Genomic DNA, 46,509 nt, shown 5'->3' on the forward strand with positions numbered 1-46,509 from the left:
ATCTCCATACAGAAAAACACCTCCATAATTGTCGTTGTGACTACATACGACGATGGCGGTGTTTTTTCCTTGTCTCATTTTATTGGGTCACTCTATTTTTCCAATACGTCTTTTTTATGCTATCAATAAGATAAATCTTTAATCGAGAGCCCCAGCTTTTTCATCAATTCAATCGCCTGGTCTTTTTCTTCGGCCGACAAAGCACTAGTTAATTCGTGCAATTTCTTTTCATGCTCTGGAAATATCTCTGCCATAAACTCTTTCCCTTTGTCGGATATCTCAGCGTAGGTCACCCGACGGTCGGTAGGGCAATTCACACGTTCAATAAATCCCCGTTTTTCCAGTTTGTCGATTACGTATGTAATCGAACCACTAGCCAGTAATATTTTTCCGCCGATTTTTTGAAGGGGCTGTTTTCCTTTATGATATAAAAGTTCCAACACAGCAAATTCAGTAGGGTTGACTCCACTTTCTTGAAAGAAATGGTTGGTCTGTTCGGAAATTGCTTTATGTGCACGCGATAAAACGATAAATAGCTTTAAAGATTGTTTTACTTCTTCATTCATATTAACCACTCTTTTCCACTTGTTAACCTTTAATACTCTAATTATAGACCTTTTTAGCTAAAATGGCACGGTTTAACTCCGCTGTTCCCAATACTATCCAATAATGACACGCTCTTTTGGATAATGGAAATTTGTAGGATCTGTTTTTCCGCCTATTGTAAAAAGGAAAGAAATCAGTCCAACCCGTCCGATGAACATCAATACCATAATAATCAACTTGCCTGTAACTGATAAGTCACCTGTCAATCCTAAAGACATTCCACATGTACCGAAAGCAGAAGTGATTTCAAACAGGATCTTTACCAAAGAAGCTTGAGGTTCTGTTATCAATAATGCCATTGTGGCTACAAGCACCATAAAAATCGCCAGTATAATAACTGCAAATGCACGGAAAACGTCAATCAGCTGAATTTCTCGCTTGAAAATCTGAATGGTATTTTTCCCACGTGCAAAGTTGATCAAAAATAAAATGGCAATGGCAAAAGTCGTCGTCCGTATTCCTCCACCTACAGAACTTGGCGACGCCCCAATGAACATCATAGCGCTCAAGAACGTGCTCGTAGCATCACTAAACTGAGTTACATCCAGTGTCACCATACCGCCTGAACGTGCAGAAACCGAATGGAACATAGAGGCAAAAAGCATTTCATGCCAATTCATCCCTTTGAATGTTTTGGTTGCCTCTAAAGCCCATATACCGAGCGATCCGATCACCAGCAATATCCCAAATGTACTAGTAGTAATTTTTGTAAATAACGAAAAACGAAAGTTCTTATTTTTATTGGAAAGAAATTCTTTAGCTTCTATTAACACCGGAAAACCGATGGCTCCTAGAATGATTAGAATCATCGTTACGATTTGAACAAAATAATCGTTAAAGTAAGGCACGAGCGATTCACCTGTAATATCAAAGCCGCCATTTGTCGTGGCAGAAACAGAAGTAAAAATACCTTGGAGCAACGCTTCTCCAAAACTGTCGTAATACTGAGTGAAATAAAGTGTTAAAATAATTGCACCAATTGCTTCAATGACTAGCAGTATGCTAATAATATTGCGGATCATGCTGACTACTCCGGACAAGTTCAGCTGATTGTGATCCACCATGATCAGCTGCCGCTCTCTAAGTCCAATCCGTTTCCCGATAAGAAGCCAAAAGAACGTACCAATTGACATGATGCCAATTCCGCCTAATTGTAAAATGAAGATGATTACAATAATTCCATATACCGAATAAGTTTCGGCGGTATTTACTACGGTCAAGCCTGTCACACTGACAGCACTGACGGCGGTAAAAAGCGTATCAATAAAAGAGACTTCTACTCCAGGCCGATGCACATTCGGCAGTCGCAACAGGAGAAAAGAAATAGCGGTAGCTATAAAGTAATACGCTACGATAGCCTGTGCAGGGGTCGCACTGCGGATTTTTTGAAACGTTTTATTCATAATGATCATTATTCCTTTCGGCTCTCGTTCTCTCCTCATTTTAAGAAAAGAATCATTAAAAAGAAAGAGATTCGTGAAAATCTCTTTCTTTTGTCTTACATCAGTTATTTTCTCCTGATACGTTATTCTTTTTTTCCATTGGTTTTTGAATCTTTGTTAGGCTTGTCTTTTGATTTATGTGCTTTTTGAGGAGGAGATGCCTTTTTCTTCTCACCAGTTTTCTTTTCCTGTTTCGGTTTTTCTTTCTTCGGTTCTTTTGCTTTTAGATCAGATGATTTGTTCTGTTCCTTGACGCTTGGTTGTGATGTCTTCTTTTTTTCTTTCGCGTTTGAAGGAGATTGTTTTTTATCCACGGCATTGGGATTGTTGTTCTTTTTCTCATGTGTCCCAGGTGTTGGTTTTTCTTTTTGTTTGGTTTCTGGAACTCTTTGTTGCTTTTCGCGTTGTTCTTTTCCTTTTTGGTTTTTGTTTAATAAATCAGCCTGGCTCTCTTTCTTTATCTCTTTCTCTTTCTTTATCTCTTTCTTTATCTCTTTCTCTTTCTTTATCTCTTTCTTTATCTCTTTCTCTTTCTTTATCTCTTTCTCTTTCTTTATCTCTTTCTTTATCTCTTTCTCTTTCTTTATCTCTTTCTTTATCTCTTTCTCTTTCTTTGCCTCTATTTCTTTCTTCTTTTCTTTTTCTTTCTCTTTACCTGGTGCTTCAAACTTTTTATCCTTACTTTTTTCTTTATGTGGTTTGCCGCTTTGGATCAATGTGGCATCCGACACTAGCTGGCTGACAGGAATGTTTTCTTTTACCGATCTTCTCCATTGTCCTTTTGTCGCCTTTTTTAATTGGATCTTCACATGATTGGTTACGGCTATAGACGACACTGACTTTACTGCCGCTTCCAACGGTATGTCAGCAGTTTCCTCCTCGACCGTAGTAATTGTGATTTCTTCTGTAGAGGTCTTCACAGTAAGCGCAATTATTTTATTCAAAACCTGATCTAGCGGCTGATTCTCCCATTTCTCTAGCGTAGAAGCCAATTCTTCGCCGTCTTTATTCAGTCCACGCAAAGATATGGTGTTCCCATTTTCATCGATGCCAATTTCCACTCCTGGATTGATTTGCACTTGGACATAAGCATATGCTTCTTCAGGAGGTGCAAAGATTGAAAACATCAAGGCAAAAATTGCTAAAGAAGCTAGAGCTGGAACCCAAATTACTGTTCGAAAGATATTCTTTTTTGCTGTAAGCGGATAAAAATAGCCTTCTTCTCCCACAGCCAGTTCTGTTGCCGGTCGGCCTTTCACAAACTGTCCATCTGGCAAAATGAAAACGGAGCGGTTATCACCTAATTCTATACAAATCCCTTTTTGCATCTGCATCAGTTCAACCGCTCCTTCAAATAGTCTTTTAAATAATGCAAATCGCTCATTAATAATAAGGCAATTGCAATTATGTATTTTCGGTTCCGTTCAATTGTTTTCCTGGAAACTTTGACCAGTTGTTCTATATCTTTAATCGGCAGTTTCTTTTTATCAAGTAAATATGTTTTATACTCTTCTGTTTCTGCCACCAACTGAGAAATTTGAACCGCTGTTCTTCGTGCATCTTCATGCATCGGGGAAGACTGCACTAATTTTTGGAAGGACAAACCGTAGTCCGCAAGCATTTTTTCAAACAGCAGAATCTCTTCGCGTCTTTTTTCAATTTGCTCTTGAATTCCGAAACGTTTTAGAGTTACTTCATCTACAATTTGGTTGCGTGATTCATCTTCATTATTGCTTCGAAAATCAAAGCTGTATTCGTAGCGGCCAGATTCTTTGCGGATAAAGTCAATTGTCCTTCTCCGTATGACCATATGGGCAAATGTCAGGAAAGAGGCATTCTTGTCCTCTTCATATTTCTCTATAGCTTCATGGAAAGCCGTCAGTGCAATACTGTATTCATCATCGTGTTCATCGATAAATCGTTTGCATACTTGAGCGGCAGTTTTTTTTACAAAAGGGGCATAAGAATAAAGCAAATCCTGCATCGCTTCATTGTTTCCATTTTTTGCTTGTATTGCCAGCACTTCAGCGTCTGATTTTTCTCCATGGCCGAAAACACCGGATAATATCGACAGCAGCATGCTGTTCACCTCTTTTCAACCTGGCATTAATACTGATTGTAACGGCAGAAATTGGAATTGAAAAGAGCTTATATTTTTTTCGGTTCATTACTATATAACTATTCGTATCCTTCGTTTTGTTTTTGTCCGTCTTCCTTAAGAACTAAACAAATAAAAAAGCCTCTCAAAAGAGACTTTTTTGGTTATACGTTCTCTTCTTTGTTTTGTCTTGCTCCTATGATCGCGCCGATCACAATAATTCCAATCAATACTGTCCAAAAGACAATGGTCCAAATAGTAGAGTGGGGAAATTCATGGGGAAGAATCCCAACATTTTCATGGGACAACGTCATAACTAACAATTTAACCCCAACCCATCCAACAACGACAAAAGCGGCTGTTTCAAGTTGTGGGTACCTTTCTAGCAATTGAACAAACTTATGGGCCGCAAAACGCATGATGATAACCCCGATCAATCCGCCTGCTAACATGACTATAAATTGTCCTCCGTTAATTCCGCCGATATCAAAACCGCCCAAATGCGGCAAAGTTACCGCTAAAGCGACTGCCGCTAGCATAGAGTCGATAGCGAACGCAATATCCGCCAATTCTACTTTTAAGACTGTCATCCAAAAACTCGAACCTTTTTTCGGCGCTTTGACTGAATCAAGCAGATTGTCTTTTTTGCCTTTTTGCTGCTCCCAGACATTTTTAGCTGAGATGAATAATAAGTAAGCTGCTCCTAATGCTTGGATTTGCCAAATATTAACAAGCAGTGTAATCATGAATAAGGCTGAAAAGCGAAAAACGAAAGCTCCCATCAAACCATAGAATAACGCTTTTTTCTGCCTGTCTTTTGGTAAATGCTTTACCATAACTGCCATAACAACCGCATTATCAGCTGCTAAAAGGCCTTCTAACCCAACTAGCACCAACAAAACCCAAGCGTATTCCAATAATATGGCTTCCATACTCCTGCCTCCTTCTAAAATTCCCCAACAAAAAAGACCTCTGCCTCCTGAGAGGCAAAGGTCTCGCTAAGCAAACAATCTTGCTATCATAACCGATGGCCAAAAGCCATGTCTTGACGACTATGAAATAGGTTTCCCTATAGCTACTCCCCTTTGACTAAACGCCAAAGTTATTGAATTGTAATGTTTGTATACCATCGTTTTTCAACTTCTAAACTTCTTGCTACTGAATGGCCACATGAAGCTTTTTCTCTTTTTTATGGCGTTGGTAAAACGATACCATTTCAGGCATTGTTTCAAGAAAATCCGCACATTGGATGTTGCTGCCGGAAAGAAGGCGTTCAGCGTTCCGGGTATCAAAAGAAGCTTGCCAAGTTAAATAATCCAATGTCTCCGCTTCGACCCTCAACGCTTTCCGAATCGGAGACAGGGCCAGCGAAGCTGCAGCAAGTTTGTGGGGAATATGGCTTTTCGGCATTTTCCCCGTCATTTCAAAGACCATGGAGCGATAAACTTCCTCAACCGGATGCGGATTGGGATCCGTTAAATGGACTGTCTCTCCTGCCGCCTCCTCTACAGTGCTCAAGTAAATCGAAGCTTCAATAATGTAATCGACCGGAACCACGTTGATAAGGGCTTTAGAATGTCCTATATACGGGATTACAGGGAGCTTCCGGAGCCGGTCAATCATATTCAAGAAAAAATAAGGGCCATCGAATTTTATTGTCTGTCCTGTCCTAGAATCGCCACGGACAATGCCTGGACGGACAATCGTAACTGGAACCGTTCGTTTTAATTGTTCGACTAACAATTCTGCCTCAAACTTTGTTTCTTCATAAAAATTTTTGAACTTCTGTGGCCGCATCAGTTCGTTTTCAAACAACTTGCCTTCGCGGGCTCCTGCGACGTATGCAGTGCTAAAGTACATATACCGTTCGAGAGTTGGAAGCTTTTTAACAAACTCATTCACATTCCTTGTGCCGTCTACATTAACTTTCCAGGCGATCCCTTTTGGAACTGCTAAATCGTAAATAGCTGCCAAATGCCAAAAAATTACCTTATTCTCTGTTAGAATGGCCATATCACCATCTTTTAAGCCGAGCCCCTTTTTTGTAATATCCCCATCAATCAAGCGAATGGGTCTGCTCCCTGTTTCAACTTGAATCCGCGCCGCTTCTTGTTCTGCTTTCCACCTCTCCGATGGAAGAATGATGGCTACAATTTCTACATCCTCTGAAACGCATTTTCGAATCAACTGGCTTGCAATAAATCCAGGAAAACCTGTAAAGACGATTGATTTCATCCATTTCACCCTTTTCTTTCATCATACTAAATTTTTAACAGTTAATCTAAAAAAGTTCCGGAATATTCAATTCCGGAACTTTTACTAAGCATGCTTTTTATTCATTTTTCTTGTTTGCCGATCTAATAAACTATAGACAATCGGCACAACATATAGCGACAAAAATGTTGAGCTTATTAATCCTCCAATAACAGCAATCCCCATCGGCTGATTGATTTCGGTTCCTTGGCCGATGCCAAGGGCAAGAGGCAAGAGGCCGAGTATCGTCGTCAATGCCGTCATAAGGATAGGCCGCAACCGGTCGCGCACCGAGGTTAAAATCGCCTCGTAAGACTGCATGCCGGCGGCTTTTCTTTGATTGATATAATCCACCAGAACGATACCGTTATTGACCACGATCCCTACGAGAACGAGTATACCGATGACTGCCGTTATACTGATTGGCGTCTGTGTAACAAACAGGGCAATTGATACTCCGATAACCATCAGAGGCACAGTAAACATGATAACCAACGGATACTTGAAAGATTCAAATTGTGCTGCCATGACGATATAGACTAGAACTACTGCCAAAGCGATAGCCATGATCATATCGTTTCTCGCATTGTCCAACAACTCCCGGTCGCCGCCAAACTTGATCGAAGTATTGTTTTCCAAGTCAAGTTCCTCGATTGCTTTATCCACCTCTTTAGACATTTCTCCAAGTGTGACGCCTGAATTATGCTGCAAAGTGAACGCAACACTGTCTGCTTGGTTTGTTCGCTTAATGTCGACCGGGCCTTCTAAAACTTCAATGTCCGCTAATTCTTGAAGTTCAACAAACTGTCCAGCAGGAGCCCGCAGTTTTAAGTTCCTCAACTTTTCAACGCTGTCTCTGTCATTCGGATCCAATTCTACAAATACATTTAGTACATCATCATTTTCTGTCAACACTTGAGTAGTTAAAACGCCTCTCGTCAAATTGTTGACAGTCTGGGAAATTTGAGCAGGAGGAATTCCATTTTTTGTGGCTGCATCTTTCCTGACGGCCATCTGAATCTCTTCAATAGTTTCTTCCCGGTCGTTACTCAATTCGGTCACTTCCGGAAGATCGCGAAGAGCAGTACTGATTTTGCCGACTGCTTCATCGAGACGAGCCTTGTCTGTATCCGTCACGGTGAAAGATAGCGTATTAGGCGAAGATCCAGCTGCAGTTTGAAGATTGAAGTTTACTTCCGCCCGCTCTCCTACTTTTTCCAAAACACGCGGCTGAACATCGTCCACAAATTCAAAGACCGACCGTTCGCGCTCTTCAAGCGGAATCAGTTTAATGTATAGTTCAGCTATATTGGACTGAGAAGTGCCTTGCGCTTGTCCTTGCTGCGTATTTCCAATCAAACTTACAAACACCGAGACATCTTTTTCTTTTTCCAACTCTTCTTCTATAATATTCACCACTTCATCGGTGGCATTTTGGGATGAACCGTTTTCCAACTCAACTCTAACACTGACAAACCCTTCATCTGTCGCCGGCAGGAATTCTGTTCCTACTTGATAAGCGCCAAGGACGCCGAGGGCTAAAAACACCAGGGCAGTCATCAAAACGATAAGGCGATGAGCTAGTGCCCATTTGATGGAACGCTGGAAGTTCTTTAATCCTTTAGAACGCCGTTGTCTTGCTTCTATGTTGCCTTTCGGTTTTTTCAATAATTGAGCAGCAAGCATCGGAATGACCGTAAGCGCGACAGAAAGGCTCGCGAACAAACTAAAAGATATCGTTACAGCAAACTCAAAGAAAATCTCTCCGATCAATCCGGTAATAAACACAACCGGCACGAAAACAGCAACAGTCGTCAATGTGGAAGACGTTATGGCACCAGCCACTTCTTTCGTTCCTTCTGAAGCGGCCTGTTTTGGATTCTTGCCCATTGAAAGATGCCGTTCAATATTTTCTATCACGACAATTGCGTTATCCACCAACATACCGATTCCAAGAGCTAAAGCCCCCAACGTCATAATGTTCAAAGCAAAATCAGCAAAATACATAAGCACGAACGTCACGATGACCGAATAAGGAATGGCCACTCCGATAATAATGGGACTCTTTATGCCACGCAAAAAGAAAAAGAGCACAAGCATGGCAAAAATACCGCCATAAATCAGCGTTTGGCCAATGTTGCCGACTGCAAGCTTCACGTAATCCCCTTGATCGAACAAGACATCCGCTTGCACGCCTTCAAAACGGTCTTCCTGCAACAATTCATCAAGCTTATCTTGAAAAGCCTGCGACACATCCGCTGTGTTCGCTCCCGATTCCTGTAGAGCTGAGAGCAATACGGCCGGTGACTCATTGGCCCGTGTTTCGCTGCCGGTCTTCTGCTCCGCTACGGAAACTTCCGCTACATCCCCGATCGTAACATTTTCTCCATCCAAAGGATTTACCGTTACCACCAGATCCCGAATATCATCAGCACTTGTCAAAGAGCTAAGAACACGCGTGGTCAATTGACGGCCATCATCGGTTTCAATGGTTTCCCCCGGCATGGAAATATTATTCGATTGAATCAGCTGGACGATATCCGATTGCTGCAATCCCCGCTTTTCAAGTTCTTCTTGATTTAAAGAAACCTGAATTTCTTCGATTAAAGAACCTGAAACATTTACACTTGCGACTCCTTCTGTCTGAAGAAGCTCGGTTTCCAATTCTTCTGTCAAGACCCGTACATCTTCTCCTCCTTCTGGAGCACGTACAGCCAGTTGGATGACAGGAAACTGAGCAGGATCAAATTTAAAAAACTGAGGCTTATTGGAATCGTCAGGAATTATGGTTTGATCTATCCGTTGCATAATATCCGCTTGTATATCTTCAATATTTGTCGACCAATCAAATTCTAATAAGATAAAATTTGATCCTTCTTCCGAAGAAGACTGTAAGTTGTCGATTCCTGGAAGTGTGGAAAGGTTTGCTTCTAATGGCTTGGTCACTTTTTCACTTACTTCGGTCGGGCTTGCCCCTGGGTAACTTGTCACTACCACACCAATTGGCGGATTTAATTCCGGAATCAGCGTTATTGGAATTTTAAAAAATGAAACAGCGCCTAAAATAATGATTAAAAACATAATGACTATAGTGAAGACTGGTCTTCTTATTGAAAAATCGCTAATATGCATTTGCCCCATACCTCTCTTTATCTCGTTCTTTAATCATAAGAAAAAACAAATAGAACCGCAAATTTTAATCTTGCAGAGTTCCAGAACTTGCAAAGAAATAGGTTACAGATTTCTTAATTTAGACAAATAAAAAACCCGCATCAGCGGGCTTTTAGGTTACAGCAAACTATAAAGACGAATTTCAGGGTTTTTGTCCTGGAACCAGCGAGTGGCAAATTCGTTCTCAAACAGGAATACGAGATTATCAAAGCGATCTTTAACAAGCATCGAACGGCCGCTCGACATTGATTCTTTGACATCTTCTTCGTTCTCGATCCAGCGCGCAATTTTTGAACCGATTGGTTCCATGCGCACTTCAACGTTGTATTCATTTTTCATCCGGTGTTCAAACACTTCAAATTGAAGCTGTCCAACTGCCCCAAGAATAACTTCCTCTAAATGCAAAGTTTTATAGTATTGAATCGCACCTTCTTGCACCAATTGCAAAATTCCTTTGTGGAAATGCTTTTGCTTCATGACGTTTTTCGCTGTCACTTTCATAAAGAGTTCTGGCGTAAATTGCGGAAGGTTTTCAAAATGAAATTTTTTGCCGCTCGTAATTGTATCCCCGATTTGGTAGTTTCCTACATCATGCAAACCGATAATATCTCCAGCGACCGCTTCGCTTACTGTCTCGCGGTCATCCGCCAAAAATTGAGTTGTCTGCGACAGTTTGAACGACTTTCCTGTACGGGAAAGTGTAACGTTCATGCCGCGCTCAAATTTTCCTGACACAATGCGCACAAAAGCAATCCGGTCGCGGTGTGCAGGGTTCATGTTCGCCTGGATCTTGAAGATGAATCCGGAAAAAGGCATGTCTATCGGGTTGATTTCTTCTTGTTCTTTCGTTTCCCGCGGTTGAGGCGAAGGTGCAAATTGCAGGTAGGTTTCCAGGAAGGTTTCCACCCCAAAGTTTGCTAGCGCACTGCCAAAAAATACCGGTGTCAGCTCGCCTTTTTTTACGCGCTCAATAGAGAAATCATTGCCTGCTTCGTCAAGCAGCGCGATATCTTCCATCGCTTGCGTATAATAAGAAGTTTTTTTCATTTCATGGTCTTCAATCAATTGTCCGTCTTCATCTATATCCAGAAAACGATCGCCTTCTGAGCGGAACGGTTCTACCCGCTTATTATAGCGGTCGTAGATTCCTAAAAATTCTTTCCCCATGCCAATCGGCCAATTCATCGCATACGACTCGATGCCAAGAACTTCCTCAAGTTCTTCCATCAATTCAAGCGGTTCTTTTCCTTGACGGTCCATCTTGTTGATAAATGTAAAAATCGGAATGCCGCGCATTTTACATACTTTGAATAATTTGACGGTCTGTGCTTCAATCCCTTTTGCAACATCAATAATCATGACAGCACTGTCTACTGCCATTAATGTGCGGTACGTATCTTCACTGAAATCTTGGTGTCCTGGTGTATCCAAAATATTGACACGGTGGCCGCTATAGTCAAACTGCATTACTGAAGATGTAACGGAAATTCCACGCTGTTTTTCAATTTCCATCCAGTCGGACGTGGCGAACTTCCCGGTCTTTTTGCCTTTTACTGTACCAGCATCGCGAATCGCTCCACCAAACAACAGCAATTTTTCTGTTAACGTCGTTTTCCCGGCATCCGGGTGGGATATAATAGCAAAGGTTCTTCTATTCTGAATTTCATTTTTTAATAGGTCTGACATCTTTTACGCTCCTTTAATCTGCTCTCTTCATATTAGAGAACGTTGTGCAAAAAAACAAGGATCTAGCTTACCATAAAAAAAGAAGCCGTTCAGGCCTCTTTTTCTTGGAATTTTTTCATTGCTTCTTCGATTGCGATCTCTTTATCGCTATGCGGATATTTAGTCGATTCGATAATCTGGTAATCCTCATGCCCCTTGCCGGCTAAGATAATAATATCTCCCTGCTCCGCTTGCTGCACCGCGTGTCGCACCGCTTCAGCACGATCACCAATGCAAGCGAAATTCCCATGAGTCATGCCAACTTGCAAATCACCTAAAATACTATCGTATTCTTCATAACGGGGGTCATCAGTCGTCAAAACGACATAATCAGCAATTGACGCTTTTTCCGCCATGCTTGGCCGTTTTGTTTTATCACGATTTCCACCTGTACCCACTAGGAAAATGACCCGATTCTTTTTGAATTCTTCAACTGCATTCAACGCTTTTTCAATAGCATCCGGCGTGTGCGCATAATCGATGAAAATCGTAATCGGCGCTTCCACTTCAACTTTTTGCATGCGGCCTTCCACTGGCGGTATTACAGCTAAAGCCGCTAAAACAGCTTCTAACGCAAAGCCTTCTGCGTAAAGTGCTGTTATCGCCGCTAGCGCATTGGATACATTGAAATGGCCCAATAAACGCATTGTTACCGGAAATTCGCCTTCACTGCAAGTTAACGTAAACGTGGTTCCTCTATGGTCCATATTGATATGGCTTGCCTTGAACTGGGCATTATTCTGTATGCCATACGTGTAGACCGGATGAGGCGTCATTTTAGCAAACTGTTGGGACCAAGGGTCATCCGCATTCAACACGGCTTGTTTTTTCTCAGCCAGGTTTTGCCCTAGTTGCGAAAACAATAAGCCTTTTGCATGTCCGTATTCTTCCATCGTGCCATGGAAATCCAAATGGTCATGTGTCAGATTGGTAAAAACCGCTGTATTGAATTCGACACCTGCCAAGCGGCCAAGAACCAAGCCATGCGATGATACTTCCATTGACATATGCGAGCAGCCTTCTTCTTTCGCCCGCAAGATCATTTGCTGGGTGGTCAGCGCATCACTTGTCGTATTAGCTGAGGGATATAAATCACCGTTCAAATTGAAACCGATCGTTCCGGTCAGCGCTGATTTTTCGCCCAATTCCATCAGCATGGCATGAAGCATACCAGCAACGCTCGTTTTGCCGTTAGTTCCAGTAACGCCGATCATGTGCAGATCTTTTGAAGGATGGCCGTAAAACTTAGCAGCCAGAATTCCAAGGGCGCGTGCCGTATCTTCAACAACCACTACAGCTGCGTTCTCCACAGACAGGGGCCTCTCTGACAAAATGGCTGTAGCGCCGTCCTTTGCGGCTTGTTCAGCAAAATCATGTCCATCAACCGTATAGCCTTTGATGCAAACAAAAAAGGAATCTTTTTTAACATCTCTGGAATCCATTGTGATATGTGAAATGCTTTGCGGCAAAGTGCCATCTATTTTTTTATAAGGGATATTTTCGAGTAAGTGCGTGATGTTCATGTAAATCCTCCTAATTAGGAAACCAACGGCGACAATACATAAGCATGGAGCAATGCTGCCGCCGCTTTTAATGAATCCGTATGTGTTCGTTCGTAAGAATGCGATGCTTCAATTCCAGGACCGAATAAAGCGTGTTTAACATCATAACCGGCTTGGATAGCTGCTGAAGCGTCAGATGAATAGTATGGGTAAATGTCCACTTTATAGGCAATATCATTCGCTTTTGCCAAATCGATCAAGTGCCGCGTCAACCCATAATGGTAGGGGCCGCTGGAATCTTTGGCGCAGATGGAAACCGTGTATTCGTCCGAAGCTTGGCCGTCTCCTATCGCCCCCATGTCTACTGCGATATATTCCTCCGTTTGTTCCGGAATATTGGAATTTCCGCCAAAACCGATTTCTTCATTGTTTGATATGTAAAAATGAGTGGTATGGGGCAGTTCTTCGCGTGAGGAACTTAGTTCTTTCACCAATTGAAGGAGCAATGCTGCACTCGCTTTATCATCCAAGTGGCGCGATTTAATGTAACCTGAATCAGTCGCCGTAAAGCGCGGTGAAAAAGAAACAAAATCTCCTACTTCTATGCCGAGTGCACGAACTTCCGCTTCAGAGGACGCTTTTTCATCCAGACGGACCTCCATATTAGTTTCGTTGCGTTCTGCTGTTCCCGCATCTTTATAAACGTGTACAGTTGTCTGGTGCAGCAAAACAGTTCCCGAAACTTTAGCGCCATCTGCCAGATGGATCAGGCAATTCTCGCCTTCGATAGCGTTGAATTTAAAACCGCCGACTAATGATAACTTTAATCGTCCACTCGGTTTGATTTCCTTTACCATCGCCCCAAGCGTATCAACGTGAGCCGTCAATAAACGGTGGCGTCCTTGGTCCTGTCCATTAATCGTTGCAATGATGCCGCCTTTTCTGGTCGTCGTATGTTCAACTTCCCATTCTGTCAGCAAATCCCGAATGACTGCCATTATAGAGTGCGTATATCCCGACGGGCTTGGAATATCCACCAATTCTTTTAAAAGTTCCACCGTCTCGCGCTGCTTCCAATCATAAGCCATCTCCGAACGCCTCCCTGATCTTATAATCATATCAAAATCAAACGTATTCTGACAGCCAAATCTATAGTAATATTGATACAAATCTACTTTAGCTGAGGTGCTTCATGGAACGTTCAACTGTAAATCGTGCACGCAACATATTGTTCATCCATCTTTATGGATTTGCAAGCTTACTGCACGTGGCGTTAATTATCGCCATGCCATTTAACAAAGCTTTGCTTGCTGCCTCGTTTGGCCTCGCCACCTATGCCCTGCTGCTGGGGCTCCATCATTGGCAAAAGAATGACTTCTATGTCAAATCCCTTATTCTCCTGCTTATGAATACATATGTGTTTCTGCTCAATATCGAATCGCTGTCAGCAGTAACTATCATCTATTTTATCCTGCCTATTATCGTTTCGGCTCTTTATAACAACACCCGGCCGGTTATAGCGTTGGGACTGCTGACATTCGTTGAAATCATCTTGTTGGTTTTTGTTTTCGGCATTTTTGAGAGGAACGCAAATCTACACTATGTCCATCTGGCTTTGATCGTTTTCCTTTCCATTGTTTTGATGCTTACTATACTTCACTCGCTTTACTTTAGCCGCATTTGGGCACAGATGGAAATGCAAAATCAAACGATGGAGCAGGCGTTATTATCGAAGGAAGGCTATTTGCAATTATTTTTCGAGACAGCCAAAGATGCCATCGCCGTTTTTGACATGCAAAATCGCATCATTGCGATAAATCCGGCGTTCGAAAACCTGTATGGCTGGTCTCCTGAAGATTGTATGGGCAAATCCATTCCAATCATTCCTCCTGAAAATTTAACTGAAGCGCTCGACCGTGCACAAAAGGTCCGGAACGGTGAAAGCTTTTCTTTAGTAGAAACAGTCGATATGAAAAAAAACGGCACGCGTTTTTCCGCGCAAATTACCTTGTCGCCGATTTTTGACCATACGGGTACAGTTATCGCCACTTCCGTCATTTCCAGGGATATCACTTTCCAAAAAGAATCAGAAAAGCTGATCGTCCAATCGGAAAAATTGAAACTTGCTGGAGAAATTGCCGCAGGAGTTGCACATGAAATTCGCAATCCGTTAACAGTCATTTCCGGATTTGTACAGATGATGGATTCTGCACCCGCTTATCCTTACCAGCAATATACAAAATTGATTCAATCTGAAATCGAACGAATCAACCTGATTATTGGTGAGTTTCTAGTATTGGCAAAACCGCAGGCTTCAGTACCGAAAAAAGTTAGCCTTCGAAGCACATTAACAGACCTAACTGCTTTATTCGGTCCTGAATTCAATATGCGCGGCATTGTTTTCACCCAGCAATGGCATGACGAGGACTATTTTATCGAAGGCGAGGAGCATCAATTGAAACAAGTTTTCATCAATGTCTTCAAGAATGCCATTGAAGCTTTGAACGGCCAAGGGAAAATCTGTTTAACCGTTGAAAAGTCGGGTGAAGGCTTTGTCTCGGTAAGGCTATATGACAATGGAAGCGGCATTCCGCCGGAAACATTGGCAAAAATTTTTGAACCGTTCTATACAACCAAATCGACCGGTACCGGCCTTGGACTGATCATATCTCAAAAAATCGTGCAAGGGCACGGCGGCCAATTGAGCATCACCAGCGAAGAAGGGCTCGGCACAGAAGCGAAAATCATGTTGCCGACTATATAAAAAAGGAGCCGTTGGGCTCCTTTTTTATTGCCTTATCTTCAATCATCGTCATTATCGTCTTCATAACCATCATCGTCATCATCGTCATCATCGTCGTCATCCCGCTCATGCTCTAGAACTGTACCATCCAATGCATTGACGCTCACTTCGTGTTCTGTGTTTCCATCTTTTAGTTCGATTTCATAGATGGCCACTTCATCATCGTCGTCATCCAAACTGACTTCTATGACTCTTCCTTTCGCTACCGTGCGGGCGGCTTCTACAGCTTCGGCAGAACTGATCAAGCCACCAGCAACTGAAGATTTTCTGACAACGTCATCCTTGTCGTCTTTTTCACGCTTCTGCTGTAAAACTTTTCCGCTGACTGCATCCAATTTTAATTCGTACTCATAGCCTTCATGATAAATGTCAATTTCGTAATGCGGCCTGTTGTTGTCATCATCAAGTTCGATATCCGTAATGGTGCCATTTGCGATGTCCAATGCTTTTTCAGATGCTTCTTTGAAAGACAGCAATTCCTTCTCGGTATCGAATGCATTTTGGTTTACAGTAACAGACGGTTGCTTCGTTATCCTATTCGTTTCTTGGTCCGCTAAATCAGTATTGGCAAAAACGATTCCCCCGAAACTAAGAACCCCGACAGCCGTTCCAACATAAATAATTTTTTTCATAATTTGTTCTCCTCCTCATTTGGTATACCTTTACTATATCCTCCGTTTCTGAGAAGAACGTTAAGGCTTTATGAGAAATTGATGAGAAAAACATGAAAGTTCTTTAAAGTTCAATTTTTGCTTTCTGACTGAATTGATTAATTTTCCCACTCTACTGTCATCGTTTCGCCGCGTATCGCATGGACTTGAACGAGCACTTCTTGATCGGTATCGTCATTTTCTATATCGATCAAGTAATAGCCTCCGTCCTCAGAGTTTACAAATTCCACTTCCGCTATTTCCCCGTCCAATGTTCTTTTCGCAATGATGATTGCTTCTTCTTGAGAAATCCGCGGGTTAGAAGGAGCTTCTGGTATCACAGCCTCATTTGTTATTTTCCGAACCTCTCCGGTATCTGCTGCCACAAAAACACTCGATATTTTCTCTTTTCCTTTGACCTCTACTTTAAATTCGTTGCTTTCCTTGAGATAAGTTATTTCTCCAATTTCTCCTTCAGCTTGTTTTAAAGCAATAGCAGAAGCTTCTTTCTCAGTCAATCTTGAGGGCGCCTCTGCTTTCTGGTTTAGTACCATAGATGTTACTTGCCCCGTCTGTCTGTTGACTTCTGCCGTGTACTGACTGTCATTACGCACAAATTGCACTTCAAAAAATTCTCCAACCTGTCGAATTCCCTCTACCTGTCCTTTATACATTTCGGCAACTTTTGTACCGGCTTCATCAGCCGTAAGTTCTTCACTGTCTGTTTGCCTGCTGAGCGATAAGACTAAAACGACTGCACCGAGAAGAACAGTTGCCAAAACCATAAGAGTCTTTTTCCGCATGATCATCCCTCCTCATTCGATTTTACCGCCTCGACATTAAAATCCGATGAGAAGATAATCGAAACTGTCGTGCCCAGCTGCTCTACGCTTTCAATTGTCAGTTCGGCTCCAAGGCGGTCAGCTAATTGCTTTGCCAATGACAAACCCAATCCAAAACCGCCAGTTTCACGACTACGCGCTTTGTCGACCCGATAAAAACGGTCAAAAACATAAGGAAGCGACTTTTTCGGAATGCCGATGCCACGATCGCGGATTTGGATAACTAACACTTCTTTGTTTTCAACTGCCACTTCTATTTTGTCTGAGCTGTATTTGACCGCATTATCAAGCAAGATATACAAAAGCTGTTTGAACTTCGCCACATCGGTTTGAATCGGGATGTGAGGTTCGGTTGCTATCAACTCAAATTCCCGATGATAAGAAGTTTTCATTGCCATAGTGGTTTGTCTTAACAGTTCAATCAAATCAGCTTCTGTTATTTCCAGTTGAGCTTCACTGCGCCGCGCGATGTGAAGCAATTGCTCGATCAAAGTCTTCATGCGGTCAGTTTCCGCACGGATGGCAGTTGTGCTTTCTTTTGCAATTTTTTCATCGTGAAACCCCTGGCGCTGCAATAACTTCGCATAGCTTCCGATGACGGTTAACGGCGTTCTAAGTTCATGGGAAGCATTAGAGACGAAGTCTTCCTGCTTTCGGTAGTTTTCTTCCAGCAACTCTATCATTTCATTGAATGTCCTGCCCATTTGCCCTACTTCATCATCCGTTTCTTTTTCTATTGGCAATTTCTCGAATTGTCCATTGTTTTGGATGCGAGTCATCGTCTTGGTTAAATCAGCAATCGGTTTTGTTACAATTCTGCCCAATACGGCATTAGACAAAGCAATCGGTATCATCGCCAGTAAAGTAACTGTAACCAATACGAGCCTAAGCGTTTGCAGATTATTGCTGATGTCCCGCAATTCTTGTGCAACAATAAGCACCGCTATTTCGCCGTCAGTCCATATGACAGGCACTTTGACATACGCAAACAATTTGCCATCCACTCGAAGGGTCCCGGAATTCTCTTCCACTTCGGCAGGGAACTGGCTCGTCGCTTGCGGATCACGTATTTCGCGAATCAACTCTACATTGCCGTTGACCACTTTAATCAAGCCATTTGGCGGCACATAGGCGCGCAAGACCAGACTTGGATCTTCCATAGGATCGGTGTTAAAGGCAGTGACGATGGTTTCAGCTTCCGTCTCCAGCTGGTTGACTTCCGTTGAAAGGGCCAGCCGGCTGAATGTGAAATAAATAACTGTCATCAAAACAAGTAAAATGATCAGCATTAAGAGTGTTGACCCTAAATGAATTTTATTTTTCAATTTCATTTGGATGCTCCTTCAGCACATAGCCGATTCCACGGACAGTTTGAATATAGGTGGAAATTTCTCCTGCATCGATTTTTTTCCGTAAATAGCGAATATACACATCAATCACATTAGTGTCGCCGTAATAATCATAGCCCCAGACTGCGTTCAGTACTTGTTCCCGGCTTAGCACTTGCTGTGGATGCTGCATCAGGTACAGCAGCAGATCGAATTCTCTGGGAGTCAGCTCGATAGTGCGCCCGTTTCTTGATACAGCCCGTGTACTTTCGTTCAGTTCCAGCTCTTCGAAACGGTGTCTATCAGGATTGCCGGTGCCATTGGTCAGGCGCAGACAAGCACGGATCCGAGCTAATAGCTCCTCTATCTCAAATGGCTTTGTGACATAATCATTCGCGCCTAAATCCAGTCCGGCCACTTTATCTTTGACGTCGCTTTTTGCCGTCAGCAAAATAACCGGAATGCCGGAATTTGACGAACGGATGCGTTTCAATACATCCAGCCCGTGAATTTCCGGCAGCATCAAATCAAGCAGCACCAAATCCCAATCATTTTCCCGGAACTGGATCAGCCCTTCCGCTCCCGAATAAGCCACTCCCGTTTTGTATCCTTCGTATGTAAGTTCAAGCTCCAAAACGCGGGCAATACTTTTTTCATCTTCCACGATAAGTATGCGCTCTGCCATTCCAATCACCTCTTGCAATTATCATAGCAGGATTAAAAAGAAAAAAGCGACCCGAGGGCCGCTTATTTCATTACTGTTTTTACAAGTTTTACTCTTTTCTTATAAGGTGGGTATAAGATATCTGTCGAGAACTTCGTCGACTTTTTCAAAATGGATTTGCCATGTGTGAATGTTTCAAAACTCGCTTTTCCGTGATACGAATTGACACCGGAAGAACCGACGCCGCCAAACGGCAAGTAGGAGCTCCCCACGTGTGAAACCGTATCGTTGATACAGCCGCCGCCAAACGGCAATTTGTCTAAGAAAAATTGGATAGCGCGTTCATTTTCAGAAAACAGGTAAGCTGAGAGCGGCTTTGGCAATTTTCGTATTTGGCCTAATAACAACGGGAGATCCGAATACGCCATAACAGGCAAAATAGGACCAAACAATTCGTCTTCCATCGAAGGGCTATTCCATTCAACTTCATCCAAGATGGTCGGCTCGATATACCTTTCTTCCCGGTCCAGTTTTCCACCGTAAATAATATGGTCAGATTCTTTTCGAAGTACGTCAACCAGCCGGTCAAAATGGCGGTCATTGACAATCCGACCATAATCGGGGCTTTTTTGGGCATCTTGCCCGTAAAAGCTCACAATTGTTTTCTGAAGTTTTTTCATGAATTCTTCTTTCACCGATTCATGAACGCAAACATAGTCTGGTGCCACACAAGTCTGGCCGGTATTCAACAATTTGCCCCAAGCAATCCGTTTAGCCGCTAAGTCCAGATTAGCCGTTTGATCGACAATGGCCGGGCTTTTGCCTCCAAGCTCCAGTGTAATCGGCGTCAATTTTTCAGCAGCCGCCTTCATGATAACTTTTCCGACGTTAACACTTCCAGTGAAGAAAATGTAGTCGAAAGACGCATGAATCAAGGCCGTCACTTCTTCTCTTTCGCCTTCAACCACCCGAATATAATAAGGAGGGAACGCTTCTTCAATAATGTTTCGGATAACAGCTGCAACATTCGGGGTCGATTCCGATGGTTTAACGACAGCACAATTGCCTCCGATTATCGCCCCAATAAGCGGCTCCATGATCAATTGAAAAGGGTAATTGAATGGCCCGATGATTAAAACAGAGCCATACGGATCCCTTACAATAAAGCTCTTAGCCGGCTGAAAATGAAGAGGTGTCTTCACTTTTTCCGGTTCCATCCATTCTTTGATGTTCTTTGCCATATTGCTGATGCTGTCGAGCACAAAGCCAACTTCAGTTGTATAAGCTTCAAATTCACCTTTGCCCAAGTCCTTCTTCAGAGCCTCCATCACTCCATCCTGATGTGCGACAATGGCTTCTTTTAGCCGATTCAACTGATCGATCCGGAAATCCGCCGATTTTGTCGCACCGGTGTAAAAATAATCGTGTTGTTCCTCAATCATCCGTTCAACGTCAACTGCTGTAAAATTCATTTTTCCCCTCCTCATGTTATTTTAGGTTTTCAGTCAGTAAAAAATCGATATAGCGCTGAATGACCAGCCCTTCTTCAAAAGGAACAAGCAAAGCAGAATGCTTCTTCATTTCTTCAAACAAAGAAGGTACCGGCTTCAGGTCTGTAAGCTGCTTACGTTCTTCGTATTTTTCAGAGACATACAAGGTCGACCAATTTTCCAGCGTCAACACGCCTTCTTCCCCGTATACTTTAAACTCCAACAATTCTTTTTGGCCGATGCCGCTTAAGCCTGTAAGCAAAACCGGAATTTCTTGCTGCAAAGCAATCGCCTGGGCGATCACGCCTGTTTCACATAAGTCTTTCTGCTCCGGATACGTGATCTGGTGCGACTGGATTTTGAGCTCACCGAACAAGCGATGGATCAACTGCAGATAATGCGGAAACACCTCACGGACAAAACCGCCTTGGCTTCTTGAAGCTATCCAAGGATTTTGCTGCCAGGCACGTGGCCAATCCGGGAAAAATGTCTGCAATTCCACACGCACAATTTTTCCGATGCTGCCACTGCGGATTCGCCTGGCCATTTCACGGACAGCCGGACTGTACATGAGCGGAAAATGCATCGCAGTCTGAACGCGTGAATCCATCGCCGCTTTCACCATCGCTTCCCCGTCTTCGGCATTGTGGGCAAGCGGCTTTTCGCTTAAGACATGGATGCCTGCACTTGCCGCGAGCCGAGCAATAGACGCATGAGAAGACGGCGGCGTGCCGATGTACAGCCAATCGATTTGTGAATGCAATACTTCCTCTAATGTTGCAGCGATTGGAACCCCATAAGTTTCGTGGAGTGTTTTCAAGCGTTCTTGCTGTTCATCGTAAACCGCCAGAACTTCTACCCCGTTTTCCTGTTGGATCTGTTTGATGATCCGTTCCCCTACAATTCCTGCTCCGATGATGCCGATTGATAGCATGAAATCCCTCTTCCCATTGTGGCCTGACGGCTCAAATTACGTTTCTCTGTTTAATAGTGTAACCTTTTGGGGTATAGAATAGTCAAACAATTAAGATCGAAAATTTGAGGAGGAATGCAGAATGAACAATCAACCAAACTGGTGGGAACCTATTTTCTCAGGAGAACTTGAAATTGGGTTGAACAAAGAAAAATTAGAAGACATCGAACAAGAAACTTTTCTATATTTTAGCGAAGCCCATTTCGATATGGAGTCAAACGCTTAATTGAGCGCGCTATTCATTTTTAATTGCATAGATACATAAAAAACGCCTTTTCACTTATCCAAGGAAAAAGGCGTTTTGTAATATTCTTATTCCAAACTTCGCCATAAATACAAAGCGGCATATGATAAATACGGGGACCAGTCAGGCAAATGCCTTAGAATTTCCTCCGCTTTTGGTTTCTCTTGCCGATGCCACTGGATTTTCAGTGCATTTTGAAGACCGATGTCCGCCAATGGAAATAAATTCGGCCTGCCTAAACCAAATAATAAAAAGTTCTGTGCAGTCCATGGACCGACACCCCGGTACGAGGTCAGTTCCGCAACAATCTCTTCATCTGCTTTCGCTTCCATTCCATCAATGTCCAGATTTCCAGAAGCGATAGCTTTAGACAGCCCGATAACATATTCCGCTTTTCTCGTACTGAATTGCAGTTCCCGCAGCTCTTCCACATCCAAATTACCCACAGTTTCCGGTTTCGGATAAAACCATACACCATCCCTTTCTTCTCCATAAAGTTGGACAAACCGGCTGGTTAACGTATGTGCAAACGACAAATTCAACTGCTGGTGGATGATGCTCTTCATCAAGCAACCGTATAAGGAAAACTCGCGGACGAGCGGTGTGCCCCTGTGCTCTTCGAAAAGCTCGGCCAGATCCGTTCTTTTAAAGTGCTCATCGACCGGCTCCAAAGATCGATGGAAATGGAAAAGTTCCTGAATTCTTTTTTCCTGATTTTCTTTCGCCCCTTCGATGGAAAAAACTGGATTTTCAGTTGTGCCTAAGGCTTGGACTGTAACGCTATTTCCTTCACGCATCGGCACTTTCACACTTTTTTCAGACAAGTTCACAGCGTGCAGCGGATCTAACGACAATCGATCCAGTGCACGGTCAAAATCATACATAAACGGCAATGAAATGCGCATACACTTCCCCCCTTCCTTCCACCGTAGCCGAACGTGCATTCGATTGCAAGCAGCACTTCAACAAAATATAATGGACACAGAAAGCAGGGATGTGGAATGAAACAAGCTATCTTAGTGCTCTGCCTTTTGCTGTTGTCTGGCTGCGGATTGTTCGAATCCACAGACACCGGCGGGACAACAGACCAAATTGATGTAGAAGTGACCTCTGTTATCGACGGAGACACAATCAAAATCATGTATGAAGGAAAAGAGGAAACCGTACGCTATTTGCTGATTGATACTCCAGAAACCAATCATCCATCGCTTGGAGAGCAGCCACTCGGCAAAGAAGCGACAAAAGAAAACAAGCGCATCATCGATTCGGGTGATGTCTCGATCGAATTTGATGTGGGCGGCCGCTTTGACGATTATGGCAGGTTGCTTGCATACATTTATGTCGACGGAGAAAGTGTGCAAGAACAATTGCTTCAATCCGGCCATGCACGTGTCGCATACGTATACCCACCAAATACCCGGTATGTCGACGAATTTGAAAAAGCGGAAAAAAAAGCGCGTGACGCCAGAACCGGAATATGGGAATTCGAAAATTACTCGACCAATCGAGGGTTTAATAAGGATGCATATGGAACATCAAATGCTTCGAAAGAAAAAGACAGCGGGAAATGTGACATTAAAGGCAATATTAACCGGAACGGAAACAAAATTTATCATATGCCGGGAAGCGGCTCTTATGAACAAACCAATCCGGAAAAGTGGTTTTGTTCTGAAGAAGAAGCGCTCGCTGCCGGATTTAGAAGTGCTGGCCAGTAAAGAGGAGGATTTGGATGCAAGTTATCGTGCTGCGTTTTGATTATGCATCGTCCACTAAAGTTGAAACGATGCAAGAGCAAGGAAAGGTGGCAAGTTTAAAAAATGAAACTTCCTTGCCCCCACATATTACACTGCAAACTTTTTCACAAACCGAACCGTTAGCCTTAAAAAAAGCGGTAGAACCTTGGGCCGAACTGATCAAGCAGCTGCCGCTGTCTTTTTCTTCCCTAGGCTTTTTCAAACAACAAGGCACTTTTTATTTGGCGCCAGTCATAACGCATGACTTGGCTGACCTGCACCGGTCACTGAACTTGGCGACACGGGAGTTTACGGGGCAGAACACATTGTATCTGCAAGACAACTGGGTACCGCATGTTACTGTCATGAACAACGTTGCAGCGCCGTTTTGGGGTCCATTATTTGCCCGTCTTGCACTCGAATTCGAACCGTTCACAGGAACCGCCACTGCAATTGAGTGCTGGTCGATTATTCAGGGACGCGCTCAAACAGAGTGGAGCGTATTTCTTTCGGAATAGGAAAGTTGGATATATATTTTGATCCATTCTCTAGCTGCAGGCGGACGCTTTCTTATCAATAGTCAAGTGGTTTTCTTCTTTCTTTTCTTAGGGAATGGAAAGAAATTCGGCTTAGACAGCGGGGCTTTCCGTTCCGGCGCTCGCTTTCCGCGGGCACGGGCTCAGCCGCTTCACTCGCTGTGCTCGCTCCAGGGTCTTCGGCTCGTGCTGGTCCCGCAGGAGTCGCCGCCTTTCGCTTTTAATCAGCAATTCAGTCTATACTTGCTATTAAAAAATGATGTTGACTTTTTTCCAGCACACAATATATAATAATATTTGTCCTGGAAATGAGATTCCTTAGCTCAGCTGGGAGAGCGCTACCTTGACAGGGTAGAGGTCGCTGGTTCGAGCCCAGTAGGAATCATATATGCAAAGCCCTTCATACCAACGTATGAAGGGCTTTTTTATTTATCATAATAACTATGAAAAATATTCTGCTTCCCCTTTCGTATTCAAGAAGCTTCTAATAAGCCGTCATATGTAAACCCATTTAAGACAAAGATTTGTTTGTGAACGCTGCAAATAAACTTTATTAAAATAAAAAATCTATTCTTCTTAACTTTAAGTCCTTTAAGGACTTTTTAAAAAGCTTAATCAATTATTCTGAGTTTGTTTTACAGCCTCTATTCTAATTTTGTATATGTACCGTTATGCTAAAGGAAGTATAAGATAGTGAAAAATTGCGTTCAGTCTCTTAAAATGAATAATCTTAATTCGTAGTTAGGAAGGGGAAATTACCAATGGCGAAGAATTTTTCTGAAGTACACGATGTCCTTGAAACTTACAAAACCGCAATTCATGAAAAAGATGTTGAGAAATTATTGTCTCTGTATTCTTCTGAAATCCACATTTATGATTGTTGGGGAAACTGGGAAAGCAAAGGAATTCCTTCATGGAAGGCGAGTGTATCTGAATGGTTTGATGGCTTGCGTGAAGAGAGCGTTCTCCTTGAAGTTGCTTTTAACGATGTCGTAATTGAAAAAACTTCAACCTTGGCATTTGTCCATTGTGCAGTTACATTTACGGGATACCAAGAAGAATCGGGTGTGCAGCTTCGTCAAATGACCAACCGGTTCACCTATGGACTGAAAAAAGTGAAGGACTCATGGGCAATTGCCCATGAACATTCTTCATTGCCTATAGATTTTGAAACAGGGAAAGGACTTTTTGATTTAAAGTAAAACAGACTATGAAGATATTATTGAAGATGAATAAAGGGATTGCAGATGCAATCCCTTTATTCTTTCATATCAAAAGAGTCAATAGGGCGAATTTCAATTTCCCAACCAAGCTGTTCGCCATGACTTATTTGCACGGTCGGGTGTAGAGAAGCCACTTGAATTGCTTCCTCGATGTCCTGAGCTTCTAGTATGAACGCACTTCCGATCAATTTTTCAAGCTGAGTTAGGCGTCCATTACTGACTTCTATTTTTCCATCAACTCGTTGCAAGCTTTTTACTTCTTGTGTAACACCAGCATCTACCAGCACATGACCACTTTTATATAATTCCTGGAGATGGTACTGACATTCCAGCATGATCGCATCATTTTTTTCCTTTGGCAGCGCATCCATCTTCTCTTTATTGAAGTAACCCAAGCACAAGTACTTCATCTAAATCCCTCCTTTGGTATACTCCAGCTTCTTCTGTTCCTTATGAATGTATCTAATTAGTTAAAGTTACAATAATCGATTCTCACTAAAATTCATCAGACAAAACCCATTCTATCGTATGCAATAGCTGATATACCAAGAATTCCCTAATTTCGGCCTAGCTGTCTATATATATTTAGTACAATAGAGATCGGCTGATTCGACCCTAGCAGAAATCATGATGGATGGAAATCAAAAGAACTCTACGTTCATTTAGATTTTTTATTTCTTTTTGGCCCATATTTTAAGAACACATGCTGCATGTAAAAAAAGGCAGGAGCTTTCGCCCCCACCTTTTTTCATTTTCACGCTTCCGAAGTGCGTGGTACTCCCTTTTCTCTTGATATCCATTGAAGAATCAGAAGAACAACAAAGACTGCTGCTCCAATTGTGTCGGACAAACCTTCCGGATAAATCAATGCCAAACCAGTTACAAACGAGATAACCCGTTCAAACCAATTGAGTTTCCGGTACCAAAATCCGATCAAGCCTGCGCCGATAGCAATCATACCAGAGATAGCCGTAATCAATACCCAAATCAGTTGCGGCCATGTTGTATCGATCATTAAGAGTGCAGGACTTAAAACAAACATATACGGAATGATAAACGCGGCGATTGCTAGCTTCGCAGCTATAAAGCCGGTCTTTATCGGTTCTCCGCCGGATATCCCTGACGCAGCAAAAGCGGCAAGCGCGACTGGAGGGGTGATATCCGCAATAATCCCGAAATAGAAAACGAATAAATGGGCGGACAAAGCGACAACTAGTGGCACAGCGGCCCCAAAAGGCTGATCAATCATCAAAAGCGCAATGATAGCAGGCGCTGCGATGGTTGAGGTGATAACATAGTTTGCTGTTGTCGGCGAACCCATTCCCAACACGATCGAAGCAAGCATCGTGAAGAACAATGTCAATAAAATATTGCCTCCTGAAGCGGAAACAAGGCCGTTCGCCAAACCAAGACCGAGACCCGTTTTAACTACAACACCAACAATAATTCCCGCTGCGGCTGTCGCAGCAGCCACGGCTAAAGCGGTTCTTGCCCCGTCCACAAGCGCATGGATAATATCCTTGAATCCTAAACGCGTTTCTTTATTGAATGCGCTGACCACAACAGTCAGAACAATTCCATATAACGCGGCATGCATGGTTGGAATACCGATAAATAAAAAGACGATGATAGCCACAATCGGAAGCAGTAAATATATTTTTTTCAACACTTCTTTCCGATTAGGCATTTCTTCTTTTGTCAAGCCTTTCAAGCCGGTACGTTTTGCTTCAAAATGCGTCATAATCCATACACCCGTAAAATACAATAGCGCAGGAATTGCGGCAGCTTTCGCAATTTCCCAATAAGTGACTCCGCCGATAAACTCGACCATCAAGAAAGCCGCTGCCCCCATGATTGGAGGCATAAGTTGCCCGCCGGTTGAAGCCGCAGCTTCCACTCCCCCTGCGAACTCTTTCTTATATCCCAACTTTTTCATCATCGGAATTGTATAAGAACCTGACGTTACTACGTTGGCAACTGAACTTCCGGAGATTGTTCCTTGAAGCGCACTTGAGAAAATTGCTACTTTTGCAGGGCCGCCCGTCAAATGGCCTGCCAGTGATACTGCCAAGTCATTAAAGTATTGGCCGACGCCCGTTTTTACCAGAAACGCTCCAAATAGTAAGAATACAAAAATGAAGGTCGCGGAAACACTGATTGGCGTCCCTAGAATTCCATCTGTTGTAAAGAACATCAATTGGATTACTGAATCGAGGTCCTGGCCGCGATGCCGCAGGAAACCTGGAAAATAAGGACCGAAAAAAGCATAAGTTAAAAACAAAGATGAAATGATCGTAATCGGAAGACCTACCGCTCGGCGTGTCGCCTCAAGCGTCAACAAGACGGCCAATATCCCAACAACCAAATCCATTTCCGTTACTCGCCCTACCCGAAATACCAGTTCATCGTACATGACTGGCCAATATGCTGCGACGCCTACTGCCAGCAATGCTAAAATATAGTCATACCATGCAACTTTCAGGCGGCTCCCTTTTCTTTTACGGGCTGGGAATAAAAGGAATATAAGCGCAAGTGCAAAACCTAAGTGAATCGATCGTTGAATATACGCTGTGTATTGCCCATATACAGCTGTGTACAATTGAAATAAAGAAAAAGCAAGCAATCCGTAAAAAACGATATGTTTTACAAGTCCTGCCAAGTCTCGCGTGTTCGACTCAGGATCGTATTTTTGCAATACTTCTTTCTGCTTTTCTTCAGAAATGTACGAATCATCCTCTGGCGGAAGTTTCATTTCTTCTCTTTCTTCTGGCGGCATTTTATTGCTCATAGATGTTCACTCCTTTTAATTGCTGAAAAAAAGACAACCGCTGAACCCGAAGTGTATAGGAGGTGCCGCGTTCTAGCTCCTCTTTCAAATCAAGCTCTCTTTCTTGGATCAAAAAAGACAATCCCGCATCTACATCTCCAACAAACAGGCGAAATTCCGGTATTTTTCTTTCCATATTTTTTATAAAGTATTTCCCGTCTTTTTCGACAAACTCTTCTCCTTCTCCTGCATTTGATGGCATCCCGACATTAAAATCTTCGTACTCCAGTTCTGTCGCCATCAAAGTATGATCCGGAAGCGTTTTGTAGCTTTCAAGAACTTCAGAAAGGTGGATAGAATGAGTATACTTTATTTTAAAAGTGCTTTCTACATATGGAATATAAGCGGTAACTCTATCGCTATTGTTGTTGATGAACACATAATTTTTGTGAATCGGGACAAACAGGATTACAAAACCCGTGAAAATGAAAGCGAATACCAAAAGAAAGATCCACTGTCTTTGCATGAAAGCCATCGTTCCTTCTCCTTTTTGCAGAACATAAATAACGACGACAAAGCTTCTGCTTTATCGTCATTATTTTTTACGCTTATTGATTTACTTCATCAAAATACTTCTGGGCTCCTGGATGGACCGGAATACCGATTCCTTCAAGCGCCGTTTCTGATTTGATAAATGCAGCTTTTGCATGCTGGATTTTGTCTGTATTTTCGTAAATTGCTTTTGTAATGTCATAAACAAGATCTTCTGAAAGGTCGTTCTGGGCGACTAACATCGCTAATACAGAAACCGTCGCAACATCTTCAGGAATGCCGTAAGTATCCGCCGGCACTGTATCATGGGCGTAGTAAGGGTATTTTTCGATTAATGCATCTGCTTTATCTTTTGCAACTGGTACGATTGCAACATCAGAAGTAGCGCTCAAGCTTTCAACCGCTCCAGTAGGTGTACCTGCTGTAATGAAAGCAGCGTCTATCTGGCCAGCCTGCAAACTTTCCTGCGACTCCGCAAAGTCCAAGTTCTGAGCTTTGATATCGTCCATTGTCATACCATGAATTTCTAATAACTGCTCTGCATTGATGTATGTTCCAGAACCCGGCGCACCGACTGAAACACTTTTGCCGGCAAGATCTTCAAACGAAGTGATGCCTTTTCCTTCAGTTGTAACCAGTTGAATCGTTTCGGGATAAAGAGCTCCGATTGCGGATACCGTGTCAATAACTTCTCCTTCAAACATATTCGTTCCTTCTGATGCATAGAATGCCGTATCCGTTTGGACGAACGCAATCTGCGCATTGCCGTCAGCTAAAGCAGTCATATTGGCTGCCGATGCTTGAGAAGATTCAGCCGTTGTCTTAACACCGGTTTCATCTGTAATAATCTGCGCCATGGCTCCTCCTAGAGGATAATACGTTCCAGTTGTACCACCAGTTACCATGCTTAGGAATTCAGGATTAGCTGATTCGCCGCCTCCCTCGCTCCCGCCGCTGTTTGAAGTAGATTCTCCTCCACCGCCACATCCAGCAAGCAATAAAGATCCCGCTAAAGCAATTGTAGCGAATAAACTCGATTTCTTTTTAACCATTATTAGTTCCCCCTTATCAGATAATTTTATTTTTTCTCTTTTTAATCATATCATTACTTTCTATCTATTGAAACACGAATTTTTTTGATTATAATTATGTAAGTTTTTGTTTCTTGAAATTTTTATTTTTCATGCTCCAATTCTTCTGGGCCTGAAGAAAATTCCAATCGCAAGCGATTGGAATTCCCATATTTTTTATAAACGAGACCGAAATCTCACGTTTCCGCTCCCTCGACTTTTGTTTCAGGCGCAGTTTCTTCCGGAGCCAAGTCTTCAAAAGTTTTACCCTGCTCCTCCAAATCCCGCGTACGGTGAGCAATTCTCGCAGATGCACAAGCAGCTATACTTGCCACAAGATCATCCAAAAATGTATGGACAGCTCCTCCAGCCTTGGTATCCAACTTACGAATAACGCCGATTTTATTCTTATCCAAATGGCCGAATGTCGTGACTGCAATGCTGCCGTATGTCAATACTGCGCCAAGGCCAATCATTTCATCCACGCCAAAAAGCCCTTCATCTGTACCGACTATCGTTTGGAGAGGACGTGACAACTTCCCTTGTTCAGCCAGCTCGTCTAGTTCTACCCCTACCAAAATAGCATGTTGCATTTCCCTTTTGCGCAAAACACTTTCCACTGATTCAATGCAGTGTTCAATAGTCAGCCCTTCGTTATATGGCAATTGCATTTCCAAAACGATTTTGGCGATATCTTCGTTGGTAACGCCTCTTCGAATTAACGCTTCGTGTGTCGCTTTTGTTACTTCATCTGAATGAACTCGAAATTTTGCTCCATCCATAGATAAAACCCCTCTCTCTATTGGTTTGCCTTCTTCCCCTATTATACCCCTCTTGAAGGAATATGTTACAATTTTCTTATAAACCCTATAATAGGAGGATTTTCATGAATAGAGGAACTGTACAAGACTTGTCCATCTACAGCAACGAATTGCAGGAAGACGTGCAACTGCTAGTTTACCTTCCCGCCAATTATTCCCCTTTATATAAGTATACGGTAGTCATCGCTTCCGATGGCAAAGATTATTTCCAGCTTGGCCGTGCACCACGTGTAGCCGACGAACTGCTGGAAAATAAAGAAATCGAAAATATTATCTTCGTCGGCATTCCATACAAGAGCGTTGCCGACCGTAGCCGGAAATACGAGCCGACCGGTGAACAGCACGAGGCTTATTTGCGTTTTTTGGCCCATGAACTTGCGCCTTTTCTTGATGAAAGATACCCGACTTACCAAGTCGGTATGGGACGCGCACTGATTGGCGATTCGTTGGCTGCTACCGTTTCCCTTATGGCTGCATTGAAATACCCAAACATTTTTGGCAGGGTCATTTTGCAATCGCCTAAAGTAAGCGATGAGCTGCTCCAGAAAGTAACTGATTTCCAATCAGCCAACTCATTCACGGTCTATCACGTTATCGGCATAGGCGAAACCGCTGTCAAATTGACAAGCGGCGGAACTGCTGATTTCTTGCAACCAAACCGGGAACTGCATGAATTGATGAAGCAAAAAGGGTTTTCTATTTTTTACGATGAATTCGACGGCGACCATACCTGGAAGCATTGGCAGCCGGATTTGAAACGAGCTCTAGTGCAGAATTTCGGAATTTGATTGTGCTTTTCCAATCTTTCGACACTTTGCTATAATGAAACAGTAAATAAGTTCAATCGACTAGGAGGCTATTTTATGAAATATGGCGTTGTTGCATTCCCATCAAAAAAATTACAGGATTTAGCCAATTCGTATCGCAAGCGCTATGATCCGCATTACGAACAGATTACTCCACACATGACATTGAAAGATGCGTTCGAAGCGGATGACAACCAAATCAAAGAAATATCCGATGAAATTGCAAAAATTGCAAAGCGCCATCGACCATTTAAATTGCACGCTTCTCGTGTTAGTTCTTTTTCACCTTTGACCAACACGTTATTCTTTAAAGTTGATCCTTCTCCTGAAATTTTAGCGATTCATAAAGATTTGCATTCCGATCCGTTTGGCAAAGAGACAAAGTATACCTATGTGCCACATATCACCATTGCTCAAAAAATGTCTGATTCAGAACATGCCGATGTTTTTGGGCAATTGAAAATGGCGGGAATCAACCACGAAGAAATTATTGACCGTATTCATCTACTTTACCAATTGGAAGATGGTTCTTGGACAGTTTTTGACACGTTCCGTTTAACGGGAGATGAGCAATAATTGCAGAAAGTCATAGTCGCCACTACCCCATTGGAAAAAGAACAAGCCATGGAAGTACGAAGAACCGTTTTTATCGAAGAACAGGGAGTTCCAGCAGCTATTGAAATGGATGCCAATGATGCCACTGCCATTCATTTTGTCGGCTACCAGTTTACCCAGCCAATAGCCGCCGGCCGGATTCGTGAGATTGAACCCGGCGTCGGCAAGGTGGAACGCGTGTGTGTTTTGCCTGAATACCGTGGACAGCACGTTGGTGTGCAGGTCATGGAGGCAATGGAAGAACATGCGCGTTCAAACGGAATTTTTAAGTTAAGACTGAATTCGCAATCTTATGCTATTCCTTTTTATGAAAAATTGGGTTATGTCATCACTTCACCTGAATTTTTTGAAGCCGACATTCCCCATCAATCCATGGAAAAAAATATTATATAAAAAAAGCAGACCCGCCGATAAGGCGGATCTGCTTTTTTTGTGCGTTTCTTAAAGAACGTGATAGCCGCTGTCGACGTGGATGGTTTCTCCAGTGATGCCGCGGGACATTTCACTGAATAAGAACACAGCCGTATCGCCGACTTCTTCAGGTGTTGTGTTGCGGTGAAGCGGCGCTTTTTCTTCGATTTCGTGAAGGATTGTATTGAAGTCGCTAATTCCTTTTGCAGACAGCGTCCGAATTGGGCCAGAAGAAATAGCATTGACACGGATGTTGTGTTTGCCAAGATCTGCCGCCAAGTAGCGGACTGACATTTCAAGAGAAGCTTTTGCAACTCCCATGACGTTGTAGTTTGGCATAACGCGTTCGCCGCCAATATATGTCAGCGCTACAATGCTCCCGCCTTCAGCCATTAGCGGCTTCGCGTATTTCGAAATAATAGTCAATGAATATGCAGAAATGTTTTGTGCAAGCAAAAATCCGTCTCTTGAAGTATCAGAAAAATCGCCTGCCAACTCTTCTGTTTTTGCAAAAGCGATGCAATGAGCCAATCCATGAATCGTTCCAACTTGTTCTTTAATGGAAGTGAAACATTTTTCAACATCCTCGTCACTTGTTACATCACAAGGCAAAACAAGTTCGTGGTTGCCGTCAAGGGTTGCGACCAAATCACGTACCGATTTTTCAAAGCGCTCCCCTGCGTATGTAAAAATCAGACGGGCACCAGACTGATCAAGAGACCGGGCAATTCCCCATGCAATACTGCGTTTGTTTGCTACACCCATAATTACGAACGTTTTTCCTGCTAATGATATCGACATTCCGATTCCTCCTGCACTATTGTTATCTCAATTTATTACCTGGTACTAATATTACCTTATAAAAAAGAAAAGTGCAATTCGCACTTTTCTAGAGCTGGCTTAAGAACGTCGTCGCCAAACCAAGATAAATTAAAATGGAAATAATATCATTCAATGTCGTGATAAATGGTCCTGATGCAACAGCGGGATCGATTTTCATCCGGTGAATCAATAGCGGAATGAACGATCCCGCAAGCGTCGCCACAAAAATCGACCCCATAACTGCTGTTCCAACCAAGATGCCAATCAACAGTTCGCCTTTCCAGAAGTAAACAAGTCCTATGACTACCACTCCACATACAACACCCGTGATCAAACCTGTTCCGGCTTCTCTCAACAGCAGCTTTACCTTGCTTTCTTCTTCAATATCTCCTGTGGCAATACCACGAACCGCGACAGCCAACGCTTGTGTACCGCTGTTTCCGGCCATTCCTGCAATTAGTGGGATAAAAACTGCAAGCAATGCCACTTGGTCTAAGGTCGCTTCAAAAAGCCCCATTAAGTTGGCGGTAAGCATACCAAGGAATGTTAAAAGAATCAGCCAAGGCAACCGTTTTTTCGCTGCTGTAAATGGCCCTTTATCGAAGTTATCCATATCGGTGACCCCTGCAAGTTTTGAATAATCATCGGAGGCTTCTTCGTCCAACACGTCAATAATATCGTCGACCGTAATGATGCCAAGCAGATGGTTCTGAAAATCCACTACTGGCATAGCGAGGAAATCATAGTCCTTAATCATTCGGGCCACTTCTTCCTGGTCTTCTCCCACTGAAACACTGACTACTCGCTCGCTCATGATGGAAGAAATCAGCGTGTCTTCATCGGCAATAATCAAATCACGCAATGTCACAATTCCTGTTAGTTTGCGTTCGCTATCGATAACAAAAACATAATAAATGGTTTCGGCTTTTGACGCCGCATTTCTCAAAATATTCATTGCTGAACGGACGGTCGAATTTTGCGGGATGGCCACAAATTCCGTCGTCATGATGGAACCGGCCGTATACTCTTCATAATGGAGCAAGTCTTTTATTTGTCTGGCGGATTCTTTATCCATGATTGACAAATAAGTAGCCACTTGTTCTTTGTTCAGGTTATTAAGAACGTCAACCGCATCATCCGTCGACATATTCGAAAGCATATCCGCAGCATATATCGAATTCAACTCTTTAAAGAATTCTTCGTATTCTTCATCGTCCAAATCAATGGCCGCAAATATTAGGGCCATTTCCTTCGGAGAGAGATACTGATACAGAAGCTCGCGCATTTCCGGTTCCGCTTTTTCATAAAATACGGCCTGATCGTATGGGTGATATGACAAAAACTCTTCCCTGAATGTTTCAACTTCCCCGCGTTCCAATAATTCCATCAACAGTTCTTCGTTCAACTCTTCATCGCGAACTGTTTTTTCTTCAATCATGTATGCTCCCTCCTTTCGAGTATTAAACTTCTTGCTTTTATAATCTATACGTTACACTATGTCTATGTACAGAGGCAATTTTGATCAATGAGGTGATTGGATTGAAATACGATATTATTGGCGATATCCATGGATGTTATGCGGAGCTACTGGAACTCATCGAAGTTCTTGGCTATGCAAAAGAGAGGGAACAATTTGTCCATCAGGAAGGGCGCCAGCTTGTTTTTGTCGGAGACGCGATGGATCGCGGCCCTGACTCTCTTGCTGTGCTGCGCCTTTTGTTCGCGATGCAAGATAACGGCACTCTCTATTATTGCCCCGGTAATCACTGCAATAAACTTTATCGCTTTTTCATGGGCAACCGTGTTCAGTTGATGCATGGATTAGAGATTACAATCAACGAATGGCACCGGCTTCCAAAAAAAGAACAACAGCAATTCCGCTCTCGTTATATTAAATTTTATGAAACATTGCCGTTATACCTGGAATTAGAAGGCGATCTGCTTGTCGCCCACGCCGGCCTCAAAGCCGACATGCTTGGAAAACCCGTCAACAAAAGCATTGCCGCTTTCGTGCTGTACGGTGACACTACCGGCAAACTTGATGCGCAGGGGCGTCCCGTCAGAAGGGATTGGGCTAAATCCTATAAGGGAGACAAATGGATCGTATACGGTCATACGCCGACAGAAGAGCCATACATTACCAACAATACCGTAAACATAGACACCGGATGTGTTTTCGGTGGATACTTGTCCGCGTTCCGTTATCCAGAGAAGACGATTGTTTCCGTACCGTCCCTTCAACCTTATCAGCCGCAGCGTTTCCATAAATTCACTTAAAGCAGCAACGCCATATCCTCATTTAACGGAGAAGTGAAATTCAACCGCTTTCCAGTTGTAGGATGGAGAAGTTCAAGTTTGTCGCAGTGCAGCGCCTGTCTCGTGATCAATTCCCGTTTGCCGCCATACAAATCATCGCCGAGCAGCGGGTGACCAATATGGGCGAGATGAACCCTGATTTGATGGGTCCGCCCTGTATTAAGCTGAAGCTGCACATGTGAATAGCCGCAAAAATTATGAAGGACCCGCACTTGCGTTTCTGCAAACTGACCGTCAGGACGCACCTCTCTTTCAATAATGCTTGTGCTTTTTCTGCCGATCGGTTCTGTAATGACAAATTCGGGTTTTTCCAATAAGCCATGAACAAGCGCTTGGTACCGCCGCTTCATCTTTTTCCCCTGCTGCTGCACGGAAAGCATATGATGAATATGGCGGTTTTTTGCAATGCACACGAGACCAGAAGTATCGCGATCAAGGCGTGTTGCAATATGAAGCGTAGCAGGAATTCCTTGATTTTCAAAATATTTCGCCACGATATTCGCAAGGCTTCCTGATGGATGCTCACGAGAGGGAATTGTATTTTGGACTGGCGGCTTATCGATAATCAATAATGCTTCATCCTCGTATACGATATGCAGCGGACCGTCTTCTGCAATCAATCCCGCTCCCCGTTCTTCATTCGGAAAAATAACGGTCACAGCATCGTCTTTTTCCAAGACATGCCGGACCGTTACTTCCTTGCCGTTCACTAAAATTCGTCCGCCGCCATATTTCACTGATGCCAACGTACGCTTGGAAATGCCCCAGCCGCTTAAAGCTTCACGAAGAAGAACGGCCTCTGGGGCGATATAAGTTAATTGAAATGGTTTCATTTTTTCCACCTTTATCTATCGTTGTCAATGAAAGAATCATGGACCCGTTTCCAAAACGGGAATGCACGGAATCGTGCAAACCGGACTTTTTCATCAGCCACTCTGTACTCAATTGATTTAACATCTTTATGAAGCAATTGGATATGATCGATTGTCACCATGAAATCCGGCGCTTTTACCGGACGCAGTACACAGCGATGATGCGCAGGCAAAACAAGCGGGGATCCTACGGTCCGGAACACCCGGTTATTAATCGATGCCATTTCAGTAAGCTGCATAGCTTGCAGCGATGGATGGATGATCGCCCCGCCCAAAGCTTTATTGTAAGCTGTGCTTCCAGAAGGTGTCGACATGCACAGTCCATCACCTCTAAAACGCTCGAAATGGCTTTCGTTCAAAAAGACGTCCATGACAAGTGTTACTTCTGCCGATTTGACCGTTGACTCATTCAATGCTAAGTACACGGCAGGCTTCTCGGAATTCTGGTAGTGGACGCTGACCTCCACTAACGGATATTCAATTACTTCGTATTCTTTTTTTGCGATGGACAGCACCAGCTTTTCAATTTCTACGGGCTGCCAGTCTGCATAAAATCCGAGGTGCCCGGTATGTATGCCGACAAAAGCAACAGTATCCAACTGGTCTCTGTATTTATGGAAGGCATGAAGCAATGTTCCATCCCCGCCAATCGACAACACGACATCCGGCGATTCCTCATTCCACACCATGTCAAAATCTTCTAAGTAAGCCCGCGCCGTAGCCATCAGATCATTTGAAAGGTCATCTTGTCTGGATATGATAAAAAATTTCATCTGTTTGTTTGCTCCCCTTCCCTATCGGTTGGAAAATGCGTGTTTTGAGATTCTTTGTATTCGCTGAAATATGCCTGGGCTTCTTGGATTTCATCCCGTATTTTCGACATTTCTTCATCCAGCTGAAATGCTGCTTCAGCTGCACGCTGAAGCCTGAGCTTGATTTCTTCCGGAAAAATCCCTTTGTATTTGTAATTGAGCGAATGCTCGATTGATGCCCAAAAGTTCATGGCTAACGTGCGGATTTGAATCTCAGCCAAGATCAATTGTTCTCCATTGATCGTTTGAACCGGATATTCAACGATTACATGATAAGAACGATAACCGCTTTGCTTCTCTTGTGAGATGTAATCTTTTTCTTCCACAATCCGCAGATCATTCCGTTGCCGCAAAAGCCCTACGACAGTTTCAATATCACTGACAAATTGGCACATCATCCGTAGCCCGGCAATATCCTGCAATTCGTGAGCGAGTTTCTCTGATGGCTCAAAGGCAATGCCTTTTTCAAGAGTTTTGTCATAGATGCTTGCCAGCGGTTTTACACGCCCCGTAACAAATTCAATCGGTGAATTCGTATTTTCAGTTTCAAACTGCCCGCGCATTCCTTTGAATTTTATTTTCAACTCGTCTACTGCTTGCTTATATGGTGCTAAAAAACGATCCCATTGACCCATAAGTGGTCCTCCCCCGCTTCTTTTTACGCTCGTGAAGCAAGTGCCTCATGAATTTTTCCACTGCTGCTATACGGTATCGCTTTCCGTATTTACTGTTCTCTTATTAGATTCTCTAGTCAGGCTGATTAATCCTTGTGAAAACTGCATTTCAGCTTAGTCAATGAAAAGCCGATAGTTTGGCCCCTGTACTTTTGCCATAAGTTTTCGCAAGGCAAAATTTCTTTTGGACCCGATGCTAGTAATATTTTAACACAGCTCTTGCATCGTTGCAGTTTGCCAGAAACTATCCGATAATAAAATTATTGAGGGGTGTTAATGATGACGAAAGAACTTGAAATTGAATTTAAAAATATGCTGACACAAGAAAAATACAAAGAACTGTTATCTGCATTCAAGTTTCAGCCAAGTGATGCCAAGGTTCAAGAAAATCAGTATTTCGACACACCTGATTTCAAATTAAAAGATAAGCGGTGCGCGCTCCGGATTCGGAAAAAAGCAGACGGATTTGAATGCACACTTAAACTTCCAGCGCCTGAAGGAAATATTGAAATAACCGACCAGCTGGCTCAAGGAGAAGCGGAAAACATTGAGCAAGCAGTCTCGTTCGATGCTAAAGAAGTGCTTCAGGCCCTTAACGAAGAAAAAATTGACTGGAAAGCCTTGCGGCCGATCGGTACATTGATCACCCATCGCATTGAATTCGAATACAAAGGCGGTTTACTGGTGCTGGATCATTCGTTCTACAGCGGCAGAGAAGATTATGAAGTTGAATACGAAGTTACAGATGCTGCAGCCGGCCAACAAATATTCAACCGCTTTTTGGCCGAACATGCTATACCTGTCCATCCAGCAGAAAAAAAAATCGTACGATTTATGAAAGCTGCCATCTCAATGCCTTAGCTCTTTCCATGAATGGAATTTACAAATTTTGTTGTTTTTCTCCACACTGCTCAGTCGATTTGTTTGTGAAATCTGTCCTCCGTTGATAGAATGAATTTACAGCTAAAGCAAAGGAGACACAATGATGACTGGAAAACCGATAATTCCGTACGAAGAAATTGGTGCGGAACGCCTGTCACAGTTAGTCGATGCATTTTATGCTCGTGTGGCACAGCATCCAAAGCTGCAGCCGATTTTTCCTGACGATTTAACAGAAACTTCAAGAAAACAGAAACAGTTTTTAACGCAATATTTAGGCGGACCTAATATATATTCAGAAGAACATGGCCATCCACGATTGAAAATGCGCCATCATCCTTTTCCCATTACCCCAGATCGTGCACAAGCATGGTTGGAATGCATGAGTGAAGCCATGGATGAAGTGGGACTGGCAGGCAAATTTCGTGAAACCTTCTATAATCGCCTTGTTCTGACAGCGCATCACATGGTCAATGAACAAGATAGTGAGGAGGAACTGGAGTGAGCAATACAGAGTTTGTTCCGGAAGCCCTTGAAAAATCGAGCACACTTAAACCATTGGAATTATATATTTTTATGGACCCGCTCAATTCCCAATGCTGGGAACTTCAAGCAATTATCCGCAAACTGCAGATTGAATACGGCCATTATTTCTCGATGCAAATCGTCCTGAGTACCAAATTGACTAATTTGAATTCTATCGGCAAAACATCGATTATAGACACCAATAACCTTTCCCATCCCGTGCTGGCTTCTGTGGCAGTAAAAGCTGCCGAACTTCAAGGCAAACGGGCTGGAAACCGTTTTTTGCATAAACTTCAAGAATATTTGCTGCTAAAGACTAAAGACGTATCATGCTATTCAATTTTATTGGAAATTGCCGGTGAAGCAGAGTTGGACCAAGAAGAATTCAAGCGGGACTTTCATTCGGTACATACGGCGAAAGCTTTTCAATGCGACCTTCAGATCACCCGTGAAATGGAAGTCAGCGAAGTTCCAAGCATCGTATTTTTTAACGAATGTATCGAAGACGAAGGCGTAAAAGTATCTGGCCTTTATCCTTATAGCGTCTATCAGACCATTTTGCAGGAAATGCTCGGAACGGATAGCTTGAATAAGCAGAACCCGCCTAGCTTAGACGAACTTTTTTCTAAATATTCTACTTTGGCAACCAAAGAGATTGCCTCAATCTACAATATTTCCGAACAGACAGCTGAACGCGAATTGAAAAAGCAGATGCTCCAACAAAAACTGGAGCGCTTTAGTTTAGCAGAAGATACATTATGGAAACTAAAATAACCTATCCGCCAATTGGCGGATAGGTTATTTTAGTTTCTAATGAACCGGCATATTACTGCATAAAGTCCATTTTGCAGAATAGAACGCTTTTTTATAAGCCCTCTCTTGCAATAAAACGCAGCAGACCCAAAGAAATTTCGATTCATCAGAAAAAGGCCCTTTCCATTGTCCGGAAAGGGCCTTTTCTATATTACACAAAGGGGATGGGAGAAATGTTCACGCTCAAACAAAGGGGTGTATGTTTGTATGTGATTTATTTCACACTCTAACTTTATCATGAAATAATAGTTAATGCAATAATTCACATGCTTCTTCACAAATTCGTCAAATAAATTCTATTTTAAAGGATAATGGATGTATTTTATATTATTTTAAGAAAACAATAAAAGGAAGCCAAAACTTTATTGGCTTCCCTTTTGAGTTATTTTTTTAACAATAGATTTTCCAATTCATTGAGTTTCTGTTCAAAAACTTGGCATGCTTCTTCAATTGGTCCAGAAGAAGTCATGTCTACTCCAGCTTTCTTCAGCACTTCTATTGGATAGTCCGAACTGCCAGCCTTTAGGAATTCATTGATGTAACGCTCGACCGCCGACTCGCCTTCTTCTAAAATCGATTTGCTTAAAGCAGTAGCCGCACTGAACCCGGTCGCATATTGGTAAACATAATAATTATAATAGAAATGTGGTATGCGGGCCCATTCTAAACCAATTTCTTCATCTACCGCCACTTCTTCGCCAAAATACTTTTTGTTGAGTTCGTAATAGACTTCGGTTAATCTGTCGGCCGTTAACGCTTCCCCATTTTGATCCATCTGGTGTATCAAGTGTTCAAATTCAGCGAACATCGTTTGGCGGAAAACGGTGCCTCTAAATCCATCCAACCAGTAGTTAAGGAGATAGATGCGTTCTTGGTCATCTTCTGTAGTCTTGACCATGTATTCGTTCAGCAATGCTTCGTTGCAAGTAGAAGCTACTTCTGCTACAAAGATAGAGTAGTTGCCGTAAACAAAAGGCTGAGAGCTGCGTGAGTAATAACTGTGGACACTGTGGCCAAATTCATGCGCCAGCGTAAACAGATTGTTGACATTGTCTTGCCAGTTCATCAAAATATACGGATTGGTGCCGTAAGCTCCAGAAGAATAGGCGCCGCTGCGCTTGCCTTTGTTTTCTTTGACATCCACCCAACGATTGTTAATCCCTGTTTCAACAATCTTGGTATATTCTTCGCCAAGGGCATCCAGCCCTTTAAGCACTAAGCCAGTCGCTTTTTCATAAGGAATTTCCATCTCTACTTCTTTCACTAGAGGAGTATACATATCATACATATGCACTTGGTCAACGCCCAGCACTTCTTTCCGCAGCGCTGCATAACGATGAAGCAGGTGCAAGTTGTTATGGACTGTTTCGATTAAATTATCGTAGACGGTCTCAGGAATATGATTGTCGCTTAATGCAGCTTGGCGTGCAGATTCGAATTTGCGGATTCGTGCATTTACGTTGTCGCGCTTAACATTGCCTGAAAGCGTGGAGGCAAACGTATTGCGGAATTTTCCATATGTCGCATAGACAGCTTTGAAAGCCGCTTCCCGCACACGGCGGTCTTTGCTTTCCAAAAACCTGCTATAGTTGCCATGAGTGATCTGTACTTGCTCACCTTTTTCATTTTCGATAGTGGGAAACTCCAAATCAGCATTGTTCAGCATACCGAACGTTTCTGAAGATGCACCGACCACTTCTGAAAGCTGAGCCAACAAAGATTCTTGTTCTGCAGGCAGTACATGCGGCCGCATGGAATTTAGTTCGTCCAATGCTTGTTGATACATTTTTAAGCCTTCGTGCCCATCAACATAGCCATTGAGCAACGATTCGTCCAATTCAAGAATTTCAGGAGTCAGATAAGACAGGCCAGTTGAAATTCTCGCGTACAAGGATTTCATGCGGCTATCCATCGCCTGGTATTTCGAGTTGGTCGTATCTTGATCATATCGCATGTGCGAATATGTATATAATTTTTGAACGCGCTCGTACAATTCGTCTCTATATACCAAAACCTCGTATAAAGCTTCAGCGCCATCCTTCAGCTTCCCTTGATAGGATGCTGATTTTTCTGCAAGTTCGGCCACATCTTTAAACTCTGCCTCCCACGCTTCGTCCGTCCCAAAAATATCTTCTAACCTCCAAGTTAATTCAGTTGGAATTTCACTTCGTACTAATGTTTTATCTGCCATTTTAATTCCTCCTTATTCTCATTCTTTAGAGAATCGAACCACTTTATATTTTCTCAATTTTCACAAGGTTTTGCAATAAAAATCATATAAAAGATTTGTATAACCGGATACTTGGTTTGATTTCCCTTTCAACTTTTCATACAAACTCAAATAAGACTCTACAAGCGCCTCTGCTTCTTTAGCTGCAGCCGACTTATGCACCGGTATTTTCCCGGATCGAATCAGGGAAGCTGCAGTTATTCCTTTACACGCTGCTTCCACTGCCTGCAGCTGCCATAACACTGCATTACAGTTAATAAGGTCAGCATTTTTCATCGGCAGGCCAATCGCTTTCGGCAAATTCCGGATGTCGATACCCATTTCATAACAAGTGCGCCAAAAAGGATTTTGCACTCTGTTTTTCGAATAGTACTGGGCAATGATGAATTTTTTTCGCGCATGATCAAATAAACCAGACATCGTTTTAAATTCTGCTAAAGTCATTTGTTTCGGAACTGCAAAAGGAAATTGCTGTTTTGATGCTGCAAGCGATTTTACTTTTACAATCCAACGGCTTCCGCTTATATAAATTAAGTTTGAGCAATAATAGAAGCGATTTTCTTTTGGTGAGAATAAAAGCAGATAAGGACTTTTTTGTGTTTCCAATAGCATTTCTTTTTTCCAGTGGGTCAGTTTTAGTTCTTGTATGCCTTCTGCCAAAGGTTCCGAAAGCCCCCCTATCCAGATGGTTTGTACAGCACTTCGAGTATAACCGAGGGTTCTTTCCATAATTTGAGCAGCAGGAATCGGACTGCATTGAAATTCGATGGCAGTATGTTGATTGATGAGCAAGTCGGCTCTTTGGCGGATCACCGGAAAATATTTTTCCAGTTCGACAGTGAGGTTTTGAGATAAGAAGAATTGATAGAGCAGGAGTTTTCCATGGAGGTGCATAGAAGATTCAGCTTCACTGTAAGAGGCACAGTGAGATAAGTTTTTGTGTGCGAAATGGGGAGTTTTGACTTCCCCAACTTTAAGAATGACCGATGAACCGCATGTGGGACAAGAAAATTGTGTTTTTCTTCTAGCAGCCGCTAGTTCTTCTTTAGTATGGGTTCCAGTCAAATAAACTAAGCTACCGTTGTCTGTAGATGCCACTAATATTGAAATCACTCTCCTTTCTCTTATTGTATGAAACGCCCATAAAAATGACAATAAAAAAAGACCTCCTAATGGAGGCCTTATCCGAAATAATGAAGCACATTCGAAAGTGCATCTTCTTTAAAAATTTCCTTGCCGTACTCTTCCAATCGGTGAATAGTAATAGGCGAAGTTTGCAGATACTCAGCAAAGATGCTTATGTTATTTTTAACATCTTCATCCGAATGTAAAATTTCGTCGAAATTAACATACAAGTAGTACTTATTTTCAAAATGGTAAAGAGCAGTTTCAATCGGAACGTACATTAATCTACGTGCAATCGGCAACAACTCGTCCACCTCGGAAAACACGAAAGTGTACTCCAGCTTTTTCAAGTCAGGCTCATCGAATACAGGTTCGAATTCATCAAATTCCGGTGCAACTGCATCATCACTCGAAAACATTTTACGACGGTCATCTATATCATCGGGCAAATCTAATTTTTGCCCATCTTTCGTAAGTTGAGCTTTTGTTACCGTAACTTCAAGCCCCTTATCCATTGCTTGGACTTGTATCCAGAGAGGACCTTCCATAACAAAGTCGGCTTCCTCGTTAACTTCATCCATCATTTCCCAGAAAAGCTCTTCACTTTTGTCTCTGTTAAACCAGATTTCATCACGACTAAACCCACGCTCTTCTACGTCTAGATAGGAAATGTAAAATTTCACTGTATTATCATTAATGCGTTCTATATCCATTTTACACCTCTCCTTTCCTTTCGAATTGGACTAAGAGGATCTCCTCATAAGTCGTGCATTTGTTGCTGTTCTTATTATATCTTTTTTAGATCCTAAAGAAAAAGTTTCTGCTTGAAAGCATTTTCAGCATCAAGTACATAGTAGTTTAGTTGAATTCACAAATAATTGCAACATCAGTGAATAAAGAAAAGCTGTCCTAAGATCCATTATGAGGTGCCATAAAGACCGGACAGCTTTTGAAGCTTTTATCAGTTTACTAAACGCTGTGCTTCAAGCAACTGGTATGCTCTCACTTTACGTGGAAGGAAACGGCGAATTTCATCTTCGTTGTAGCCAACCTGCAAACGTTTTTCGTCCATAATTATCGGACGGCGAAGTAATCCAGGATGCTCTTGAATCAATTCATACAAACGTTGAAGCGGCAAACTTTCAACATCCACATTCAGCTTTTGGAATATCTTTGAACGAGTCGAAATGATCTCGTCTGTTCCATCTTCAGTCATACGTAAAATTTCTTTAATTTCACTAATAGTTAATGGTTCAGAAAAAATATTGCGTTCTGTATATGGAATTTCATGTTCTTCTAACCATGCTTTTGCTTTTCGGCAAGAAGTACAGCTTGGAGAAGTAAATAAAGTTACCATCATAATTGAACACTTCCTTTCGAATATCAAGAGAATACAAATTAATCTATTATCAAATAAGAATCAGTATAATCTAGAGGCTTTACATTCATTATACAATACTTGGGGTGAAATGAATATACTACTGACAGAAAAATATAGGCCAGATACTAGAATTGTCACATTATTGTTACATATTATTCTGTAAATATAATCATACTCTTGAGTACCCGGCACGTTATATATTCAAACATAAAACTGTATTTTTTTTATTCTCAATTATCATTTCTCTTTGAAAATTTCCTTATACTTATAGTACGTTTTTCCAGCCAATTAGTTTCATAGAAAAAAGAGCCGATTCAGTTGAATCGGCTCTTTATTTTTTCAAAAGCGCTTAAGGGGTATAGTCTACACCTTTTGAATAGGTATTTCCGGCGTTCCAAAGCAGATATTCCTCAATGCCGTTGTCATTAAGCGCTTTGATCTGCGCTTCTACTTCCGCTTTTCCGTACTTCATGTAATTTCCGCTGCCAAGATAAGAAGCGGTGAAATCTTGAAGCCACGGGCGTGAAGTCGGAGGGTTTTTCAGTTCTCCCAGTTTTTTATTTTCCACTTTTGCATATTCAGAAACCAATTTGTATGGCTCTAAATCGGGTTTCGCAATACCGAAATACGAAGTCCAGTGACTTGGATAAATCATGGAAGAAATAACGTCCACATTTTCAGATATCTTCGAGAAATTTTGCCCTATTCCTGGAGCTTCCGGCAATGTAGCGGAATAACCAAAAATGTCTACTGAAACTTCTACATCATAAGGTTTTAATTGCTCACGTGCATAAGCGACAAAATTCGTGACCGCTTCTACACGGCGCTGAACAGGATCAAGCTTTGACTCCTCATATTCTCCCATTGAATATTCTAGAGTATCCGCTTTATTTTCAAACCCTTCCGGGAAACGAACATAATCAAATTGAATTTCTTTAAAGCCCAGTTTCGCTGCTTCAATGGCAATTTGTACATTATAATCCCATACTTCTTTTAAGAACGGGTTTACAAATGATTCTCCTCTGCCATTCTTCCAAACTGAATCTCCAGCCACAAACGACAGATCCGGTCTTTTTTTGGCAAGAACAGAGTCTTTGAACACTACGACTCGCGCAATAGGATAGATTTCTTTTTCTTCCAGTACTTCAAGAACTTTTCGCGGATCTTTTATAAAGGGCTGTCCAATATCCAATTTAGCTAAATTAGAATCGCTTTTCGGGATATAGGTCAGGTGCCCAAGATCTTCTTTAACATCAATCACCATCGCATTCAAATCAGTAGAATCCACTAAATCCACTAATGTGTTGAACCGCTCGCCGCCTGCAGAATGAGCAGTAACGAAAATACCGCGGACTGCATCAGGATATTCAAAAGAAAGGCCGGAGTCGTATTTGTAAAGTTGTGAAGCAGCCAGTAAGTTGGTGTCAACGCTAATTGCGCCGTATGTACGTGGTGTGAAATTCGGCGATTCGTCTTCTGCTGCCAAAGCCGGTGGCACGCTTAGTACGCTTAAAGCCACTGAGCTGGCAACAAGCCATTTGATCCATTTCATGATGCCCTTCATCCTCTCTAGTTTCCTCTTCTCATTTTAGCACTATTTCGATAGATTGAAACATTTTAAAAAAGCAATGCCAAAAAATTGAGGCCACTGAAAAACCCTTCCTTTAAATCAATGGGAGACTAAAAAAAGAGTTGGAAGGCAGGATTTCCTGTCTTCCGACTCTTTTTTTGCCCT

44 protein-coding genes and 1 tRNA gene are annotated in these 46,509 nt (G+C 42.5%); 13 read left to right on the forward strand and 32 right to left on the reverse strand.

Annotated elements, in window-relative coordinates:
- Positions 1-122: 122 nt before the first annotated feature.
- From B0H99_RS16125 to B0H99_RS16170, 10 genes are all read right to left on the reverse strand, one after another.
- Entirely contained in the window at positions 123-566 is a 444-nt protein-coding gene (locus tag B0H99_RS16125) for a MarR family winged helix-turn-helix transcriptional regulator (protein ID WP_106534714.1), read from the reverse strand.
- 93 nt (positions 567-659) lie between these two features.
- Positions 660-2,009, reverse strand: coding sequence for a TrkH family potassium uptake protein (locus B0H99_RS16130; protein WP_106534753.1), 1,350 nt, complete (start codon positions 2,007-2,009; stop codon positions 660-662).
- Between the two features lie 122 nt (positions 2,010-2,131).
- Positions 2,132-3,382, reverse strand: coding sequence for an anti-sigma-I factor RsgI family protein (locus tag B0H99_RS17880; RefSeq protein WP_106534715.1), 1,251 nt, complete (start codon positions 3,380-3,382; stop codon positions 2,132-2,134).
- Positions 3,382-4,128: an RNA polymerase sigma-I factor gene (gene sigI, locus B0H99_RS16140; RefSeq protein ID WP_106534716.1), complete on the reverse strand. Its 747-nt coding sequence runs from the start codon at positions 4,126-4,128 to the stop codon at positions 3,382-3,384. Before sigI ends, B0H99_RS17880 begins: the two co-directional genes overlap by 1 nt.
- A 182-nt stretch (positions 4,129-4,310) precedes the next feature.
- Complete coding sequence (locus B0H99_RS16145) at positions 4,311-5,078, reverse strand: TerC family protein (protein ID WP_106534717.1); 768 nt, start codon at positions 5,076-5,078, stop codon at positions 4,311-4,313.
- A 223-nt stretch (positions 5,079-5,301) separates the two neighbouring features.
- Complete coding sequence (locus tag B0H99_RS16150; RefSeq protein WP_106534718.1) at positions 5,302-6,381, reverse strand: SDR family oxidoreductase; 1,080 nt, start codon at positions 6,379-6,381, stop codon at positions 5,302-5,304.
- A gap of 84 nt (positions 6,382-6,465) precedes the next feature.
- The gene (locus B0H99_RS16155; RefSeq protein WP_106534719.1) at positions 6,466-9,531 is read right to left on the reverse strand and encodes an efflux RND transporter permease subunit; all 3,066 of its coding nucleotides are present in this window, start codon (positions 9,529-9,531) and stop codon (positions 6,466-6,468) included.
- Positions 9,532-9,687: 156 nt separating this feature from the next.
- Positions 9,688-11,256 (reverse strand): peptide chain release factor 3, encoded by a 1,569-nt coding sequence (locus B0H99_RS16160; RefSeq protein ID WP_106534720.1) that lies wholly within the window; start codon positions 11,254-11,256, stop codon positions 9,688-9,690.
- A gap of 89 nt (positions 11,257-11,345) precedes the next feature.
- Positions 11,346-12,818, reverse strand: coding sequence for a UDP-N-acetylmuramoyl-L-alanyl-D-glutamate--2,6-diaminopimelate ligase (locus B0H99_RS16165; RefSeq protein ID WP_106534721.1), 1,473 nt, complete (start codon positions 12,816-12,818; stop codon positions 11,346-11,348).
- Between the two features lie 14 nt (positions 12,819-12,832).
- On the reverse strand, positions 12,833-13,885 hold the full coding sequence (locus tag B0H99_RS16170) for a M42 family metallopeptidase (RefSeq protein WP_106534722.1): 1,053 nt from the start codon (positions 13,883-13,885) through the stop codon (positions 12,833-12,835).
- Positions 13,886-13,989: 104 nt separating this feature from the next.
- On the opposite strand from B0H99_RS16170, the gene B0H99_RS16175 reads away from it, so the two are divergent.
- Complete coding sequence (locus B0H99_RS16175) at positions 13,990-15,561, forward strand: two-component system sensor histidine kinase NtrB (protein WP_106534723.1); 1,572 nt, start codon at positions 13,990-13,992, stop codon at positions 15,559-15,561.
- A gap of 38 nt (positions 15,562-15,599) precedes the next feature.
- Here the strand turns inward: B0H99_RS16175 and B0H99_RS16180 are convergent, their stop codons facing one another.
- From B0H99_RS16180 to B0H99_RS16205, 6 genes are all read right to left on the reverse strand, one after another.
- Entirely contained in the window at positions 15,600-16,232 is a 633-nt protein-coding gene (locus B0H99_RS16180) for a PepSY domain-containing protein (RefSeq protein ID WP_106534724.1), read from the reverse strand.
- A 137-nt stretch (positions 16,233-16,369) separates the two neighbouring features.
- Entirely contained in the window at positions 16,370-17,053 is a 684-nt protein-coding gene (locus B0H99_RS16185) for a PepSY domain-containing protein (protein WP_181313691.1), read from the reverse strand.
- A 2-nt stretch (positions 17,054-17,055) separates the two neighbouring features.
- Complete coding sequence (locus tag B0H99_RS16190) at positions 17,056-18,423, reverse strand: sensor histidine kinase (protein ID WP_106534726.1); 1,368 nt, start codon at positions 18,421-18,423, stop codon at positions 17,056-17,058.
- The gene (locus tag B0H99_RS16195) at positions 18,407-19,105 is read right to left on the reverse strand and encodes a response regulator transcription factor (RefSeq protein WP_106534727.1); all 699 of its coding nucleotides are present in this window, start codon (positions 19,103-19,105) and stop codon (positions 18,407-18,409) included. The genes B0H99_RS16190 and B0H99_RS16195 overlap by 17 nt, the downstream gene beginning before the upstream one ends.
- 62 nt (positions 19,106-19,167) lie before the next feature.
- On the reverse strand, positions 19,168-20,556 hold the full coding sequence (locus B0H99_RS16200; RefSeq protein WP_106534728.1) for an aldehyde dehydrogenase: 1,389 nt from the start codon (positions 20,554-20,556) through the stop codon (positions 19,168-19,170).
- Between the two features lie 16 nt (positions 20,557-20,572).
- Positions 20,573-21,508 carry a Gfo/Idh/MocA family protein gene (locus B0H99_RS16205; RefSeq protein WP_106534729.1) on the reverse strand — a complete coding sequence of 312 codons (936 nt, stop codon included), beginning with the start codon at positions 21,506-21,508 and terminating at the stop codon, positions 20,573-20,575.
- Between the two features lie 121 nt (positions 21,509-21,629).
- On the opposite strand from B0H99_RS16205, the gene B0H99_RS17885 reads away from it, so the two are divergent.
- A complete protein-coding gene (locus B0H99_RS17885; protein WP_181313692.1) occupies positions 21,630-21,773 on the forward strand; it encodes a hypothetical protein in 144 nt (47 codons plus the stop codon).
- Positions 21,774-21,859: 86 nt separating this feature from the next.
- Here the strand turns inward: B0H99_RS17885 and B0H99_RS16210 are convergent, their stop codons facing one another.
- Positions 21,860-22,696: a DNA-3-methyladenine glycosylase family protein gene (locus B0H99_RS16210; RefSeq protein ID WP_106534730.1), complete on the reverse strand. Its 837-nt coding sequence runs from the start codon at positions 22,694-22,696 to the stop codon at positions 21,860-21,862.
- Between the two features lie 96 nt (positions 22,697-22,792).
- On the opposite strand from B0H99_RS16210, the gene B0H99_RS16215 reads away from it, so the two are divergent.
- The 4 genes from B0H99_RS16215 (at position 22,793) to B0H99_RS16230 (ending at position 25,262) form a co-directional block, all read left to right on the forward strand.
- The gene (locus tag B0H99_RS16215) at positions 22,793-23,506 is read left to right on the forward strand and encodes a thermonuclease family protein (RefSeq protein WP_106534731.1); all 714 of its coding nucleotides are present in this window, start codon (positions 22,793-22,795) and stop codon (positions 23,504-23,506) included.
- A gap of 14 nt (positions 23,507-23,520) precedes the next feature.
- On the forward strand, positions 23,521-24,042 hold the full coding sequence (locus B0H99_RS16220; protein WP_106534732.1) for a 2'-5' RNA ligase family protein: 522 nt from the start codon (positions 23,521-23,523) through the stop codon (positions 24,040-24,042).
- A 330-nt stretch (positions 24,043-24,372) separates the two neighbouring features.
- Positions 24,373-24,445: transfer RNA gene (locus B0H99_RS16225), tRNA-Val, on the forward strand.
- A gap of 376 nt (positions 24,446-24,821) precedes the next feature.
- The gene (locus B0H99_RS16230; protein ID WP_106534733.1) at positions 24,822-25,262 is read left to right on the forward strand and encodes a YybH family protein; all 441 of its coding nucleotides are present in this window, start codon (positions 24,822-24,824) and stop codon (positions 25,260-25,262) included.
- Positions 25,263-25,318: 56 nt separating this feature from the next.
- Here B0H99_RS16230 and B0H99_RS16235 read toward each other — a convergent pair whose 3' ends face one another.
- The 5 genes from B0H99_RS16235 to B0H99_RS16255 all read right to left on the reverse strand — a co-directional run bounded on the left by B0H99_RS16235 (position 25,319) and on the right by B0H99_RS16255 (position 30,454).
- Positions 25,319-25,693 (reverse strand): YciI family protein, encoded by a 375-nt coding sequence (locus B0H99_RS16235; protein WP_106534734.1) that lies wholly within the window; start codon positions 25,691-25,693, stop codon positions 25,319-25,321.
- Between the two features lie 344 nt (positions 25,694-26,037).
- Positions 26,038-28,071, reverse strand: a complete 2,034-nt coding sequence (locus tag B0H99_RS16240) for a TRAP transporter permease (RefSeq protein WP_106534735.1) — start codon at positions 28,069-28,071, stop codon at positions 26,038-26,040.
- Positions 28,061-28,585 carry a DUF1850 domain-containing protein gene (locus tag B0H99_RS16245; RefSeq protein WP_106534736.1) on the reverse strand — a complete coding sequence of 175 codons (525 nt, stop codon included), beginning with the start codon at positions 28,583-28,585 and terminating at the stop codon, positions 28,061-28,063. The genes B0H99_RS16240 and B0H99_RS16245 overlap by 11 nt, the downstream gene beginning before the upstream one ends.
- 73 nt (positions 28,586-28,658) lie before the next feature.
- Complete coding sequence (locus B0H99_RS16250; protein WP_106534737.1) at positions 28,659-29,654, reverse strand: TAXI family TRAP transporter solute-binding subunit; 996 nt, start codon at positions 29,652-29,654, stop codon at positions 28,659-28,661.
- 215 nt (positions 29,655-29,869) lie between these two features.
- Positions 29,870-30,454 (reverse strand): phosphatidylglycerophosphatase A family protein, encoded by a 585-nt coding sequence (locus tag B0H99_RS16255; protein WP_106534738.1) that lies wholly within the window; start codon positions 30,452-30,454, stop codon positions 29,870-29,872.
- Between the two features lie 104 nt (positions 30,455-30,558).
- Here B0H99_RS16255 and B0H99_RS16260 point away from each other — a divergent pair, with 104 nt between their 5' ends.
- The 3 genes from B0H99_RS16260 to B0H99_RS16270 all read left to right on the forward strand — a co-directional run bounded on the left by B0H99_RS16260 (position 30,559) and on the right by B0H99_RS16270 (position 32,307).
- Positions 30,559-31,281 (forward strand): alpha/beta hydrolase, encoded by a 723-nt coding sequence (locus tag B0H99_RS16260; RefSeq protein ID WP_106534739.1) that lies wholly within the window; start codon positions 30,559-30,561, stop codon positions 31,279-31,281.
- A 75-nt stretch (positions 31,282-31,356) separates the two neighbouring features.
- On the forward strand, positions 31,357-31,875 hold the full coding sequence (locus B0H99_RS16265) for a YjcG family protein (RefSeq protein ID WP_106534740.1): 519 nt from the start codon (positions 31,357-31,359) through the stop codon (positions 31,873-31,875).
- Complete coding sequence (locus B0H99_RS16270) at positions 31,876-32,307, forward strand: GNAT family N-acetyltransferase (RefSeq protein WP_106534741.1); 432 nt, start codon at positions 31,876-31,878, stop codon at positions 32,305-32,307.
- Between the two features lie 48 nt (positions 32,308-32,355).
- On the opposite strand, the gene fabI is transcribed toward B0H99_RS16270, so the two are convergent.
- Together fabI and mgtE are read right to left on the reverse strand one after the other, a co-directional pair.
- On the reverse strand, positions 32,356-33,126 hold the full coding sequence (gene fabI, locus B0H99_RS16275; protein ID WP_106534742.1) for an enoyl-ACP reductase FabI: 771 nt from the start codon (positions 33,124-33,126) through the stop codon (positions 32,356-32,358).
- Positions 33,127-33,214: 88 nt separating this feature from the next.
- Complete coding sequence (mgtE, locus tag B0H99_RS16280) at positions 33,215-34,585, reverse strand: magnesium transporter (protein ID WP_106534743.1); 1,371 nt, start codon at positions 34,583-34,585, stop codon at positions 33,215-33,217.
- 101 nt (positions 34,586-34,686) lie between these two features.
- Here mgtE and prpE point away from each other — a divergent pair, with 101 nt between their 5' ends.
- Positions 34,687-35,424: a bis(5'-nucleosyl)-tetraphosphatase PrpE gene (prpE, locus tag B0H99_RS16285; protein WP_106534754.1), complete on the forward strand. Its 738-nt coding sequence runs from the start codon at positions 34,687-34,689 to the stop codon at positions 35,422-35,424.
- On the opposite strand, the gene B0H99_RS16290 is transcribed toward prpE, so the two are convergent.
- From B0H99_RS16290 to yjbM, 3 genes are read right to left on the reverse strand one after another with little or no spacing between them, the layout of a single operon-like run.
- Complete coding sequence (locus B0H99_RS16290) at positions 35,421-36,296, reverse strand: RluA family pseudouridine synthase (RefSeq protein ID WP_106534744.1); 876 nt, start codon at positions 36,294-36,296, stop codon at positions 35,421-35,423. The two genes, prpE and B0H99_RS16290, sit on opposite strands and share 4 nt — an antisense overlap.
- A gap of 11 nt (positions 36,297-36,307) precedes the next feature.
- On the reverse strand, positions 36,308-37,108 hold the full coding sequence (locus B0H99_RS16295; protein WP_106534745.1) for an NAD kinase: 801 nt from the start codon (positions 37,106-37,108) through the stop codon (positions 36,308-36,310).
- On the reverse strand, positions 37,105-37,782 hold the full coding sequence (yjbM, locus tag B0H99_RS16300; RefSeq protein WP_106534746.1) for a GTP diphosphokinase: 678 nt from the start codon (positions 37,780-37,782) through the stop codon (positions 37,105-37,107). Before yjbM ends, B0H99_RS16295 begins: the two co-directional genes overlap by 4 nt.
- A 318-nt stretch (positions 37,783-38,100) precedes the next feature.
- Between yjbM and B0H99_RS16305 the strand changes: the two genes are divergently transcribed.
- From B0H99_RS16305 to B0H99_RS16315, 3 genes are all read left to right on the forward strand, one after another.
- A complete protein-coding gene (locus B0H99_RS16305; RefSeq protein ID WP_106534747.1) occupies positions 38,101-38,682 on the forward strand; it encodes a CYTH domain-containing protein in 582 nt (193 codons plus the stop codon).
- A 124-nt stretch (positions 38,683-38,806) separates the two neighbouring features.
- Positions 38,807-39,205 (forward strand): globin domain-containing protein, encoded by a 399-nt coding sequence (locus B0H99_RS16310; RefSeq protein WP_106534748.1) that lies wholly within the window; start codon positions 38,807-38,809, stop codon positions 39,203-39,205.
- Entirely contained in the window at positions 39,202-39,999 is a 798-nt protein-coding gene (locus tag B0H99_RS16315; RefSeq protein ID WP_245894553.1) for a ClpXP adapter SpxH family protein, read from the forward strand. Before B0H99_RS16310 ends, B0H99_RS16315 begins: the two co-directional genes overlap by 4 nt.
- A 421-nt stretch (positions 40,000-40,420) precedes the next feature.
- Here the strand turns inward: B0H99_RS16315 and pepF are convergent, their stop codons facing one another.
- From pepF to B0H99_RS16340, 5 genes are all read right to left on the reverse strand, one after another.
- A complete protein-coding gene (pepF, locus tag B0H99_RS16320) occupies positions 40,421-42,229 on the reverse strand; it encodes an oligoendopeptidase F (RefSeq protein ID WP_106534749.1) in 1,809 nt (602 codons plus the stop codon).
- 60 nt (positions 42,230-42,289) lie between these two features.
- Positions 42,290-43,381 (reverse strand): competence protein CoiA, encoded by a 1,092-nt coding sequence (locus B0H99_RS16325; RefSeq protein WP_181313693.1) that lies wholly within the window; start codon positions 43,379-43,381, stop codon positions 42,290-42,292.
- Positions 43,382-43,449: 68 nt separating this feature from the next.
- Complete coding sequence (gene mecA, locus B0H99_RS16330) at positions 43,450-44,106, reverse strand: adaptor protein MecA (protein WP_106534751.1); 657 nt, start codon at positions 44,104-44,106, stop codon at positions 43,450-43,452.
- 248 nt (positions 44,107-44,354) lie between these two features.
- Positions 44,355-44,750, reverse strand: coding sequence for a transcriptional regulator SpxA (gene spxA / locus B0H99_RS16335; RefSeq protein WP_181313694.1), 396 nt, complete (start codon positions 44,748-44,750; stop codon positions 44,355-44,357).
- Positions 44,751-45,123: 373 nt separating this feature from the next.
- Complete coding sequence (locus B0H99_RS16340; protein WP_106534756.1) at positions 45,124-46,326, reverse strand: putative glycoside hydrolase; 1,203 nt, start codon at positions 46,324-46,326, stop codon at positions 45,124-45,126.
- Positions 46,327-46,509: the final 183 nt, after the last annotated feature.

The organism is Planomicrobium soli, assembly GCF_003014655.1.
Classification (GTDB): Bacteria; Bacillota; Bacilli; order Bacillales_A; family Planococcaceae; genus Planococcus; species Planococcus soli_B.

Coding starts and splice junctions, on each gene's coding strand:
- B0H99_RS16125 (WP_106534714.1), bottom strand. CDS start 566: ATGAATGAAGAAGTAAAACAATCTTTAAAGCTATTTATCGTTTTATCG.
- B0H99_RS16130 (WP_106534753.1), bottom strand. CDS start 2,009: ATGAATAAAACGTTTCAAAAAATCCGCAGTGCGACCCCTGCACAGGCT.
- B0H99_RS17880 (WP_106534715.1), bottom strand. CDS start 3,382: ATGCAGATGCAAAAAGGGATTTGTATAGAATTAGGTGATAACCGCTCC.
- sigI (WP_106534716.1), bottom strand. CDS start 4,128: ATGCTGCTGTCGATATTATCCGGTGTTTTCGGCCATGGAGAAAAATCA.
- B0H99_RS16145 (WP_106534717.1), bottom strand. CDS start 5,078: ATGGAAGCCATATTATTGGAATACGCTTGGGTTTTGTTGGTGCTAGTT.
- B0H99_RS16150 (WP_106534718.1), bottom strand. CDS start 6,381: ATGAAATCAATCGTCTTTACAGGTTTTCCTGGATTTATTGCAAGCCAG.
- B0H99_RS16155 (WP_106534719.1), bottom strand. CDS start 9,531: ATGCATATTAGCGATTTTTCAATAAGAAGACCAGTCTTCACTATAGTC.
- B0H99_RS16160 (WP_106534720.1), bottom strand. CDS start 11,256: ATGTCAGACCTATTAAAAAATGAAATTCAGAATAGAAGAACCTTTGCT.
- B0H99_RS16165 (WP_106534721.1), bottom strand. CDS start 12,818: ATGAACATCACGCACTTACTCGAAAATATCCCTTATAAAAAAATAGAT.
- B0H99_RS16170 (WP_106534722.1), bottom strand. CDS start 13,885: ATGGCTTATGATTGGAAGCAGCGCGAGACGGTGGAACTTTTAAAAGAA.
- B0H99_RS16175 (WP_106534723.1), top strand. CDS start 13,990: ATGGAACGTTCAACTGTAAATCGTGCACGCAACATATTGTTCATCCAT.
- B0H99_RS16180 (WP_106534724.1), bottom strand. CDS start 16,232: ATGAAAAAAATTATTTATGTTGGAACGGCTGTCGGGGTTCTTAGTTTC.
- B0H99_RS16185 (WP_181313691.1), bottom strand. CDS start 17,053: ATGCGGAAAAAGACTCTTATGGTTTTGGCAACTGTTCTTCTCGGTGCA.
- B0H99_RS16190 (WP_106534726.1), bottom strand. CDS start 18,423: ATGAAATTGAAAAATAAAATTCATTTAGGGTCAACACTCTTAATGCTG.
- B0H99_RS16195 (WP_106534727.1), bottom strand. CDS start 19,105: ATGGCAGAGCGCATACTTATCGTGGAAGATGAAAAAAGTATTGCCCGC.
- B0H99_RS16200 (WP_106534728.1), bottom strand. CDS start 20,556: ATGAATTTTACAGCAGTTGACGTTGAACGGATGATTGAGGAACAACAC.
- B0H99_RS16205 (WP_106534729.1), bottom strand. CDS start 21,508: ATGCTATCAATCGGCATCATCGGAGCAGGAATTGTAGGGGAACGGATC.
- B0H99_RS17885 (WP_181313692.1), top strand. CDS start 21,630: ATGAACAATCAACCAAACTGGTGGGAACCTATTTTCTCAGGAGAACTT.
- B0H99_RS16210 (WP_106534730.1), bottom strand. CDS start 22,696: ATGCGCATTTCATTGCCGTTTATGTATGATTTTGACCGTGCACTGGAT.
- B0H99_RS16215 (WP_106534731.1), top strand. CDS start 22,793: ATGAAACAAGCTATCTTAGTGCTCTGCCTTTTGCTGTTGTCTGGCTGC.
- B0H99_RS16220 (WP_106534732.1), top strand. CDS start 23,521: ATGCAAGTTATCGTGCTGCGTTTTGATTATGCATCGTCCACTAAAGTT.
- B0H99_RS16230 (WP_106534733.1), top strand. CDS start 24,822: ATGGCGAAGAATTTTTCTGAAGTACACGATGTCCTTGAAACTTACAAA.
- B0H99_RS16235 (WP_106534734.1), bottom strand. CDS start 25,693: ATGAAGTACTTGTGCTTGGGTTACTTCAATAAAGAGAAGATGGATGCG.
- B0H99_RS16240 (WP_106534735.1), bottom strand. CDS start 28,071: ATGAGCAATAAAATGCCGCCAGAAGAAAGAGAAGAAATGAAACTTCCG.
- B0H99_RS16245 (WP_106534736.1), bottom strand. CDS start 28,585: ATGGCTTTCATGCAAAGACAGTGGATCTTTCTTTTGGTATTCGCTTTC.
- B0H99_RS16250 (WP_106534737.1), bottom strand. CDS start 29,654: ATGGTTAAAAAGAAATCGAGTTTATTCGCTACAATTGCTTTAGCGGGA.
- B0H99_RS16255 (WP_106534738.1), bottom strand. CDS start 30,454: ATGGATGGAGCAAAATTTCGAGTTCATTCAGATGAAGTAACAAAAGCG.
- B0H99_RS16260 (WP_106534739.1), top strand. CDS start 30,559: ATGAATAGAGGAACTGTACAAGACTTGTCCATCTACAGCAACGAATTG.
- B0H99_RS16265 (WP_106534740.1), top strand. CDS start 31,357: ATGAAATATGGCGTTGTTGCATTCCCATCAAAAAAATTACAGGATTTA.
- fabI (WP_106534742.1), bottom strand. CDS start 33,126: ATGTCGATATCATTAGCAGGAAAAACGTTCGTAATTATGGGTGTAGCA.
- mgtE (WP_106534743.1), bottom strand. CDS start 34,585: ATGATTGAAGAAAAAACAGTTCGCGATGAAGAGTTGAACGAAGAACTG.
- B0H99_RS16290 (WP_106534744.1), bottom strand. CDS start 36,296: ATGAAACCATTTCAATTAACTTATATCGCCCCAGAGGCCGTTCTTCTT.
- B0H99_RS16295 (WP_106534745.1), bottom strand. CDS start 37,108: ATGAAATTTTTTATCATATCCAGACAAGATGACCTTTCAAATGATCTG.
- yjbM (WP_106534746.1), bottom strand. CDS start 37,782: ATGGGTCAATGGGATCGTTTTTTAGCACCATATAAGCAAGCAGTAGAC.
- B0H99_RS16305 (WP_106534747.1), top strand. CDS start 38,101: ATGACGAAAGAACTTGAAATTGAATTTAAAAATATGCTGACACAAGAA.
- B0H99_RS16310 (WP_106534748.1), top strand. CDS start 38,807: ATGACTGGAAAACCGATAATTCCGTACGAAGAAATTGGTGCGGAACGC.
- pepF (WP_106534749.1), bottom strand. CDS start 42,229: ATGGCAGATAAAACATTAGTACGAAGTGAAATTCCAACTGAATTAACT.
- mecA (WP_106534751.1), bottom strand. CDS start 44,106: ATGGATATAGAACGCATTAATGATAATACAGTGAAATTTTACATTTCC.
- spxA (WP_181313694.1), bottom strand. CDS start 44,750: ATGGTAACTTTATTTACTTCTCCAAGCTGTACTTCTTGCCGAAAAGCA.
- B0H99_RS16340 (WP_106534756.1), bottom strand. CDS start 46,326: ATGAAATGGATCAAATGGCTTGTTGCCAGCTCAGTGGCTTTAAGCGTA.